At 37.4% G+C, this 57671-nt stretch carries 47 protein-coding genes, 5 pseudogenes and 2 riboswitches (1 of these 54 only partly in view); of the genes and pseudogenes, 41 read left to right on the forward strand and 11 right to left on the reverse strand.

Annotated elements, in window-relative coordinates; genetic code table 11:
- Positions 1–59: 59 nt before the first annotated feature.
- Positions 60–278, reverse strand: coding sequence for a hypothetical protein (locus ACVBAX_RS15455; RefSeq protein WP_447117799.1), 219 nt, complete (start codon positions 276–278; stop codon positions 60–62).
- A gap of 38 nt (positions 279–316) precedes the next feature.
- A complete protein-coding gene (locus tag ACVBAX_RS15460) occupies positions 317–1276 on the reverse strand; it encodes a sensor domain-containing diguanylate cyclase (RefSeq protein WP_447117800.1) in 960 nt (319 codons plus the stop codon).
- 129 nt (positions 1277–1405) lie between these two features.
- Positions 1406–1492, reverse strand: a riboswitch (cyclic di-GMP riboswitch).
- 694 nt (positions 1493–2186) lie between these two features.
- Here ACVBAX_RS15460 and ACVBAX_RS15465 point away from each other — a divergent pair.
- From ACVBAX_RS15465 to ACVBAX_RS15525, 13 genes are all read left to right on the forward strand, one after another.
- The gene (locus ACVBAX_RS15465) at positions 2187–3197 is read left to right on the forward strand and encodes a LacI family DNA-binding transcriptional regulator (protein WP_447117801.1); all 1011 of its coding nucleotides are present in this window, start codon (positions 2187–2189) and stop codon (positions 3195–3197) included.
- Positions 3198–3461: 264 nt separating this feature from the next.
- The gene (locus ACVBAX_RS15470; RefSeq protein ID WP_447117802.1) at positions 3462–4727 is read left to right on the forward strand and encodes an ABC transporter substrate-binding protein; all 1266 of its coding nucleotides are present in this window, start codon (positions 3462–3464) and stop codon (positions 4725–4727) included.
- Positions 4728–4818: 91 nt separating this feature from the next.
- Positions 4819–5724, forward strand: coding sequence for a carbohydrate ABC transporter permease (locus ACVBAX_RS15475; RefSeq protein WP_447117846.1), 906 nt, complete (start codon positions 4819–4821; stop codon positions 5722–5724).
- Positions 5724–6554 (forward strand): carbohydrate ABC transporter permease, encoded by an 831-nt coding sequence (locus ACVBAX_RS15480; protein ID WP_447117803.1) that lies wholly within the window; start codon positions 5724–5726, stop codon positions 6552–6554. The genes ACVBAX_RS15475 and ACVBAX_RS15480 overlap by 1 nt, the downstream gene beginning before the upstream one ends.
- 56 nt (positions 6555–6610) lie before the next feature.
- Positions 6611–7939 carry an alpha-galactosidase gene (gene melA, locus ACVBAX_RS15485; protein ID WP_447117804.1) on the forward strand — a complete coding sequence of 443 codons (1329 nt, stop codon included), beginning with the start codon at positions 6611–6613 and terminating at the stop codon, positions 7937–7939.
- A 234-nt stretch (positions 7940–8173) separates the two neighbouring features.
- Positions 8174–9166: an AraC family transcriptional regulator gene (locus tag ACVBAX_RS15490; RefSeq protein WP_447117805.1), complete on the forward strand. Its 993-nt coding sequence runs from the start codon at positions 8174–8176 to the stop codon at positions 9164–9166.
- A 217-nt stretch (positions 9167–9383) separates the two neighbouring features.
- Positions 9384–10652, forward strand: a complete 1269-nt coding sequence (locus ACVBAX_RS15495; protein WP_447117806.1) for a glycoside hydrolase family 1 protein — start codon at positions 9384–9386, stop codon at positions 10650–10652.
- Positions 10653–10791: 139 nt separating this feature from the next.
- Positions 10792–12090, forward strand: coding sequence for an MFS transporter (locus tag ACVBAX_RS15500; protein ID WP_447117807.1), 1299 nt, complete (start codon positions 10792–10794; stop codon positions 12088–12090).
- Between the two features lie 93 nt (positions 12091–12183).
- The gene (locus ACVBAX_RS15505) at positions 12184–15093 is read left to right on the forward strand and encodes a family 78 glycoside hydrolase catalytic domain (RefSeq protein WP_447117808.1); all 2910 of its coding nucleotides are present in this window, start codon (positions 12184–12186) and stop codon (positions 15091–15093) included.
- Positions 15094–15606: 513 nt separating this feature from the next.
- Positions 15607–16626 (forward strand): ABC transporter substrate-binding protein, encoded by a 1020-nt coding sequence (locus ACVBAX_RS15510; protein ID WP_447117809.1) that lies wholly within the window; start codon positions 15607–15609, stop codon positions 16624–16626.
- Between the two features lie 88 nt (positions 16627–16714).
- Positions 16715–18430 (forward strand): ABC transporter permease, encoded by a 1716-nt coding sequence (locus ACVBAX_RS15515; protein WP_447117810.1) that lies wholly within the window; start codon positions 16715–16717, stop codon positions 18428–18430.
- Positions 18414–19496: an ABC transporter ATP-binding protein gene (locus ACVBAX_RS15520; RefSeq protein WP_447117811.1), complete on the forward strand. Its 1083-nt coding sequence runs from the start codon at positions 18414–18416 to the stop codon at positions 19494–19496. The genes ACVBAX_RS15515 and ACVBAX_RS15520 overlap by 17 nt, the downstream gene beginning before the upstream one ends.
- Positions 19497–19787: 291 nt before the next feature.
- Positions 19788–19961, forward strand: a complete 174-nt coding sequence (locus tag ACVBAX_RS15525) for a hypothetical protein (RefSeq protein WP_447117812.1) — start codon at positions 19788–19790, stop codon at positions 19959–19961.
- Between the two features lie 151 nt (positions 19962–20112).
- On the opposite strand, the pseudogene ACVBAX_RS15530 reads toward ACVBAX_RS15525, so the two are convergent.
- Positions 20113–20316: pseudogene (locus ACVBAX_RS15530) on the reverse strand (transposase); the annotation flags it as partial.
- A gap of 30 nt (positions 20317–20346) precedes the next feature.
- A complete protein-coding gene (locus tag ACVBAX_RS15535) occupies positions 20347–21366 on the reverse strand; it encodes a DUF3231 family protein (RefSeq protein ID WP_447117813.1) in 1020 nt (339 codons plus the stop codon).
- Positions 21367–21610: 244 nt separating this feature from the next.
- Positions 21611–21698, forward strand: a riboswitch (cyclic di-GMP riboswitch).
- Positions 21699–21992: 294 nt separating this feature from the next.
- Here ACVBAX_RS15535 and ACVBAX_RS15540 point away from each other — a divergent pair.
- Positions 21993–24677, forward strand: coding sequence for a sensor domain-containing protein (locus ACVBAX_RS15540; RefSeq protein WP_447117814.1), 2685 nt, complete (start codon positions 21993–21995; stop codon positions 24675–24677).
- 215 nt (positions 24678–24892) lie between these two features.
- On the opposite strand, the gene ACVBAX_RS15545 is transcribed toward ACVBAX_RS15540, so the two are convergent.
- Entirely contained in the window at positions 24893–25897 is a 1005-nt protein-coding gene (locus ACVBAX_RS15545; protein ID WP_447117815.1) for a DUF3231 family protein, read from the reverse strand.
- Positions 25898–26169: 272 nt separating this feature from the next.
- On the opposite strand from ACVBAX_RS15545, the gene ACVBAX_RS15550 reads away from it, so the two are divergent.
- From ACVBAX_RS15550 to ACVBAX_RS15590, 9 genes and pseudogenes are all read left to right on the forward strand, one after another.
- The gene (locus ACVBAX_RS15550; RefSeq protein WP_447117816.1) at positions 26170–27405 is read left to right on the forward strand and encodes an ABC transporter substrate-binding protein; all 1236 of its coding nucleotides are present in this window, start codon (positions 26170–26172) and stop codon (positions 27403–27405) included.
- 17 nt (positions 27406–27422) lie between these two features.
- Complete coding sequence (locus ACVBAX_RS15555) at positions 27423–29177, forward strand: sensor histidine kinase (RefSeq protein ID WP_447117817.1); 1755 nt, start codon at positions 27423–27425, stop codon at positions 29175–29177.
- Positions 29178–30365, forward strand: coding sequence for a response regulator transcription factor (locus ACVBAX_RS15560; RefSeq protein WP_447117818.1), 1188 nt, complete (start codon positions 29178–29180; stop codon positions 30363–30365).
- Positions 30366–30920: 555 nt separating this feature from the next.
- The gene (locus ACVBAX_RS15565) at positions 30921–32300 is read left to right on the forward strand and encodes an ABC transporter substrate-binding protein (RefSeq protein WP_447117819.1); all 1380 of its coding nucleotides are present in this window, start codon (positions 30921–30923) and stop codon (positions 32298–32300) included.
- A 69-nt stretch (positions 32301–32369) separates the two neighbouring features.
- Positions 32370–33311: a carbohydrate ABC transporter permease gene (locus ACVBAX_RS15570; protein ID WP_447117820.1), complete on the forward strand. Its 942-nt coding sequence runs from the start codon at positions 32370–32372 to the stop codon at positions 33309–33311.
- On the forward strand, positions 33308–34141 hold the full coding sequence (locus ACVBAX_RS15575; protein WP_447117821.1) for a carbohydrate ABC transporter permease: 834 nt from the start codon (positions 33308–33310) through the stop codon (positions 34139–34141). Before ACVBAX_RS15570 ends, ACVBAX_RS15575 begins: the two co-directional genes overlap by 4 nt.
- 12 nt (positions 34142–34153) lie before the next feature.
- Positions 34154–35587, forward strand: a complete 1434-nt coding sequence (locus tag ACVBAX_RS15580) for a glycoside hydrolase family 32 protein (RefSeq protein ID WP_447117822.1) — start codon at positions 34154–34156, stop codon at positions 35585–35587.
- A 110-nt stretch (positions 35588–35697) separates the two neighbouring features.
- The gene (locus tag ACVBAX_RS15585; protein WP_447117823.1) at positions 35698–36708 is read left to right on the forward strand and encodes a phosphotransferase; all 1011 of its coding nucleotides are present in this window, start codon (positions 35698–35700) and stop codon (positions 36706–36708) included.
- A gap of 35 nt (positions 36709–36743) precedes the next feature.
- Positions 36744–36907 (forward strand): annotated as a pseudogene (locus tag ACVBAX_RS15590) (AraC family transcriptional regulator); the annotation flags it as partial.
- Between the two features lie 190 nt (positions 36908–37097).
- Here ACVBAX_RS15590 and ACVBAX_RS15595 read toward each other — a convergent pair.
- Positions 37098–37694, reverse strand: a complete 597-nt coding sequence (locus ACVBAX_RS15595; protein ID WP_447117847.1) for a YdhK family protein — start codon at positions 37692–37694, stop codon at positions 37098–37100.
- Positions 37695–37924: 230 nt separating this feature from the next.
- Between ACVBAX_RS15595 and ACVBAX_RS15600 the strand changes: the two genes are divergently transcribed.
- The 5 genes and pseudogenes from ACVBAX_RS15600 to ACVBAX_RS15620 form a co-directional block, all read left to right on the forward strand.
- Positions 37925–39007 carry a YVTN family beta-propeller repeat protein gene (locus tag ACVBAX_RS15600; RefSeq protein WP_447117824.1) on the forward strand — a complete coding sequence of 361 codons (1083 nt, stop codon included), beginning with the start codon at positions 37925–37927 and terminating at the stop codon, positions 39005–39007.
- Between the two features lie 159 nt (positions 39008–39166).
- Complete coding sequence (spoIIP, locus tag ACVBAX_RS15605; protein ID WP_447117825.1) at positions 39167–40342, forward strand: stage II sporulation protein P; 1176 nt, start codon at positions 39167–39169, stop codon at positions 40340–40342.
- 678 nt (positions 40343–41020) lie between these two features.
- Positions 41021–41242 carry a YdbC family protein gene (locus tag ACVBAX_RS15610; RefSeq protein ID WP_447117826.1) on the forward strand — a complete coding sequence of 74 codons (222 nt, stop codon included), beginning with the start codon at positions 41021–41023 and terminating at the stop codon, positions 41240–41242.
- A 304-nt stretch (positions 41243–41546) separates the two neighbouring features.
- A complete protein-coding gene (locus ACVBAX_RS15615) occupies positions 41547–42431 on the forward strand; it encodes a GIY-YIG nuclease family protein (protein WP_447117827.1) in 885 nt (294 codons plus the stop codon).
- A gap of 141 nt (positions 42432–42572) precedes the next feature.
- A pseudogene (locus tag ACVBAX_RS15620) lies at positions 42573–42740 on the forward strand (DUF6920 family protein); the annotation flags it as partial.
- A gap of 74 nt (positions 42741–42814) precedes the next feature.
- Here ACVBAX_RS15620 and ACVBAX_RS15625 read toward each other — a convergent pair.
- Positions 42815–43843 (reverse strand): AraC family transcriptional regulator, encoded by a 1029-nt coding sequence (locus ACVBAX_RS15625; RefSeq protein WP_447117828.1) that lies wholly within the window; start codon positions 43841–43843, stop codon positions 42815–42817.
- 221 nt (positions 43844–44064) lie between these two features.
- Here ACVBAX_RS15625 and ACVBAX_RS15630 point away from each other — a divergent pair, with 221 nt between their 5' ends.
- From ACVBAX_RS15630 to ACVBAX_RS15640, 3 genes and pseudogenes are all read left to right on the forward strand, one after another.
- Positions 44065–45330 (forward strand): glycoside hydrolase family 1 protein, encoded by a 1266-nt coding sequence (locus tag ACVBAX_RS15630; RefSeq protein WP_447117829.1) that lies wholly within the window; start codon positions 44065–44067, stop codon positions 45328–45330.
- A 35-nt stretch (positions 45331–45365) separates the two neighbouring features.
- A pseudogene (locus ACVBAX_RS15635) lies at positions 45366–45674 on the forward strand (family 43 glycosylhydrolase); the annotation flags it as partial.
- Between the two features lie 57 nt (positions 45675–45731).
- Positions 45732–45944 carry a beta-xylosidase family glycoside hydrolase gene (locus tag ACVBAX_RS15640; RefSeq protein ID WP_447117848.1) on the forward strand — a complete coding sequence of 71 codons (213 nt, stop codon included), beginning with the start codon at positions 45732–45734 and terminating at the stop codon, positions 45942–45944.
- Positions 45945–46105: 161 nt separating this feature from the next.
- On the opposite strand, the gene ACVBAX_RS15645 is transcribed toward ACVBAX_RS15640, so the two are convergent.
- A complete protein-coding gene (locus tag ACVBAX_RS15645; RefSeq protein ID WP_447117830.1) occupies positions 46106–46561 on the reverse strand; it encodes a hypothetical protein in 456 nt (151 codons plus the stop codon).
- Positions 46562–46577: 16 nt separating this feature from the next.
- Entirely contained in the window at positions 46578–47342 is a 765-nt protein-coding gene (locus ACVBAX_RS15650) for a hypothetical protein (protein ID WP_447117831.1), read from the reverse strand.
- Positions 47343–47685: 343 nt separating this feature from the next.
- Here ACVBAX_RS15650 and ACVBAX_RS15655 point away from each other — a divergent pair, with 343 nt between their 5' ends.
- Positions 47686–47934 (forward strand): hypothetical protein, encoded by a 249-nt coding sequence (locus tag ACVBAX_RS15655; protein WP_447117832.1) that lies wholly within the window; start codon positions 47686–47688, stop codon positions 47932–47934.
- Between the two features lie 112 nt (positions 47935–48046).
- On the opposite strand, the gene ACVBAX_RS15660 is transcribed toward ACVBAX_RS15655, so the two are convergent.
- Both ACVBAX_RS15660 and ACVBAX_RS15665 read right to left on the reverse strand, forming a co-directional pair.
- Positions 48047–48616 (reverse strand): hypothetical protein, encoded by a 570-nt coding sequence (locus tag ACVBAX_RS15660; RefSeq protein ID WP_447117833.1) that lies wholly within the window; start codon positions 48614–48616, stop codon positions 48047–48049.
- Between the two features lie 245 nt (positions 48617–48861).
- Positions 48862–49065 carry a helix-turn-helix domain-containing protein gene (locus ACVBAX_RS15665; protein WP_447117834.1) on the reverse strand — a complete coding sequence of 68 codons (204 nt, stop codon included), beginning with the start codon at positions 49063–49065 and terminating at the stop codon, positions 48862–48864.
- A gap of 132 nt (positions 49066–49197) precedes the next feature.
- Here ACVBAX_RS15665 and ACVBAX_RS15670 point away from each other — a divergent pair, with 132 nt between their 5' ends.
- The 9 genes and pseudogenes from ACVBAX_RS15670 to ACVBAX_RS15710 form a co-directional block, all read left to right on the forward strand.
- A complete protein-coding gene (locus ACVBAX_RS15670; protein ID WP_447117835.1) occupies positions 49198–49881 on the forward strand; it encodes an SPASM domain-containing protein in 684 nt (227 codons plus the stop codon).
- A gap of 305 nt (positions 49882–50186) precedes the next feature.
- Positions 50187–51968: a tannase/feruloyl esterase family alpha/beta hydrolase gene (locus ACVBAX_RS15675; RefSeq protein WP_447117836.1), complete on the forward strand. Its 1782-nt coding sequence runs from the start codon at positions 50187–50189 to the stop codon at positions 51966–51968.
- A gap of 382 nt (positions 51969–52350) precedes the next feature.
- Positions 52351–54093 carry a carboxylesterase family protein gene (locus tag ACVBAX_RS15680; RefSeq protein ID WP_447117837.1) on the forward strand — a complete coding sequence of 581 codons (1743 nt, stop codon included), beginning with the start codon at positions 52351–52353 and terminating at the stop codon, positions 54091–54093.
- Positions 54094–54380: 287 nt separating this feature from the next.
- Complete coding sequence (locus ACVBAX_RS15685; protein WP_447117838.1) at positions 54381–54545, forward strand: Fe3+ hydroxamate ABC transporter substrate-binding protein; 165 nt, start codon at positions 54381–54383, stop codon at positions 54543–54545.
- Between the two features lie 100 nt (positions 54546–54645).
- Positions 54646–54897, forward strand: a pseudogene (locus ACVBAX_RS15690) (5-methyltetrahydropteroyltriglutamate--homocysteine S-methyltransferase); the annotation flags it as partial.
- 369 nt (positions 54898–55266) lie between these two features.
- Positions 55267–55725, forward strand: coding sequence for a DinB family protein (locus tag ACVBAX_RS15695; RefSeq protein ID WP_447117839.1), 459 nt, complete (start codon positions 55267–55269; stop codon positions 55723–55725).
- 257 nt (positions 55726–55982) lie between these two features.
- Positions 55983–56231 (forward strand): hypothetical protein, encoded by a 249-nt coding sequence (locus ACVBAX_RS15700; protein WP_447117840.1) that lies wholly within the window; start codon positions 55983–55985, stop codon positions 56229–56231.
- A 65-nt stretch (positions 56232–56296) separates the two neighbouring features.
- Positions 56297–57310: a macro domain-containing protein gene (locus ACVBAX_RS15705; RefSeq protein WP_447117841.1), complete on the forward strand. Its 1014-nt coding sequence runs from the start codon at positions 56297–56299 to the stop codon at positions 57308–57310.
- Positions 57311–57390: 80 nt separating this feature from the next.
- On the forward strand, positions 57391–57671 hold the 5' end (the start) of the coding sequence (locus ACVBAX_RS15710; RefSeq protein WP_447117842.1) for a vWA domain-containing protein. 373 nt of this gene lie beyond the right edge of the window; the window shows 281 of its 654 coding nt (coding positions 1–281); it begins with the start codon at positions 57391–57393; the stop codon falls past the right edge of the window.

Consider the following 57671-nt stretch of genomic DNA (forward strand, 5'->3'; position numbering starts at 1 on the left):
TTAGTAGGACTCGTATATAAAAATTAATCCCCTACAAGACTGTAGGGGATTGTTTATCTCTATTCAGTTACTTTTGAAACAGTAAATATAACCCCTGATGCCTGGCTATATTTCAAATTATATCGAATGTCACTCTTAGTAACCGTTGTTTCATTGTTTTCAAACTCATACGACTTATCAAACACACGCAATTCCACTAGCACATCACCAATCTGGCTATCTTTCTGTTCAGGTTGAACAGTACCAATAAGTTGACCCATCCCTAAAATAATATCCATCCCATCCCGTTCTTTTCATTTGTATTTTACATTTCTAATTAATTAATTCTATTTTTATTTCTCTTTTTAGCATGATACATATTTTTGTCAGCTTTAGAGAATAAGCTGGTCATATTGCCCAAAGAATGATCTTCGAAAGAAAAGCCGATCGATAATTTGATTTCCCTCTTAGAGGTTTCATTATACTTTTTAAACTCCTTTTTTATTTCATCGACTAGTTCTTTCGCGGTGACCTCTGTAGAATGTTCAAGTATGAGAGCAAACTCGTCTCCACCAAGTCTAGTAACTGTTACTACATCTGAGGAGAATCTATTGAGTAACCACGCTGTTTCCATGATGATAAAATCTCCCTCTTTATGTCCGAAATGATCATTAATATATTTCAACTCGTCTAAATCACATATGATAATGGCTATAGAAATATCTAATATTTGATCAAACTGTTCAAATTTATATTCAAAGTACTCCCGATTATATATCCCAGTTAAAGAATCGTGGCTAATTTGATACTGCAACTCCTTTTCTAACAGGATTTTATCGTCGATATTTCTTAAAACTCCTTGTATCGCAACAAGCTTTCCATTTTTATAAATGGGTGTAGCATATTCTTCAAAATATCTATATTCCCCATTTTTATCAAGCCATCGCTGTACAATACTCTCGTCAAAATTTAGTTCTCCCTTAACTTTTTTTTCAAGAATATGAAAATCATCGGGATGAATATCGATAAAGGGTATGTCGGAATTCTTAAAGGCACGCTCAATCGAACCTGTTCCAAAAAAATGTTCAGCTGAAGGACTAAGGTACTTGAATTCTCTTTTTGGATAAACCTGAAAATAATATAGAAAATCCCTTGTATTTTCAATTATGTGAACAAAACTTTTCTGATTTTCTATTATCTTCTTTTTTTGATTTTCCCATCTTCTATATAAAAGAGGGATTATCAAACTAACTATAGCCATACCTGTAATTAACCCTGATGTAAACTGTATGCTCATTTTAGACCCTCATCTTTTAGAATATATTAAAATATAAATCATACTATTAAGTAAATGGATGTCCTTTGTTCCTAGAGTACTTAAGATAATAAAAGACCTACCGCTACCGATAGGCCTTGAATCACTTTAATCGGTAACTGGCTAACTTAGTCGAATACGACCTTAGTCCCTATAGTTTTGCGTCGTCATTTTTCAATGAGTTTGCCTTTTTTTATTATTGAGTAAATAGTCCTGTTTCTATTATAATAGCTAAATTTTTAATATCAATAAAAGTTACTTTGAACCAAATAATCAAGAGGTGTTTATATGAAAAACTGGCTAGTGCGACACAAGTGGGATATTCCCCTTGCTATTGTATTCTTGGTATCTCTTACAATCATCCTTCAAGTACAACCTGAAGGAACTTCTTGGCATTTTCTAACAATTCCTCCATATTTGATACTTTCATCGATACTAAGGAGCATAAGAAAAAAACAAATCAGACAAGAAAGTAGAGGTCGTGCCTAGTGGCTCGGCTTTTTTTATTTTTTTAAATATTTATCAGATAACGTCTATATGAGAAAATTTTCAAGATTGATTTTGAAAATCTTAATAGTAGTAATTGACAGGGCCTTACAAGTTACCAATGATCCTTTTACTGAAGTGAAAAAGGATATTTTTAACCTGAGGAACTACGCAAGAAGAATAATACTAAATAATTTACTAGATGAGAATTGATCATTAATAAGAAAATCGTACTATATCAGTATTTATATAACACATAAACTATATAAATTTTTAGAAAAGTTAGTTTTTATACTTGTAAGCCCTTCCAAATGATGTTATGATTCGAATATAACCAGTAAATATTTTAGTAAATGAAAAGTAAAATATTTACGGGAGTTGACAAGAACATGAAGAGGGTTATGAGATGGCTACTATCAAGGATATTGCGGACAAGTCGAATGTATCAGCATCTACGGTTTCACGGGTGTTAAATAACGATGATACGATTTCCGTTCAGGATGAAACGAGGGAACGTATTTTCCAGGTCGCTAAGGAGCTTGGATATGAAACGATTTTAGAAAGACGGTTGAAACAAAAACAGCAGACTTCGAAACATATCGGGATTATCGTTACCCAATCATTGGACGAGGAGATCAATGATCCCTATTTTTTATCCATCCGCCAAGGGATTGAAATGGAACTTGCGAGTCATGGGATCAGAACCGTTACGTTCCGTTTACATGAAACGGAGACCAATCAAATGATTGACGGGCTCGATGGACTCATTGTCGTCGGTAGGGTAAAAGAGATGGCGCTCAAGGCCATCTGTAAAGTGGAAAATGTGGTGTACATTAACCATTCGCCTAACGAGGATCTGTATGATGCGGTTGTGATTGATTTTGAAAAGGCCACAGAGAAAGCAATCAAGCATCTATTTTCAACTGGCTACAAGAGAATCGGGTATATCGGAGGGAGGGAGAAGGAGCATAGTAAAAATCAAAAGTTCAACTCTGAAGATAAACGTCTCACCACCTTTGAACGCTTGATGAAAGAACAAAAAATGTTCGACCCGGAGAGCGTATTTATCGGTGAGTATACCATGGCACAGGGGTATGAATTAATGAAAAAAGCGATTAATATGAGGAATTTTCCCGAGGCATTTTTTATTGCCAGTGATCCGATGGCGATTGGGGCGTTAAGAGCATTACAAGAAGCCAATCTCAATGTTCCTGAAGATGTTGCCATTATCGGCTTTGACGATATTGAAGCTGCCTCATTCGCAAGTACACCTTTGACGACCATCAGAGTGCATACGAAGGAGATGGGGAAAACAGGAGTAAAACTTTTACTAGACCGCCTGAATGGGAGAGAGCTTCCATTAACGGTGACCCTGCCGACCACATTGGTGATCCGGGAGAGCTGCAAGAAAAATTAATAACTTTTTAGGAGGTGGTTCTCGGAATTTACGACCATGTATATCTGTTCAATGATTTCATGCCCACCCTGCACAGCATGAAAGCTAACAGGGTGCAAAGTGACTGCCATCACATTGCATTGGGCGAAAACTAACAATCTACTCCACCTATGAACGGGAGCTAATTCTATTATATAGTTGCTCCCAAACGTCAGCAAGAAAATGAACTCATTTTAATAGGTAATTTTACTTATTGTTTAAAAAATGACTGAGGGGGCGTTTATTTTGAAAAAGCTATTAAAAACGGTGGCGGTCGCAGCCGCATTGACAACGATTGTGACTGGTTGCAATAAGGCTTCCAGTGGTAATGAAGCAAACAGTGATATGACGGTTGTGAACTTGTATTCGACGGTAACGAATGAAGCAGATAAAATCACACTGCAAAATGTCGTAAAAAAGTTTGAAAAGGAAAATCCTGATATCGATATTAAAGAAAATTATCCTGCTGACGGGTATGAAGGAATGCTGCGAGTCAAAATGGCTGCAAATGATATGCCTGACTTATTTGATACCCACGGCTGGGCGATTCACCGTTACGGGGAATATGTAGAAGATTTAAAAGATATGGACTGGGTGAAGGATCTGGATCCAGCACTGGAGCAAATTTTAAAAGATGAATCTGGAAAAGTTTATGCGTACCCTCTAAACCAGGCAAAAGACGGACTTACATATAATGCAACACTGCTAGAGGAATATGGAATTGAGCCGCCGACCACCTTTGATGAGTTCTTGACAGCACTTGAAACCATCAAGAAAAAAGGAAAGGGCGAAGTGACGCCACTTTGGTTTGCTGGTGCTGATAAATCCGCATTCGGACAATATTTTGATCAGTTTTCCACACCACTTCTAATTACTGGAGAACAAAACTTCCAAAAAGAATTGCTAGATGGGACGTTTGATTGGTCAAATTATACGTTTTTAGCAGACAAACTAAAGGAAATGCACGATAAGAAGCTCCTGAATGAAGATATATTGACGGCCCAGAATCATCAGATGGTCGACTTAATGGCGCAGAACAAAATTGGATTTATCGTTGGTGGCGGAATGCTTGGTCCTTCTGTTGAAGAGTTAAACCCAGAGGTCAAGCTTGGGGTGATTCCAATGCCTGTGATCGAGGAAGGCGACGAGCCGAGCTGGATTGGTGGGGAGCGTCATACCTTAGCGGTTTGGAAAGATTCTAAAGTCAAAGAAGAAGCGAAAAAGTTCTTAGAATTCATTTCGCAGCCGGAGATTGTGAAAGAGATTGCGGAGGGGACGTCTCTTCCAAGTGGTCTGACGAATACGGAATCGAAAAACTATTACTCTGAATACTACGAAAAGTACGCGGATGTGAAAGTGGAACCTTACTTCGACAGAATTTACCTTCCTAGTGGTATGTGGGACCCAATGGGTGCTACGGGTCAGGAATTATTGTCTGGAACAATGACACCGGACGAAGTTTCGAAAAAGATGGAAGAGGAATATAAGAGATTGCTAGCGCAGAAGAAATAGTTTTGGGATGGAGGGGGGTAGCGCCTCTCCTCCTAATCTAACATTCTAGGAGTTGGTGACGGTGATAGGAGTGGAGACAAGAAGCAAGTCGATGGCCGGCTCTTCTGTAGAAGTGAAAAGGAACCGTAAAAGGCGGAAGGAATCCTCGCTTTGGTGGATGTATCTTCCAGCTTTAGCTGCTGTCTGCTTTTTCATCCTTTATCCATTTTTAAACGGAATTAAAATTTCTTTTACAAACTGGAACGGGTTTTCACAAACGTACGACTATGTTGGGTTTAGTCAATATACGAGGATGCTGAAAGATCCGGATACGTGGCTGGTCGTGAAAAACACCTTGCTGTATGGTGTTGGCAGTACCGTTTTACAGAATGTGATTGGTCTTGGGTACGCACTTTTATTAAATCAAAGCATTCGTTTTAGAAATTTTACCAGAACGGTTGTGTACCTTCCGGTTATTATCAGCCCACTGATTATGGGGTACATCTTCTACTTTTTCTTTGCCTTCCAAGGAGGGGCACTGAATGATCTACTTGTATTTTTCGGAATGGATAAAATTAATGCATTAGGCGATCCAAAAATTAATATTTGGTTGATCGTTTTCGTTAATACCTTCCAGTTTGTCGGAATTGCGATGATTATCTACCTGGCTGGATTGCAAAGTATCTCTAAGGATTATTACGAAGCTGCACAAATTGACGGAGCGTCTAGTTTTCAGCAATTTAAAAATATCACCTTGCCGATGTTAATGCCTTCCATCACCATCAACATGGTGATTAACATTATTGGGGGATTGAAATTGTTCGATGTAATCATCTCACTGACAGGCGGTGGACCGGGCTATGCTTCGCAATCCATGTCTACGTTTATGTATGACCTTTATTTTAATAGACAAGATGCGGGATATGCCGCGACGCAAGGTGTATTTATGGCAATCATCATTTTGATCCTTAGTCTGGCCGCGCTTGTGTATTTCAAACGGAAGGAGATTGAGGCGTAATGGACTATATGGGTAAAAAGAAAAAGTGGTTACTCTCAGGAGTCGCGCTTTTGATCTCAGCCTTTCACTTAATCCCTTTTTATATTTTGATTACGACCGCGTTAAAGGAAAGGGGAGACTTTAGTTCGAAATGGGTGTTTCCCAAGGTTCTGGCGTTTGAGAATTTTGCGGAGGCGTGGGAAACGGCGAGTCTTGGCAATGCGCTTTCGAATACCACGATTATTACCTTTGTAAGTGCGTTATTATTGATTGTTTTTGGCTCGATGGCCGCCTATCCCTTAGCTAGAAGGCAGACGAAACTAAATAAATTAGTTTTCATGATATTTATTGCGGTGATGGTGATCCCGCCTTTAACCGCTTTAGTTCCATTGTATAAGCTTGTAGTCGACATCGGAATGATGAATACTCTCGAAATTGCCATCTTGAATAACGTGGCGTCCTTCCTTCCATTAACCATTTTCTTGTATTCCGGCTTTATTCGCTCGACGATTCCAAAGGAATTGGAAGAAGCCGCAAAAATGGATGGTGCTAGTACACTGGGAATCTTTTTCCGGATTGTCTTCCCTTTGTTGAAGCCGGTTACGGCATCCATCTTAATCATTTCATGTGTATTCATCTGGAACGATTACCAATTCGCCATTTTCTTCCTTCAAGCAGAGGAAGTGAAGACAAGTACCGTTGCGCTGGCAGGATTCTTTGGGGAAAATGCCAACCGAATGAATCTTGTTGCTGCTGCAGCCATCATGGCTGTCCTTCCAATGGTCGTATTGTTTCTGCTATTGCAGAAGCACTTTGTTAAAGGCTTGGCATCTGGATCGGTTAAAGGATAATTTACGAGAAAAAGCTTCGTATAGTTAAACTCACTTAAAAAATTGGAGGTTCACTTATGTCTAAAATTACTTTTCTTGGCGCAGGTAGTACCGTATTTGCAAAAAATGTATTAGGAGATTGCATGTTTGTTGACGCGTTGGATGGCTTCGAATTTGCCTTATTTGATATTGATGAACAACGTTTGCGTGATTCCGAACAAATGTTGAACAATTTAAAGGAAACTCTCGGAAAAAACCTTACGATTAAAGCGTATACGGATCGGAAGGAGTCTTTAAGAGGCGCGAAATATGTTATCAATGCGATCCAGGTAGGAGGCTATAAGCCCAGTACCGTGATCGATTTTGAAATTCCGAAAAAGTATGGTTTACGTCAGACGATTGCAGATACAGTTGGGATCGGGGGGATCTTCCGTAACCTACGGACAATTCCTGTGATGCTTGATTTTGCGAAGGATATGGAAGAAGTTTGTCCGGAAGCCTTATTTATGAATTATACCAACCCGATGGCTGTCTTGACTGGGGTCATGAATCGTTTTACAAATATTAAAACAGTTGGTCTATGTCACAGTGTGCAGGTTTGTACCAAAGATTTATTTGAGGCATTGGGCATGGACCGTACAGGTGTGAAGGAGAAAATTGCCGGGATCAATCACATGGCGTGGCTGCTTGAGGTGAGCAAGGATGGTGTGGACTTGTATCCTGAAATTAAGAGAAGAGCCCGTGAATTGCAAAAAACAAAGCATGGCGATATGGTTCGATTTGAGCTAATGGATAAGTTTGGATATTATGTGACGGAGTCATCTGAACACAATGCAGAATATCACCCGTACTTTATTAAATCTCGTTACCCTGAGTTAATTGACCGTTTTAATATTCCGCTTGATGAATATCCACGTCGCTGTGAAAAGCAAATTAATGATTGGGTAGCCATGAGAGAGGATCTGGTTAACAATCATTCCTTGAATCATGTTCGTTCTCGTGAATATGGATCGCGTATTATTGAAGCCATTGAGACAGATGTACCGTTTAAATTTGGTGGGAATGTTTTAAATACAGGAAGACTGATTAGCAATCTTCCAGAGAAAGCTTGTGTGGAGGTGCCTTGTATCGCGGATCGCAGCGGAATCACACCAACCTATGTGGGAGACCTTCCAGAGCAGCTCGCAGCGTTAAACCGTACGAATATCAACACGCAACTCTTGACCATCGAAGCAGCAGTCACGTTGAAAAAGGAATATATTTATCAGGCTGCCATGTTAGACCCACATACCGCTGCTGAGTTATCCATGGACGACATTATCTCTCTATGTGACGACTTAATTGAAGCACATGGTGAATGGCTGCCTAAATTTACAAGTGAGAATGGTGTAGCCATAACATTATAAGTCCCAGTCAATGTCTGTCCATCATAAAGGAGACCTGATTCTGAATGAATCCGGTCTCTTTTTTTATTTTGTCTTTCCTGTGATATTTACATGTATAAAAGAAATTTAGGAATTGGCATGAGTACCTTATTTGATCTATCTTTGCTCTACATCAGTGATATCTGAGTCCCAAAAGGTAGAGTGCTATGGTATAGTATAAAAAAACTTACCAGAACAATAGATAGGGGAACCTATATGAATAGTGTAGAATTACGAAACTTTCTCTTAACAAATAACAAAAACGAAGCACCAGATTGGAATGTAATTAAAAAAATCTATAATCCTGAATGTATCGATGTGAATGGTCAACAGGTATACATTTTTGATCTGAGTTTTGATTCCTCCATTACTCCTGTAGAAGATAACATGGTAATCTGGCAACAACTTCCTACCGCATACGTCCCTATACATATCCATCAATACATTGAGTTGATCTATGTTTATCAGGAATCATGTACAGTGGTTATTGATAAGGATGAAATGTGCCTAACTAAGGGAGCCATTATTATCATTGATAAAAACACTCCTCATACGGTAAAAGATATTTCACCATCTGATATTATTATAGATATCAAACTCAAGCATGATTTCCTGTCAACAGGGTTTCTCAGTCAGTTTACAAATAAGAGCATTATCTCGCAATTTTTAATAGATTCACTTATTAACAAACGAAGAGAGAATAATTATCTTTATTTTCCTTTGGAAAACGGTTCTAAGATTGTTGGCATTATGGAGCAAATCATGTGCGAATATTTCGATAAGGACTTTGTTTCGGCGGATATGATCAATGCGTATCTTTTCATTCTCTTAACAGAATTAATCCGCCATACGAATAGTACAACAGATAAAAAGACGGACCAGATGTCACAGAATGATGTGAATGTCCTCGATTTCCTCAAATTTATTGAAGACCATTATAAGGAATGCACGTTAACCGAAATCGCTTCTTATTTTAGATACCACCCAAACTATATATCAGCTGTCCTAAAAAAAGCGACAGGAAAATCGTTTAAAGAACTTCTACAAAATCAACGCTTAAATAAGGCAGCACTGTATCTATCAAACTCTGACTTGCCTATACCTGAGATTGCCGAAGAAGTTGGTTATTCGAGTGTTTCCTTCTTTTACAAAAAATTTAATGAGGTGTTTGATCAAACACCGAAAGAATATAGGGAAAACCACCGCTAAAACTAATGGCTTAGTTCAATAGGAACTGAGCTATTTCTATTTTCATTCTCTTTCAGTCCATATTATACAAAGGCCCACTCCTTATTAAAGATTGAGTTACTGATATTCAAATCTTTGATTCGAGCAATCATCATCTTTGTTTTTACCATTATAATCTCTGAAAACGCTTGCTACAATGAAATCAGAAAGTAAGTTGTAGCAGTGAGGAGTGTTAGAAATGGAATTTCAATTTCCACCCGGTTTTCTTTGGGGATCAACAACAGCAGCATATCAAGTGGAAGGAAATAATGTGAATAGCGATTTTTGGGCAGAAGAGCATGCGGAGGGCTCACCGTATAAAGATAAATCTGGTGATACAATCGACCATTATCGTCTATATCGGGAAGACATTGCTCTCATGGCCAGTCTAGGATTGAACACGTATCGATTCTCGATTGAATGGTCTCGTGTAGAACCAGAACCAGGACAATACTTACGGTCGGCTATTGAACATTACCGGGATGTACTGGAGACATGCTACAAACATGGTATAACACCGATGGTAGCGATGCACCATTTTTCATCACCGAAGTGGCTGATGAGATTAGGCGGATGGGGAAGCCCAGAGATATCCGACCGTTTTGCGAAATATTGTGAAGTGGTTTTCAGTGAAATTGGACATCTAATTCCGTATGTACTGACCATGAATGAAATCAATCTGCCAGTCATGTTACGTGAGATTTTTTCAAGAATTGGATTCATCCCACCTGTTGGAATGAATAGAGATGCCTGGACGGCTCCTAAATGGAGAGAATCAGCTGCTCGATTGTGCGGAACGACCATAGAAAATTACTTTACCTTTCATATGATTTCAGATGAGATTTCTATCAAGAATTTAAAAGAAACCCACCGTAAGGCACGTGAGGCAATCAAACGGATTCAGCCAAATACAAAAATAGGCTTTTCGATGGCTCTTTCCGATATTCAGTCGATTCCGGGAGGGGAAGAGGAGGCCGACCGCAAGTGGAACAGTTATTTCCGTCAATATCTAGATATGTTAGAAGGAGATGACTTCTTCGGACTTCAAAATTATACTAGGGAAGTATACGGACCAGAAGGGCAAGTAAAGCCAGCGGAAGGTGCGGAATTGACCCAAATGGGATATGAGTTTTATCCAAAGGCGCTTAGTAATGTAATCCGAAAGGTTGCAAAAGATATATCGATACCGATCATTATTACCGAACATGGGATCGCAACGGATGAGGACGAGCGTCGGGTAGAATTTATTCGAGAAGCATTAGAGGGTGTAGAGGACTGTTTGAACGAAGGCTTAGACGTTCAAGGGTATCTTCACTGGACCACCTTTGATAATTTTGAATGGCAATCCGGCTACTCAATGAAGTTCGGATTGATTGAAGTGGACCGATCCACGCAGAAAAGAAAGGCAAAGGAAAGTGGGAAGTACCTAGGACGAATTGCTCAACAAAATACTCTAGTTTGTAAATAATGTTCATGGCTCCCTGGGTCCTAGATTCGGGGACTATAAAAAAATCTTTGAAACACGCAAAGAAAAACTTTGCTTTTACTATTATTCAGAATGTAAACGCTTGCTATGATTTGAAAAATGAATGATTACTAAGGAGGTTATGAAATTGGAACATGGTTTACTAAATAAAACGCCTTTTAAGAGATTGGTAGTAGCCGCCATGCTGGGAGTAGGCACGTCGATTGCCCCATTAGTTTTACTATCGTTTGGACTTTCTACTTTTATTGTCATCCGAATCGTTGGGCAAGAACATGCTACGGCTGCCTTTGCAACGGCAACGGGAATATCAGGAATAGCGGTCGTACTTTTTGGACTTTTAAGTGGAGTGATCGCGGATAAGACGAAAGTAAGGATGGGGAGACGGCGGTTTTGGATGATTGTGGGCAGTATTGGTGGAGCCCTATCTATGTTAGCCCTTACGTATGCTACCTCGATCCCTATGTTTATTCTTTCCATGTGTTTGATTAATTTCTTTTACGGGATGGTTGCACTCTCTTGCTACGCCATTGTTCCTGAACAAGTAGAGGCGGAGAAGTATGGTCGAGTAGCCGGTTTAATTGGTGCAGCTGCACCTGCATTTGTGATGACGGGACAAATGACGATGGGAGCTTTTGCTGATTCTACTATTGAACAGAAAATGATTACGATTATTATTGTCCAACTGATCGGTGGATTTTTAGCTGCTAGCCTTATTAAGGACAACTCTTTTGCCGGGACTACAGCGAGTGAAAAGAAATCATTAGGTCTCCGTGGTTTTTACCCTAGTTTTAAACAGCATCCTTCTTATACATGGGCGTTACTAACCAAGTTATTTATTAACTTCTCGAATGCAGGGATGGGGATGTTGGTATTATTCTATATTGCAAGATTCCACCTAGGGGAAGCAGATATATTCAAGATCATGGGACTTACCGCTCCTGCGATTATGTTAATGGTTGTCGCTGGAATTCTTGGAGGTTTCTTATCTGACAAGGTGAAGAAACAAAAGCCTTTTGTAATGGGAGCAGCACTTATTACAGGACTCTGTTTAATTGCCTTTGCCTTTTCAACAAACGTGACATGGGTCATCGTTGGTAACTTTATCTTTAACTTTGGATTCGGAATGTACAATGCAGTGGACAATGCTCTTGTTAACCGCATTCTCCCTTCAAAAGAACAAGCAGCTAAAGATATCTCTATTATGAATACAACGACAAGCTTGTCTTCTACATTAGTAAATTTTGCGGCACCGAGTATTATTGCTTTAGGAGTCAGCCTGTTTGGTGGAGATGGTTATACATTATTTTTCCTAGTGCTTGCAGCCTTCTCCATTCTTTCAGCTGTGGTGGTAATTCCTATTCCTGAAATGGAATCAAATAAAAAAGATAGCGATGCTCCTGATAATGAAGTAGTAGCTTAAACATTAAAAAATATGACAGGGGGTGAAGTATACTTGAGTGTATATTCATCCCTATTGTCTTTTGACAATTTGTATAGAAAGGAATCTAGAAAAATGACAAACCTAAAAGTAGAAGCAACAACATGTGAGTATAGAAAAAACCCTCTAGGAATTGATATAAAAAGACCTCGTATTAGTTGGAAGATCCAATCGGATTTGCGGGGCACGATGCAAAAGGCGTATCAGATTCAAGTAGCAGACCATCAAGAAGATTTTCAAGAGACGATATGGGACACAGGGATGGTCCAATCAGACGAATCCATTCAAATTGAATATAATGGTCCTCAGCTTGAATCCCGTACAAGATATTTTTACCGCATCAAGATTTGGGATAACCATGACCGTGAATCGGATTGGAGTGAAACAGCTTGGTGGGAAACGGCTCTGTTTTCACCAGTAGAATGGAAGGCCGAATGGATCACACCAGACCCTAACCAACTGGATTCCCACTCGGAAGCGGCTTTTCTTTTACGAAAAGAATTTGTCCTTAAGACAGGTATTTCTTCGGCTCGGGTGTATGGAACCGGTGTGGGTTTATATGAATTATTCCTTAATGGCGGGCGGGTTGGAGAGGATCTTCTTGCTCCAGGCTGGACTAGCTATCATAAACGCCTTCAATATCAAACGTATGATGTAACCGAGCAGCTTCAGATTGGTGCAAATGCTATAGGGATTGTACTAGCTGACGGTTGGTATAAAGGGAACCTGGTAAGAGAAGATCACCGAAATATTTATGGTGATACACGTGCAGCAAAACTACAACTTCATGTCACCTATAACGACGGGACAGAAGAGCTGATTATAACGGATCCTTCATGGAAGGCGGCAACTGGCCCTATTTTATTCTCAGAAATTTATCATGGGGAAACGTACGATGCCAGACTGGAAAAAGAGGGGTGGAGCCAATCCCTTTTTCATGATGAGGATTGGGCGGATAACGTCATTCAAGAAATGCCATTTACGAAATTGGTGGCACAGGAAAATGACCCAGTTCGTGTAACTGAAGTTCTAAAACCAATCGAATCGTTTGTTACACCTGCGGGGGATACGGTTCTAGATATGGGCCAAAACATGGTTGGTCGGATTCGATTCCAAGTCCGCGCTCCTGAAGGTACTCGAATTGTCTTGAGACATGCCGAGGTACTAGATAAGGAAGGGAATATTTACTTTGGTAATTTAAAATTTGCCAAGCAGAAGGTTGAATATATTGCCAAGGGAGAAGGGATGGAAACCTTTGCGCCAAATTTCACGTTCCAAGGCTTTCGATATGTGAAAATTGATGGATACCCTGGACAGGAAAATGGACTGCCACTTGACAACTTTATCGGGGAAGTCATCCATACAGATATGGAGCCAGCAGGAACATTTGAATGCTCCGATCCACTCGTGAACCGACTGCACCAGAATATTGTTTGGGGGCAAAGGGGGAATTTCCTCGATGTGCCGACCGATTGCCCGCAACGGAGTGAGAGACTCGGTTGGACCGCAGATGCTCAAGTGTTTGTTCAGACAGCATTGTTTAATTACCATGGAGGGCCATTTTTCACCAAGTGGCTACGGGATTTACAAGCCGATCAGCTTCCGGACGGCAATGTTCCATTTGTCATTCCAAATGTGGAGGGTGGAAAGGGCTCTGCCGCCTGGGGGGATGCAGCAACGATCATTCCTTGGACCGTCTATCAGACATACGGAGATAAGCGATTGCTTGCCGATCAATATGACAGCATGAAAGCATGGGTGGAATATATTCGTAGGCAGGGTAAAAACGAATTCCTCTGGAACACAGGCTTTCACTTCGGGGATTGGTTAGCCCTGGATGCCAAAGAAAATAGCTTTGTTGGCGCCACACCAAAGGATTTAATTGCAACGGTGTTTTATGCGTATTCCACAAGAATACTGAGAGATGCAGCAAAGGTCCTTGAGAAAGCGGATGATGTTGAAGAATATAGCAACCTATTAAATCATATTATCGAACAATTCAATCGGGAATTTGTTTCACCAGCAGGAAGATTGGTGTCTCCAACCCAAACAGCTCACATCATTACTTTAATGTTTGATATGGTCGATGGGAAAGCAAAAGAGAGAACTGCCTATGAGCTGAACGAATTAATTATTCTAAATGACTATCATTTAAATACAGGCTTTGTGGGAACTCCCTATATTTGTTTTGCTCTTTCCAAAGGTGGTTATCACGAAACAGCGGTTAAATTATTAATGAAGGATGACTATCCATCCTGGCTTTACCAAATTAAAAAAGGCGCCACGACTGTTTGGGAGCATTGGGATAGCATCAAGCCGGATGGCTCATTTTGGAGTGACCAAATGAATTCTTTTAACCATTATGCCTATGGTTCAATTGGCAATTGGATGTACAAAGTCATAGCAGGGCTCGATATGGATGCGACAAGTCCTGCCTATAAAAAAATCAAAATTGAACCGAAGTTTGCTGGAATTTCGTTCACTTCTGCAAAAGCCATTCATGAATCGATGTATGGAAAAATTGTCTCCTCCTGGCAGCTAACAAACGATCAGGTAGCGGTTGAAGTCGTAGTTCCTCCTAATACAACAGCAGACATACTTTTACCGAGAGCAAAACTTGTTGATGTTTTAGAAGGGGGCCAACCATTAGGATCGAGTGATATCTATTCTTTTGTCAAAACAGCAGAGGGTGTGAAGGTGACAGTTGGCTCTGGCTCCTATCAGTTTCAGTATTCAAACGAACGGGGACTAAAACCACGTTTTACAGAGAATACGAAAATGATCGACTTCCTTGATCACCAAGAGGTAGTAGCTGTCCTTGAGAAAGTAGCTCCAGGTATCACCAAACCACCTGCTCTATTTACAACAAAAGCTAGAAGCTTAAAAGAGCTTGTTGAAATCGGAGAAGCCAACCTGACAGAGGATAAAGTGAAAGAGATTATGGAAGAAATTAATCAGCTTAAATGGGAAGAGGTTTTGGTTTAGTGCCTGATAGATTTCTTGGCTGTCAAAATATAAAAAAACATGGTGATTATCACCATGTTTTTTTGTGTTTCTAGGAAGCTAATACGTTAGGGCTCCTAGAATTCCAAGTTCAACTACTATCAATAATAGATTCATGTTTAATAAGTAATTGTAAATTTGTAACAAATAATTAACATTCTTTCCTCACAAAAAACTCCTGAAAACCACCTATTCTAGAAAATAACACTATTTAAAAAGGTAGAGAAGCAAAAATATGAATGATTCCATTACAAGAAATTTACAAAATATTAGTCGTGCGTCAAATGTCGCTTAATATCTATCTTTTACACTTACATTTATAGGTTTGGAGAGGAGGATGATTACATATCCATTCCGAGGATTCGGTCGAGCAGTAATTGAGCATCTTATTGTTTTGAAAGGCATTGTTCATAAAGAGACTTGCAAAAATTACATACGAATCATTAGATCAACATTTCAATTCACAAAAACAACATTCTTAAGGAGGAAGTAAACATGAATAAAGTAAAAGGTGGACTACTATTAGGTCTAGTATCATTCGCACTTGCTGGCTGTGGTAGTGAGGAAAGTAATACAACTAGTGAAGGTACGGCTGGAATTGAAGGAGATTTATCTTTTTACACCTCACAACCAGATGAGGATGCTCAAAAATTAGTAGATGCGTTCACTGAGAAATATCCGGATGTAACTGTTCAAACGTACCGTTCAGGAACAGAAGAGGTGATTAGCAAAATTAAAGCGGAGCGGAAAGCGGGAGACATTCAAGCAGATGTCTTACTAGTAGCGGATTCGGTCACCTTTGAGGAATTGAAGGAAGAAGATCTATTACTGGAATATAAGTCAGAGGAGCTAAGTGAAATACCTTCTAATCTAGTCGATCCGGATGGCATGTATGCTGGGACAAAGGTGATGGCCACAGCCTTAGTAGTAAACACAGCAAATGTATCGGAAATGCCGGACTCATGGGATGTTTTAACAGATGAGAGTTCTAAAGGGGAAAGCATCATGCCAAGTCCCTTTTATTCAGGTGCGGCTGCTTATAATTTAGGTGTATTTACACGAAATGACACCTTTGGCTGGGATTATTTTAAGAGTTTAAAAGAAAATGAAGTGACGGTGACAAAAGGGAATGGAGCGGTTCTTCAAGCGGTTGCAGGTGGTGAAAAATCATATGGGATGGTTGTTGACTTTATCGTCGCACGAGCAAAGGCGGAAGGATCGCCAGTAGAACTGCTCTATCCAAAAGAAGGGGTACCAGTGATCACGGAGCCTATTGGAATTATGAAGGATGCGGAAAACGAAGGAGCAGCCAAGGCATTTGTTGATTTTGTTTTATCAGAAGAAGGTCAAGAATTAGCAGCGGAAATCGGCTATACACCTATCCGCAAAGGGGTGTCAGCTCCAGAAGGCTTACAAACGATTGACGAAATGAATGTGATGGATGCAGATATTAATGAATTATATCAAGCAAGAGAAGATGATAAAAAGGAATTTGAAACCATTTTTGGACAATAAACCTTACAATTTATAAGGCTACTCAAATTCTTTCGTTGAGCTAGCCTTATTTCTTTAGGTCATAATCATCTAAGGAGAGTATTCCCGAATGTTGCAAAATTTTATTAGTCGTGTTCAAAAACAAAATAAATGGTGGTTTTTCATTGGTGTAGTTATTGTTGTGATCTTTTTTGTTCTCCCTATTTGTAGACTGGTTTTTCTAAGCTTTTCTTCCGAAGGTGGCTTAACTCTAGAGAATTATACGTCCGTCCTTCAAAATCGCTCCACCTGGAAAACGATTGAAAATACGTTATATGTTGTTGGTGGTTCGTCTATTATTGCGATCATTTTAGGGGTGATCACTGCTTGGGTTGTGGCATACACCAATATTAGGCAAAAAAAGCTGATTCAATTATTCATTTTTTTCCCTTTTATTATTCCGTCCTATATTACGACCTTAGCATGGACTCAGTTCATGAGTAAAAATGGATTTTTCGCTTATCTATTAAGTTTGCTTCCGGGCTCAGTCGAACCATTGAACATGTATAGTTTACAAGGAATCATCATTGTCATGGGATTATCACATTATCCACTTGTCTATATATTAACGGTGGGTGTTCTTAGAAAAATTCCCCGTGATCTGGAATATGCAGCAAGGGTTTCAGGAGCAAGCAAGTGGCAGTCTTTCAAAAAAATCACCCTTCCGCTTGCGTTACCTGGAATAGCAAGTGGCGGGTTTCTATCCTTTATTGCCAGTTTAGATAATTTTGGCATTCCTGCGTTTCTTGGGATACCAGGTAATATCAGAGTGCTAAGCACATATATCTATGAGCAAATCGTAGGGCTAGGGCCCAATTCCTTTGAGATAGCAGCCACTTTATCGGTTATATTAGGAGTCATTGCCTTAACAGGTACTTATCTTCAGTGGTTTCTAGTCAGGAAGTCTAAAAATATGGAAACAGCAGTCGAGGATAAAGAACCTAGATTTCTATTTACTAAAAGAACCCGTCTTACAATTGAACTGCTTTTATTGAGCTTTTTGCTAGTAACCACCATGATACCTCTTATTTCAATGATCTCTGCATCTCTAATTAAAGCGTATGGGTTGCCGTTTGCTCCAGAAAATATAAGTTTAAAAAACTATCAATTTGTGTTGCTAGAGAATCAAAAGGCCATCACTTCTTTGAAAAATAGTGCCAATTTAGCGATCATCACGACGGTTGTTTGTTTGGTGATCGGTACTGGAATGGCTTATGTTAGGACAAAAAAGCCCTCTATGATCTCAAAAGGTTTAGAAATGATCATTGGAATTCCTTATGCATTACCTGGTACGGTGTTAGCGTTAGCGATGATTTTTGCTTGGATGGAACCCATCCCGGGTTGGAATCCCGGTATATACGGAACCATCACGATTCTATTAATCGCTTATGTTACACGATTTTTAATTTTACAGGTTAGGGGAAGCATTACAGCGTTTATGCAGGTTGACCCTTCGATTGAGGAAGCGGCTAGAGTGAGTGGTTCGAATGGATTTTTTAAATGGAAACAAATCTTGATGCCATTGATTTTACCTGGAGTCATCAGTGGGGCGTTACTCGTTTTTTTAACCGCACTAACTGAACTAACGGTTTCCTCCCTTTTATGGTCTAGTGGTACGGAAACGATCGGGCTTGTGATCTTTAATTTTGAACAAGCAGGTTATTCCACTTATTCAACTGCTTTCTCAAGCATCATTGTTTTATTCATTTTGTTAGCTTTTATAATGGTAGCTGTTTTGCAAAAGGTATGGGATAGGAAGGTGCTGCATCATGACCACTCAAATTAAGAACGTAGATAAAAGTTTTGATTCATTTCAAGCCTTGCATCAAATTAACTTGGATATAAAAGAGGGAGAGTTTGTTGCGATTCTTGGTCCATCAGGCTGTGGGAAAACTACATTGCTTCGATTATTAGCTGGTTTTGATTCACCATCTTCAGGAGAAGTGTGGATGAATCATAAAGTAATAGCTAACTCAACCACCTTCTTGCCACCTGAAAAGCGGAATATTGGGATGGTGTTTCAGTCCTTTGCTTTGTGGCCGCATATGAATGTAAGGGAGCATATTCGATTTCCTCTAAAACATCATCAATTTTTAAGTGAAGAAAGTAAAACAAGCATCGATTATAGAGTGGACGAAGTTTTAAAAATAGTAGATATGCTTAATCTTGGAGAAAGAATGCCCAGTGAACTATCAGGAGGTCAAAAACAAAGGGTAGCTTTAGCACGTGCAATCGCTCCTAAACCAGCCTTATTGTTAATGGACGAACCACTTAGTAGTTTAGATGCTGAATTGCGAATGGGGATGCGAAAGGAGATTCAGCAAATACACCAGGTAACAAAGGCTTCGATTGTGTATGTGACACATGACCAAAGTGAAGCACTGGCCATGGCAGATAAAATCGTTGTTATGAATAAAGGAAATATTGAACAAGTAGGGACTCCAAAGGAAATTTATAGCACACCAACATCACCATTTGTTGCCTCCTTTGTTGGGAAAGCGAACTTAATAAAAGGAAAATGGGAAGGTGCAACCTTTTATCCTTTTCATCAACATTCTATTAAATGGGATGGAACAGCGGTCACCTCAAAATTAAGAGGAGAAAACATCTTTCCAGCTCGTCCCGAACAACTAGAAATCTCATTTAGAGACGATGGTGTAAAAGGAATCATCACGAATGTGCAATATCAAGGAAAAGAGATTCACTACACGGTAACGGTAGAAGGGGAAGAGTGGGTGGTTCATCAAGATATTTTTGCTGAATTTTCCATTGGGGATGAAGTATATGTTCATTTGAAGGAATTTCCATATAGTAAGAAGATGGATGAGAGAAATGAACTTCATTATGCATAATACACTAAATAAACTTTGGAAGACTTCTAGGAGATAGCCTTAACGGGTTATTTCCTATTTTTTTTAAAAATATATTTGGGCACATGGAAGGTTAGACTATAGCTTAAAATCTAGCAAAAAAAAAAGTAAAAGAAGGAAATATCATATCGAACGAGATCCAAGGAAGAGCAATCGTTCTGTATAAAGTGTGCTAGATTTAGAGAAATCATAATATAAAAGTGACTTCAGTCATTGTATGCGTTTTCAAGCGCTGATATTGTATAGGTATATAGAAGTACTGGGGGAATCAACATGAAATTACAAGAATTAATTCAATGGGCTAAAGATGAATACGAATCAGCAAGAAAACAGTATATAAAAAATGGAGAAGATTACTGGTTTGGTCGTATGAACGCTTTTAAAGAAATACTTGATCATCATCGTCTCGACCTTCCAGACACGTCTCCGTTAATTAGTGCAAGATGATTATCAAACTTACGAAATATGATCTTTTGAGTCAGCCTTCTCTTTTTAGGATGAAAATTTTCTTATTTTAGGTTATTCTTCTTTTAAATTGGGGGTTAACCGTTATTTCTTCTATTTGTTAATTTTTCCCTGATGATTGCCACATTCTTAATTAATGGGTAGTAAAAAGTAGACCCTGGGCTATGGTATTTTTAAACAGACCGTTCATTCTAAACCGATTGAATTTACGATTGGATTTCAGGTAGCTAAAGACTGGTTCAATAACAATTTTTCGGTGAGGATTTTTTTCTTTTCGTCCTTCAGTTTCCAATCGCTCACGTATTTCTCTTAGTTTTTTGGATTGACTAGGGTTACCGTTAGCGTGATACTTTTTCCTTGACCCATATTATTTATTACTCCTATCCTTAGCAAGCGATTCTCGGTCACTTGCTAATGGAGGCTGCTCTAACCATCCATTTTTTATCATTATGTTTGCTCCGTCATCAGCAAAGTGTAAAAGTTCTAACATTAGTCGTAAGTATTTAGCTCCTAGATCTCTTCTTGCATTGACACTTAAAGCAGAACCATAAAATGAAAGGCTTAATTGTGCAGACAATTGAATTTGGTACATCATATATTTGTCTGAAAAGGTCATAGAGGTAGAGTTAGTGATCATCGATTGCCAGGAAATAGGTGAATTTAATTTATCTTCCTCAAATACCGATTCAAATATTTTTATATGTTTATTGGCGATGTCTAGCCCCCTGTTGAAATGTTGACGAACCTCTTTTGATTGAGCTACTTGTATGAATCCCACTTTTAAAGCAGCGTGTAAATGCATTTTCAACATATTGAAAGAAATATCCCCAATTTCGATAGCATTCAGAGGACGATGTTCTCCCAACCACCCAGTTAAAAAACTTTGGTGCTTTACAAAATCAATCGATTCAGGTGGTGTAATAATAGGAGGTCGAGTAAAAAGTCCTTTTGAAAGCATTAAATCAATGGATCGATCAAAAAGCTCCATCGTTTCGGACATACAGGTTATGTAATATTTACGTAAGTCAGAACGAACTGAATTACTAACTGATAAAGCATACCCAGTCATTCCTTGCAAAGTCATGATATAAATATAATTTAGGTAGAAAGGGTCTTGAAAAAGCCGTGGTGCGTGAATGTTTACGTCGTCTTTTTCTGTAAACCCACGTGGAATAGGGTGATTTTCTTTTAACAGGAATACTGTAATTTCTTCGACATGCTTTTTGGATATTTCAAGGGAAGTTTGGTAGATCGATTTGACTTCGTGATCTTCGATATGTTCGAGTGCATAACGTAAGAAACAAACGGACATTGTATCAAAAATGTATTGAGTCCAAAGGGACGCAATTTCCGGAGCAGTCAATCGAATTGGGCTATTTGTCTCCAAGGTTCATCCTCCGATTTACGATATTATATAGTGTTTTTATTGTTTTCACAGAGAATAAAAAGTATGTAACAAGTTAGAAAATTCAACAATCATATGATTTTACTGAAGAGAAACAAGGTAAAGAAATGGATGTAATCAGATTATCCTTATTACTAGTGGGAAAAACAAAATTGCTCCTACTGATCTTTAACTAAATTTACCACTAAAATGTCACAAATATACGACGATATACATAGTAAATAACCATTGATAATGGCAAACTTATTGAAAAATAAGGACGCAAAGCTACGGGTCTAATGCTTTAGTTTAGCGATGACCGCCGGGTTTCCGAAAAGGGTTGGAATAATTTTACGGGAAGTCCGTTCTATTAAAGCTCACCATTCTTTTTGGTGAGCTTTTTTACTAAATTCCTAAATCTTAAACTTTTCGAGAACTTTTAATAAAATAAATACTGGATAGGCGAGAAAAATGGTTGTGTTTTTTTTTACCAACTTAGGATAAAATATAACTTTATTCATAATTAACCATATAAAAGACCTATGAGAACAATAATAAGAGAAACAACTTATTACAAACATAGAATATAGAGCTTTTCATTAATTGAAATTAGTTTAGAAGGTGTAGTCATGCGTTGGACCACTAATAATACATATCTAGTCATATTAATATACTCTCTTATGATGTTTCTAACCATTTTTTTTGACCACTTAATCATTCACAATCTATCCCAGGCTCTAGATTTCCATTCTTGGATATTTCAACTAGTTTTATTGGTTATGTCTATAATTCCGTTATATATCTTTTTAGAGTATGTGAAGAAACAACAGTTAAAGTATTTTGGTTACCAAGTGGAAATCGAAAAGTATAAACTAACACTTGAAAATTCGACCATAGCTGCTTTTATCTATAAAGATAATGCTTTCCTTTACGTCAGTCCTGCTTTTGCTGAATTATTCGGTTATACACGAAAAGAAATCTATGAAAAACCAATAACCTCGTATGATTTGTTGTCTGAAGAATACCACGAAACAGTATCTATGAATGTCAAAGATAGGCTTGATGGTAAAAAGGTAAGTAGCCATTATCAAGTGAAAGCTAAAAGAAAAGATGGTTCCGAACTCTACTTAGACCTTTATCCTTCTTTACAAGCCTTTAATGGGAAAAAAGTAGTTGTGGGAAGTGTCGTTAACGTCACAGAAAAGCGTCAAATCCAGAATGAGTTGGAAAAAAGTGAAAAAGTATTATCACAGGCCCAAAAGATAGCAGGCATTCTCTATTGGGAATTTGACAATGTGAATAATAAGTTAACTTGGAGCCCCCAGACTTACAAACTCTTTGGGTTGTCTCCAAATATCAATCCTACGTTTGAGTATTTATTGTCCAAAGTTCATTCTGAGGATCGAGATACTTTAATAAATAGTAGAGAAAAGGAAATTACAGGGGAAAACGTTACGAATATCTACCGCATCATATTAGATGATGGAAGTATAAGAACACTACATTCCATCTCTCAATGCCTTCTCGATGATAATGGACGACCCATTCAAACAATTGGAACGATGCAAGATATTACAGATCGCCTTGTAGAAGAAAATAAACTAGAACTAACTGAAAATCGTTATAAATCTCTGTTTGATAACAACTTAGATAGTGTGTTCTCACTAGATCTTGAAGGAAATATCATCACTGTTAACAAAATGGCCATTCGAACATTTGGGTATTCATGGGAAGAAATGATTCAACAATACATCATTGATTTAATTGCGCCTGAATTTAGAAATGAGGCAGAACAACTATTTGTACAAGTTTTGTCAGGTAAACCACAACGAATACAAATTCAAGGATTTCATAAAGAAGGCCGTAGAGTCGACCTGGATGTCACGGTAATGCCTATCATCGTCAAATCTATCGTAACAGGTGTATTTTGCATCGCAAAAGATGTTACCAAGCAAAATGAACATATAAAAACCATTGAGCAACTGGCCTATAATGACCATTTAACAGGATTACCAAATCGTAGAAAATTATTAGAACTTATGCATAGTCATATCCAAGAAGCCAAAAACCATGGATCTATGATGGGGATCTTGTATATTGACTTAGATCGATTAAAATTCATTAATGACAATTTAGGGCATGACTTTGGTGATGCAATGATCATCGAAGCAGGAAACCGAATTTTAAGCTGTATAAGAAATGAAGATACACTTGCCCGAGTAGGGGGGGACGAATTTGTCCTGATTATTCCGAATATCAGCGAGTTTGATATTACTATTAACATAGCTAAAAGAATCATAGAGGCGTTTAAACCCGGATTTTATCTCGAAGAAAAATTATTTCGAACGACAGCTAGTATGGGAATTAGTGTTTTTCCTACTCACGGAGGAGATATTAACGAATTACTTTGCAAAGCCGATAAGGCTATGTACTATGTTAAAACAAGGAAAAAAAATGATTACAAAGTTTTTGAAGATTCCATAGTAGAGCAAGAAGAACGGAAATTCCTTATTCAAAAAAGTATAGTTTCGTCTTTATCTAATGGAGACTTTTTTCTTGAGTACCAACCGAGAATAGATGTGAAAACAGGAAAAACGTCAACCTTTGAATCATTGCTAAGGTGGAAACATCCTGATTTGGGTTTGATTAACCCAGAAGAGTTTATTCCTTTGGCTGAAGAATCAGGAGATATTGTTCTCATTGGTGAATGGGTGCTTAATGAATCGCTGCGAACCCTTAAGCATCTACATTTAATAGGGAATACAGATGTTCGAGTCTCCGTTAATGTCTCTGTTAAACAATTGTATCAATCGACTCTAGACCAAGCCATTAATACAATGTTACAACATTATAAACTTCCTCCAAGAACTTTGGAACTGGAATTAACAGAAAGTATTTTGATTAGTGACGAACAAAAAATACTTGATATACTAACGAACTTGAAAAGCTTGGGTGTTCTTTTGTCCATTGACGATTTTGGAACAGGAAATTCTTCGATTACTTATCTAAAAAAATTGAATATGGATATTATTAAAATTGATCGCTCCTTTGTGAAGGGCGTTCCCGAAGCAAAAGAAAACGCAGCAATCACCTCAGCAATGATAAATTTAATACATGACCTTAATATGAAAGTTGTTTGTGAAGGAATTGAGACAGAAGAAGAATGTCAATTCATTATGGACAAAGGGTCGGATGAAATCCAAGGGTTTTATGTTTCCTACCCACTAGTAAAAAATGACCTTTTTCAATACCTGCAGAGAGAAGCTATAAACGGACCAAGTCTACAATACCAATCCAAAACAAGTTGGAAATAGAGGATAGACAAATTGATAGACCTAATGTTAGCTATAAAGGGAGTGGGAAGAGATACAGATGCAGGCTTCTTTGCGAAAGTGGAAGTCTCAAAGATATGAACTGCCCCTCTTATTGTCAGATATTTATCCAACAATAAGAGGGGCATTTTTTATATGGGAAAATTTACAAAAGAAGCTAAATTCACGGCTGTTAAAAGTCGATGCTCTTTGTTAATTTAATTACTTCTGTTTCTTAGTGCCTCTCTGTCTACATTTTGAGGAGGTTGTTCTAACCAATTGTTTTCAATCATTATCTTAGTACCATCGCTAGCATACTGCATTATTTCTGCCATTAACCTCGTATAGTGACCAACCAAATCTTTTCTAAGGCTCAATCCCATTGCAACCCCATAACCCCCGACGCTCACTGCATTAAGATTCATAACATGGAACATCATTAGTTTATCAGAAAATGGTGAATCTATGGATTGTGAAATGGTTGAATCCCATGTACTTGGCATTGGTACTCCTTCTTTCTGCAATATATCTCTAAAAACCGCTTCCTGCTTTAACGCTATTTCTGCTCCTCTCTCCATATATTTCCTAACCTCAGGTGATTGAGCTGTTTGTGAAAGCCCAGACACAAATGTTCTTCCAATTGAATTGGTTTCCGTATTTTTTGAAATATGTGCAAGTTCAACAGCAGTTAAAGGTCGATGTGTCCCAATTAGTCCCGATAAAAACGATTCGCTATGTATATACTCCGCCTTTTCCATCGGTGGTATAGTAGGGGAACGGACAAGAACACCTTTTTTCAAAAGCAAATCACATGAATCATTGAAAAGCTTCAAAAAAATCTCTGATATTTTACTGAAAAGTTTTCTAATATCATCCCTTGCTAAAACTCCCATCAATAGTGAAGCTGCAGCGGTGCCTGCTGCTCCCATATATTTAATATATCTTAGTGCAAATACATCTGAATAGATTCTTTTTGCTTTTAAATTAACATCTTCTTCCGTAAAGCCAATGGGAATTGCATGATTCTCTAATTGAAATATTCTTTTCACTTCATTCATTACAAACTCACAATTTGATAAAGCTAATTGAGTAATCTTTGCAATATCGGGGTCTGCATTTACCGATTGCATATGCTGAACAACATAGTAAGTCATTGAATTTTCCATATATGCGGTCCATAATGCGGCTATCTCTGATGAAGTAAGATTTGGATTGTGTTCCATATTTTATGTCATCCTTTTTTTATTTTATTATCTGTTTTATTAATGTTTGATATACTAAGCGATAATGATAAGTGCAATTAAATCTCATTTCACTGGTCTAGTTTTTTGTGATTCGATTGTACATAAACCAATCTTTTACTACTGTACTTAGTTGAATTATCAAATGGGTTAACATGAAATTAGAAAAAGGAGATTGCTTAGCAAGATAGTGAGATTTATAGTAGATATAATAGATTAACAAAGTAATAGTTAGATAATATCTAGGAGGGCATATGAAGCAATTTCTTTCTATCAGTCTCATTCTTATCATTCTCTTGTTAGCCGGGTGTACAGGAAATGATTTAGATCAATCTCTCAAAAAAGAAGAGAAGATTGAACTGGAATTTTTTTCACCGAAACCTGAAACAGAAGTGATCTTTAATGAACTCATTCAAGAGTTTGAAGAGTTGCATCCTAACGTTACTATTAAGCAGGTTATTGTACCTGAACCGATGACCGTGTTAAAAGCAAGAATTGCAAGAGGTGATATTCCAGATCTATTTATTACTTATCCGATCGAACAAGATTATAAAGTAAGAGCTGAAAAAGGATACATGCTTGATTTATCAAATGAACCCTTCATTAAAAATATCCAACCCACTATCCAAAATCGTTATCTTATAAACGGAAAGATGTATGGTGCTGCCTTAACGCAAAATGCAGTAGGAGTTCTATATAATAAGGATCATTTCGAAGAATTAAATTTATCGGTTCCTAACAGTTGGAATTCGTTTGTGCAAGTTTTGGAAGAGTTACAGTCTAATGGAAAAACAGCTTTACTCATGCCAAACAAAGATGCAAATCAGGCGAGTATTTTTAATCTAAACCTAGTAGCCAATGAATTCGAAACAGGTTATTGGGAAAAGGATGGGTTTTCAATTAAATCTGATCAGAGGTGGAAAGAAATATCAGAAAAAACCCTCACTGTGCTTTCATATGTGCAGCCCAATTCTTTTGAAGACAGCTATTATGAGGTAAATAAAAAATTTGCTAACGGTGAAGGATCTATGTACATTATGGGAACTTGGGCGTTAAAGATGATCGAAAAGTCAAATCCTTATTTAAATTATGGTATTTTTCCGTTTCCAGCATCGAATCAAAAGGATCATAGTGTGTTGGGAGGAGTGGATATTGGATTTGCCATTTCAGCTGATACGCAACATCCTAAAGTAGCGAAATCATTTTTAGCGTTTTTAATAAAAAAGGAAAACGCTCAAAGGATATCTGATTTTGAAGGTTCGATCAGTGCGGTTATAGGAGTCACAAACACCCATCAAGAAAGTCATTTAATTAGAGAGAAAATGGCAAATGGGCAAATAGTAAATTGGCCAAATCATTACTGGGCTGGTGGAACAGCTGCAGAATCCGATTTTAGAAAATATACAGCACAGTTTTACTATGATCACAATATGGATGTTTATCTTAAGAATCTTGAAGAGATGTTTAACCGTTATTCCAATGCTAATTAAAAGAATTAGGTGCCGATATGTTAAAATTTCAGCATAAGTTAATTATTGCTTTTATCTGTTTTGTATTAATTCCTATTATTATACTAGGGATTGTGTCTTACAAAATTTCATCCACCACGTTACAAAAAAATATTAGTGAGCAAATGATTCAAACGTTAAAGGCGGTTGATCGAAATTTATTAGCCGCTGTTACTGAAATGAATTCCTTTTCTGATTATGTTGTTTCATCAAGTGCCATTCAGGACTATTTAAATACACAAAATACGTCCTCAATCTATGAATTTTACAGTGATCAGCAGGAAATCGCCGGAAAGATGTATGGAAATTCACAGATTGATAATCTTGTTCTTTATAGACATGATGGGTATGTGATTACTTATACCGATGATATGGTTACGAGCTTAGATGATCTTCGCTCGAATTTGTTTTTGGATAAGCTTTTACAGGAGAAGGGTCGTCCTGTTTGGTTAACACCATATGAAAATCAAAATCTTATTTTTAGCCAGGACTATATTCTAACTCAATCAAGAGTCATAAAGGATATTAACACACTTGAAAATTTAGGGTATTTAATACTACATGTAAAACTAGATTTATTTGATCCTATTTTCAAAGATATTTATGGAGGTCCCAGCCATGAATTGATAGTAAATAAAGAGGGGACCGTGCTTTATTCATTAAATCGAAATTTCATTGGTAAAACTCTGGACATTGAAAGTTTTTCTGAATTTCCAACAAATAAAAGTGGTTATCTCACTGATGAATGGGACGGTGAAAAAAGTTTAATTACCTATATGCCGTCTAGTTTTGAAACCGGAGGGAACACACAGCTCATTCTAGTATCCATAAAGCCATTGAAAACAATTGCGAGTGATATTGTCAATATTCGAAACACCATGTTACTCGTTGTAGGGTTTACGGTGTTAACCGCGGGCTTATTTAATTTTTTGTATTTAAAAAGAATTTCTCGCTTTATTCATGAACTATTAAATGGGATGAAGCAAGTTGAAAGAGGCACGCTGAGCAAACGAATGGGTAGATTTAAATTTCAAGAATTACAAAATATTTCGCAGGGCTTTAATAACATGACCGGAAGACTTCAACAATTAATGAGAGATATTGAGACAGAGCAGGAACGCAAGCGTGAGGCTCAGTTTAAAGTGCTACAGCAGCAAATCAATCCTCATTTCTTATACAATACACTTGAATCGATTAATGCACTCGCCGCTTTAAACGGGCAAAGGGAAATTAGTAGAATGACGATTAACCTCGGTAAGCTGTTGCGAATCAGCATTAATGGAGGGTATGAAGTGAAAGTAAAAGATGAGATCCGTCATGTGATTAGTTATCTGGAAATTCAGAAAATAAGATTTAATAATCGATTTTCTTTTGAAGTAGATGTAGTGGAAGAGCTGAATCATTATCCGGTCCTTAAATTAATTCTACAGCCGCTTGTAGAAAATATTTTAATCCATGAGTTTTCAAAAAGAGATGATGAAGAAGGGCTGATTAAGATTAGAGGTACGATATCAAACGGTCAAGGCGAATTTTGGATTGAAGACAATGGTAAGGGTATTGATGAACGTGTACTGATGCAACTAAATAATTGGAGACTAGAAAATCTGCATAGTCAGGCAAATAATGGTCACGGTGTACGCAATGTTGATGAGCGAATGAGACTTTTTTACGGAGAGAAATATGGTCTTATCATTTGTTCGATGAAAAATAAAGGGACGGTAATTAAAATTTCATTTCCGATTAAAGGTGATTAGATGCGATATAAAGTAGTAATTGCGGATGACGAAAAGTTAATTTTAAATAATCTTACACAAATCATCGATTGGCAGGGATTAGACTGTGAAATCATTGGGACAGCTGAAAATGGACATGAAGTTATGGGGATCATCAAAGATCAACAAGCAGATCTTCTATTAACGGATATTTCAATGCCCGAAATGAGCGGCATTGAACTGTTAAAAACATTAAATCAGATCGATCATAAGCCACTTGTGATTTTAATAAGCGGCTATGATGATTTTGAATATGCAAAAGAAGCAATTAAAAATAACGCGTTCGATTATATTTTAAAGCCCATTGATTATGATGAATTGGAAGATTGTGTTAAAAGAGCACTTAACAAGATAAAAGCTCAAAAAATAACTGTGTATGAGCATGAGAAATATGCGATTTATGAGCTAATTACATCCGGGAAAGTGGACGCCCAAATCAACAACAAGCAAGCTCTTTATTTCTCAGTAATATTAAAAAACTTTAAGCAAGAAATCGAATTAATTATTACAAATATTGAAGACTGTGTTTCTAAGTGGCATGCCGATCTATTTGTTTACAAGCTGTCGGATAAAGAAGTGTTAGTAGTCGTTGAAATGCCAAAGCACTTTATCAATCAAGCAGCTGATATTACCGATGCATTTTCACAGCAACTTTTTTCTGCAGGGGCTGACTCTTGCATCATCTCTGTTGGTAAAGTTGTTGAGCAGTTATTTGAAATAAAGCATTCCGTTGATGCTGCCAAGGAATTACTAAAATATGAAAACTATATAAGTGGCAATGTTCTGACAGAGGAGCGGTTAAAGAAAGAATATAAGCCCAGCCAATCAGCTGCAGATATGATGGAAGAGGCACTCAACTATATCCGAAAAAATTTTCAAACCGATATAGGTATGGAGCAGACAGCCGAACAAGTCGGTTTAAGTGTTAGCTATTTCTGTTTGCTTTTTAAACAAAAAACCGGTCTTACATTTCTCGATTATTTAACAAATGTCAGAATAGAATATGCATGCCTATTCCTGCAAAATACAGATCTCAAAACATATGAAATTGCCGAAAAGGTAGGCTATGCCGATCAGCGATACTTCAGCCAAGTATTTAAAAAGAAAATGAAAAAAACACCAAGCGAATATCGTAAACTAGTAAAAAATAAGGAAGCCTCTCCCAACTAGGTTAAAGTGTTTCATTTTGATAAAACTCCCTAATCGAGAAACTAGCAAAAGTAAAATAAGCGGAGAATTTCCGGCTAGATGAAGAATAGAGCCTTGTTCCGGGGTAAATAGGGGGAGGTTTTCCGCTTATTAAAAGCAAAATCTCCTATTTTCTAAGTTTTCGAGCCAATAGGCGGAATCTCTCCGTCTATTTTTGCTTTCTTTCATAATTATTAATAATTAGGCGGAATTTCTCCGTCTATATATCAGCTCGGATACTTAACCTAACCCTCAACAGATAAGTTTTGTTTTGACCCTCGATTTCGTAGAAAGGTAAATAAATAAAGTAAAGCCTATGCCAATTCATACGGTAATTCTTGTGTATTTTAAAAACTCGAAAAAACATAATCCTTTATTATTTTTTTCAATAATAAGAATTTAAACATTTTTTAGAGAAATGTCGCATTTTGAAAGCGTTTTATATACCTTATCATTAACTTATGAAAGCGCCAAGCTAACTCGTACTTCAATTATGAAAGCGCTTGAAAATATATTAAGAGAAATAGGGGGAGAAGTATGAAGAAGTTAATTTTGTTTGTATCTTTACTGTCTTTAGTCTTTTCGTTAGTAGCTTGTAGTTCAGACAAGACTAGCGGCAGTGACAAAATTGTCGTTTGGACACAAGCGGCAGCAGATCATCCAGAAGGAAAGATGTTTGCTGACCGAGTAAAGAGCTACAATGAGGCTCATCCAGATGGACCTAAAGTTGAAATACAAAACATCACACGTGCAGGAGCTGGTTCAGGCTACATCGATAAGCTGAATGCAGCCATTACAGCAAACGACATGCCTGATATTTTTACATTAGACGGACCTGATATTGGGGCTTATGTTGATTCAGGATTACTTGGAGAACTTGATGGATACATGAGCGAAGGATTCAAAGATGGATTCACTCAAGCAATCATCGACCAAGGAACAGTGGACGGGAAATTCTACGGAATGGGTTATTCAGACTCAGGTGTAGCCATCATGTATAACGAAGACATGATCAATGCACTACCTGAAGAAATAAAAGCATTAGTCCCTTCCCTCGATCAAGATTGGACATGGGATCAATTTATTGAGTTATCAAGAAAAGTAGACGAGTTTGCAAAAACGTCAAATGATCCAGTGTTTGCAAATTATGAAACGGCTGTAAGTTTATTATTAACAGACATTACTGCAGGTGCCTATGAATTAGGAACATACTACTTCACACCACTTCTTTGGGGAAATGATGCAAACATCGTTGCTGAAGATGGTGTCACAGTTGATGGCGTCTTAAATAGTAAGAAAAGTGTAGAAGCATTAACAAAATATGCACAATTATTTGCTGAGCCAGCACTTGCTAGTGCGACAGAATCTGAAAAAACATTCCATACAGGAAAATCAGCACTATCTGTTAGCGGATTCTGGTATGTAAATGAACTAATCAATAATTATCCTGACTTAAAATTCAAGACCGTTCGTTATCCGAAAATGAGTGAAGACTTCGACGGGTTATACACACCATCCGGTTCTTGGGCATTTGTTCGTAACGGACAAGAAGAAGACGAAGAACGCGTCAAGCAAATCGTTGAAGTCATGGAATGGTTAACTAACGACGAAGCATCAAAAGAATACTTCGCTAAAAACGGATCTATTCCAACAAGAATCAATTCTGTTGACGCGATTGATACAAATACTGACAACCCATATCACAACGATGCGTGGACCGTATTAAAGTATCAAGTCGAAAACACAAACAAATCTCGTCCGGTATCACCTGGATATCCATATCTTTCTGAAACCTTTGCAAAAGATGTTATTCTAAAAATCGCTCAAAACAAAGCGACAGATGAAGCAACAATCAAGAAATATGTAGACGATGCAGCGAAGAAAATTGAATTAGAATTTGCAAAGTACAAAAAATAATCGGTTGTTAAAAGTAAGAGGTGAGGGAATGACCTCACCTCTTACTCTTTTTAAAAAGGGGTGTGAACCATGAAGAAATTGATCAAACGTATTGTAAAAGTGAGAAATACAACAGAACACCTCAGACAAAGTGAACATTACAAAACAAGAGATATCGTGTCCGCGTATGGATTTTTAACACCTGCTTTAATACTGGCGATTCTCTTTATTGTATTACCAATTATTCTAGCGTTTACGTACGGATTTACAGATTATTATTTATTAAAACCAAACGACAAAGAATTTATTGGACTTGAGAACTTTAAGCGAATGCTGACAGATGAAGTGTTGATCCAAAGTTTTAAAAACACGTTAAAGTTTGTGGTGTTTGTTGTCCCTCTGCAACTTTCAATGGCACTTGGACTTGCTCTCATTGTTAACAAAAAAATCAGAGGTGTAGGGTTCTTCCGTACCGCTTATTTTTCTCCAGCTGTTTTATCTCTTGTTGTTATCTCAATCCTATGGACGGTTATGTTAAACCCAACATCTGGTTTAATTAATGAACTCCTTGCGAATGTTGGGATTTCAAAGCAGCCTTTCCTCTCCAGTGCGTCTCAAGCAATGTATACGATTATTGGGATCTCTGCATGGTCAGGGTGTGGGTATCAAATGATGATCTTTTTAGCAGGACTTAAAAATATTGATGGAAGCCTTTATGAAGCAGCGGATATTGACGGAGCCAATGCGTTTCAAAAGTTTTTATTTATTACCATTCCTTCATTAAAACCCATTCTGATGTTTTTAGTGATTACCACCACGATTCAGGCATTTAAACTCATTGTTCAACCAATGGTTATGACAGGTGGAGGTCCAGATTACTCAACGATTACCATTTTGCAATACATTTATGAGTATGGATTCCGTCATCGAAACATTGGATATGCAAGTGCCATTACATTAGCATTCACAATTTTCTTAGTCGTAATCTCAATCATTATTAAAAAGCTATTTAGAGAGGAGAAAGTAGCATGAAAATTGTAAAGAAAACCTTGTTTTATCTCTTGGCTTCTATTGTGGCCTTACAATTTTTACTTCCTCTTATTTGGATGATTCTTTCTTCATTTAAAATCGATGAAGTGATCTATAAAGATATGGATACAATCTTTGCCTTTGTTCCAAGATTTTCTGATCTTTCGTTTGACTCGTATGTGGAGTTATTAGGTTTTTATAACATTTTTAAGAACGTCGGAAATAGTTTGATTTACGCATCCGTTACAGTGGTTGTAGGATTAACCATCAATTCATTGGCAGGGTATGCACTAGCAAGATTTAAATTTCCATTTAAAGATTGGATTTTAATTTTCATTATCGCACTTATGATTGTACCAATTGAAGCGACCATTCTTCCGTTGTTTTTAGTAGTAAATGAGATGGGATTAATCAACACGATTCCAGGTTATTTGCTGCCATTTATCATTAATGTGATGAACATATTCTTATTCAGACAACATTTCTTATCCTTCCCTGGTGAATTGATAGAATCAGGAAAAATCGACGGACTAAGTGAAGTAGGATGTTTCTTCCGAATCGTCATGCCGTCAAGCTTAAATATGTATATTACAGTTGGAATTTTAACGTTCTTAGCATCATGGAATGATTTTTTATGGCCGGTTATGGCGTTATCAAACGCAGATTTGATGCCAATTCAAGTTGCCCTTAATGCGGTTTTTGCAGACACGTATAACATTTTCACAAGTCATATGATGGCGGCACTAACCATCGTAACGATTCCAATTGTTATTCTTTATATCATTTTCCAAAAATACATTGTGGAAGGTTCCATGCAAAGTGGAATTAAATAGAAGAGGTGTGCTATGAATCGACTACAAAAAGCAAACGACTATATCAAAGAAAACAAGCATAAAACAAATAACCGCCCCCTTTTTCATTTTTCACCAGAAATCGGATGGCTGAATGACCCAAATGGTTTTTCCTTTTACAAGGGGAAATACCATCTCTTTTATCAGTATTACCCGTATGACATTGTATGGAATGACATGCATTGGGGTCATGCAACAACAAATGATTTTGTCAATTGGGAGTACCTTCCCGTAGCGATGGCCAATGACAAAGCGTATGATGCAAACGGATGTTTTTCTGGAAGTGCGATTGAAAAGGATGGGAAGCTCTATCTCATTTATACAGGTCATATTGATCCTAACTTAGGGTTTGATAAAGATGAATCACAAATTGCTGAACGTCAGTGTGTTGCAGTGTCAGAGGATGGTATCCATTTCGAAAAATCCAAATTAAATCCAGTGATTGGGGAAAAAGAATTGCCAGAAGGGTATCTCATTTGTGATTTCAGAGACCCAAAAGTGTTAGAGCGTGACGGGGTATACTACTGTGTATTAGCGGTAAGAAATGCGAAACGTCGTGGTGAAATCATCATGTTCCAATCAAAAGATTTACTTCAGTGGAGCTTTCATTCTTCAATATTCCAAATGTCATTTGAAGAAAATACGTTACTAGAATGTCCAGATCTCTTCCACTTAGACGGAAAAGATGTGCTAATTTTCTCAGAAATGCCATGCGACCCTGAATTTGACGGAGAAGTAGAGAAAAAAACGTCCTATGTGATTGGACACATGGATTTTGAAAACGGAGTATTCACTCCTGAGGCAAAGGGCTTGCTAGATTATTCAACGTTTTACGCACCTCAAACAACGGACGGTCAAAACGGAGAGAGACTTTTAATTGGATGGATGCATCGTTGGACAAAAGCAACACCACCAAAAGAGTACGGTTATAACGGCATGATGAGTTTACCAAGAAAGTTACACATCAAAAACAACATATTGATTCAACAAGCTTATATTAGCCATGACGATTATTTCACACCTGTTGTTTCTCATGAACATGTTTCATTAAATGAGGATTTACACATTGAAAGCGGAAGAACAGGATATTTATCCCTATCACTATTATCTAAGAGTGAATCGTTTGTTGTTGAATTAAACAAGGAAAATAAAAAAGCAACACGTGTGAGTGTGGATCCTTCATCCAATTCTGTTGTGATTACTTCTGATTATGGAGATAGTGAACCAATTACCGTACATGACTGCTTTAACAGCGAGGAAAACACATTAGAATTTTATGTGGATCTTCATTCAGTTGAAATCTTTGTGAATAAGGGAGAAAAAGTCGTAACATTTACAGCATATGAAAAAGAAAAAGGAACAAGCATTGTCCTTTCAGGAAAAGGTGCCCAATTAAAAGAAGTTCGTTATGAGGCGTTTTGTTCTTAATAAACAAAAAAACACAGCTCTGTTTAACAACAGGGCTGTTTATTTACTTAAATACTATCTTCTTTTTCCTGTACGTGATAGATTCTATTTAAAAAGGATTTTTGTATAAGATGAAAAAATATTTATCCTATATTGAAGAAATAGTCCCTTTGTACTTTCCAACTGAAAAATGGGAGATTGTTCCCGGGCCAAGTGGGGAAAACAATACAACCCTATTTATTCTGGCAAACGATGAGAAACACGTACTGAGAATTTACGAAACACATCAAGATGAAGAGAAGGTACACTTTGAACATGCTGTATTACTAGCATTAAAAGAACGGACTCTTTCCTTATCCATACCAGTACCGATAAGAACAAAAGATGGGCAAACCATTGTCAAAACTGGGTCCGGATTTCTTGCAGGATTGTTTAGATTTATCGATGGGACGAATCCTGCTCTAGAGGACTTTGAACAAATCTATTCATTTGGTATGGCGGCTGGTCAACTTACTGCAGAACTTGCCGAGATCAGTGTAAATCAACTTCCAGTATATAGACCGTATTATGATATGGATCAAACGCACCCAAGATGTTCATTGGATCAGATTAAAGATTTTTCCCTAAATCCACCTGAGGACTTTGTGGAATTAGCTCAAGAATTATTAATTATCTACAAACAATTAGTTTCATTTCAATACAGAGTCCCATTTTTAAAAAGACTTCCTCACCAGCTCGTCCATGGAGATTTAAATGCTTCCAACATTCTTTCGGCTGGGGAAGGGAAGATTTCCTCCATTCTTGATTTTGAATTTGTTACCCATGATTTACGAGTCATGGAAGTTGCGGTTTCTATTTCCGATTTTATAGATGATGAAGTGAATGAGACCATTATTTTTAAAAAGATTTCTGCTTTCCTAACAGGATATAGAAGTATAATTAAGCTGACAGAAGAAGAAATTCATGCCCTTCCTGTCCTCATTCAGCTTCGAAGTTTAGATGTGTTTATTCATTTCCTTGGCCGTTATTGGGACGGGGTGGACTCGATTGATACGGTCAAAAAGTATAGTCGTAAGGCTGCACGAAGGGTTTCATGGATTTTAAACCATCAAGAAAACTTCATCAAATTCAGTGAAAAATAGCATGATGTCCGAAATTTTGTTGGTCCATGCGGAAGATGGATTTACTGTTTCTTAACCATGCAATGAAGTATATTGAGGAAAACCTTACAAACGAAATTGACTTCAAAGTGCTGGCAAGGTTAGCTCATTGTTCCGAATATCATTTTAAAAGGATGTTTTCTTTCCTTGCGGGTATTACTTATCAGAATATATGAAAAGAGTACCAATTATTTTTGAAGGAGAAAACCCAGAAATCACACAGATGTGGAAGTCCTTGTCAATGGAGAAAATTTCTTAGATCAAAATAAAGTTTCCATAAAGTGTTTAATACAAAAAGGATCGATCGAGCAACTTTACTTTCTCATCGATCCTTTTTAATTTATAAAGTTATACGAGTGTTTTCATGGATATTATTTCGCAGAAAGCTCACTTTCTGTTACCCATTGATGATTGGTTACTTTTTCTCCATCTGACGTCGAAGTGTAATCAACCATGTATACAGTTGTTTGTTCAGCTGAATCAATTATTGCAGTTGCACCTTCCATACCTTTCATATGGTCAGCGTTTACGGTAACCTCATCACCAGGTTGATAAGGTTGGTCACCAGCATCTTTAATTTCTTCGTGAATAATCCATTTGTGATTCGTTACTTTTTCTCCACCAGTTGTAGGTGTATAAGATATCGTATAGACGGTTATATCATAAGCACCAACAATGGTTGCTTCAGCACCGTCCATCCCTTCCATATGGTCTGCATTAATAATCGCTTGACTACCAACTGCAAATTTTGGGTTTTCAGCATCTTGCAGGCCTTCAGGAATTTCCCCTGATCCAGAATGATCCATTCCTTCATGACCTCCGTGACCTTCACTGCTAGTATCCTGTTCTTGTCCTGTTTCCTCACTGCTGTTATTCGAATTGTCTTGTTCATTCTCCTGATTATTGGAACATGCTGCTAAAAAAACTGCGAAAATCAAGGAAAATAGAAATAAGGTAGTACGTTTAATTCTCACTATTGCAACCTCCTTAATATTATTTTCAATCATAATACTATAAAAATTTGCAGAAATTGTGGAGAATACCTACCGGTTTTTGGGAAATGCTTTGATTTTTAAGATGTTACATTTTATTTACCTTATTAAATTCACAAAGCTGTCAAACTCCTAGTCGGATTCTGCAAATTTTCTGCACAAGTATTTACTATATTGAACTTACCAAAGATAAGGAGTGTTTAAAGATGAAAAAAACCATTTTCATAAGCTTGTTATTATTATTTAGTATTACTCTAGCTGCATGTGGTAATACAGCAAATAATGTGGTGGAGGAGAAGAATACCGAAACGATAAAAAATAATGAGTCCAATAAGGATGGTAAAGAGCAAGAGAAAGCTTCGTTCTACTATACCGCAGAAAATGGAGGCATCACAAAAATCAACGCTACAACTAACAAGCCAGTGAAATCAATCGAAATTGAGGGTTCGGTTCATAATGTTCAACTTTCACCTAACGGAAAATTAATAGGAGCGACTGTTGTTCCAGAAACTGGTGAACATGGGGGACACGATAGTGGTCATGAAGAAAAAACAGCAGGACTGGCGCTGTTTTATGATGCGGAAACAGATGAATTAATCAGTCAAGTGGAAGTCGGATCTCATCCTGCTCATATTGTGTTTACTGAGAATATGAAATATGCATTAGTAACAAACAATGAAGATAACAATGTATCTGTAATAGATGTAGAAACATATAAAGTGATTCAAAATATTTCAACAGGAAATGGACCACATGGTTTTAGAGTAGCAGCCGATAGTAAAACAGCTTATATTGCAAATATGGGAGAGAACACGGTAAGTGTGATAGATTTAGAGAGTATGAAAGAAACCAAAAAGATTGTAGTAGGGAATACTCCTGTTACAACAGGGATAACTCCAGATGGAAAAACACTTGTGGCAACGTTAAACGCTGAAAACTCCCTAGCCGTGATTAATCTCGTTTCTGAAAAGGTTGAAAAGATTCCAGTGGGAGAAGGCCCTGCTCAAGTGTACATTCAATCAGACGGTAAATATGCATGGGTTGCCAATCAAGGAACGCCTGAAAATCCATCGAATAGTGTATTTAAAATCGAGCTAGAAACGAGAAAAGTGGTCGCAACCATTACAGTGGGCGAAGGTGCCCATGGGATCGTAACGAGTGAAGACAACCAGTTCGTTTATGTTACCAATATGTATGATCATACAGTAAGCGTAATTAAAAATGATGATAACCAAGTAATCGCAACGTTAGAAGTTGGAGAGGAACCAAATGGGATCACCCTAAAATGATGATTTTTTAAAAACAAGAGTGTCAGTTTAGAAACCGTCTCTTTTCTACTATGCAATACTTCAATGGTATTGATTGGAAGAAATATATTAGTCTATTATTATTCCTACCTCATATATTCAAATTAAAAGAGTTAAAACGCTAGAATTAAGGAGGAGTATATGAGGAATAAAAATAGCCAAATGGTTTTTATAGATCTTAAAACTGTTTTCGTTATCCTTTTCTTTATGATATTCTTACTCATTTTTATGATTAATTTTATTAATATTAAAGACAAATTTACGTCAGAGCTATTATATCGAACCAGTAATAGATTACCTACTGAGTTTTTTCTTGAATTAACGTCTAATGAAATTGCTCTTTTAGGTGAATCTGATATAGGTGACGTTAGTAACGAATTACCATCACTTTCTGAATTTATTACCAGGTCTGTATTCGATATAAAGCACAAAGATATAACAACGTTGTTTGGTAACGAAATTCCAAGTTTTCGTACGTTTAATACAGAAATAGCAGTTGCAGGTATGGGAACAGATCTTTCAAATCTCCCGACGGAATCTTCCCCACCCTTAGACATCTTGCTGAAAGAAAGAGAACTGGCAGGTCAGGAATTGGAAGAATCGAATAATAATCAGGCGAATACTTTACCACCAAAAGAAACAGGAGAAGAAGAAATTTTTATTTACCATTCACATAGTTGGGAAGCGTTCTTACCGGAATTAAACGGCGTTACGGATCCAGATTCAGCTGTTAGCTTTAATGAAAATAAAAACATCATTGATGTCGGAAAAAGCTTACAAGAAGAATTGAATAAGAAAGGGATAGGTTCAAAGCATAGTACAACCAATGCGACGGAGGAATTAAAAAAGAAGGATTGGAATTATTACCAGTCTTATACTCTTTCTAGAGAAATCGTTCAACAAGTTATGGCACAGGAAAAGACCATCCAATATTTAATTGACATACACAGAGACTCTCAACCGAGGAGTGTCACAACAATGGATATCAGCGGGAAACCATATGCTAGATTATTCTTTGTGGTTGGGAAGGAAAATGCCAATTATGATAAGAACCTTAGTTTAGCCAAAGAACTGAATCATAAACTGGAAGAAAAATATCCAGGCATTAGTAGGGGAGTGTTTGTAAAAACAAAAGATGATGGAAACGGAGTCTACAACCAAGACCTATCCAGCAAATCGATGCTGCTTGAGTTTGGCGGTGTTGAAAATACAAAGGAAGAACTCGACAATGCCATAAAAGCATTTGCAGAGGTGTTTAGTGAGTATTATATGGATGCAGAACAAGTAAATGGGCGTTCAGAAGTGGATGGAGTTTAATTAACATAAGTATCTTTGGATAGTAACTTATTTGAACAAGAACCTTCTTTAGTAAAGGAGGTTTTTTTGTGTCTTTAATTGAAAATGAAAATTGCAATGGTTACGTCATTTGCGTTAGGCCTATTATTCATTCTTGGCCAAATCTGTTTTTAAATTTACAAGGGAAAAGACCATTTTCGAACCCCCCTTTATGGTATAATTTGTATCATAATAGAGTAAGGATTGACAGCTTACCAGTTTCAGAGGAGAGAGAACATTGAGCAGAAAAGGGGAAGAAAATGACAAGATTCACCAAAAAATACAACTAATAATAATGTACCAGCAGCTGAAACTCAACCAAAGAATACAAACACAAAAGCACCCACACTGACCACACTAGTGGTAGATTTATTACTAATGTCCACATCCATCATCCTCCTCTTTATAGTGTATTAAGAACCTTTTTAAATATCCCTTTTAGGTATTTAAATCGAATATATATAGGTAATTTCCTTTGCTATAGTAGGAAGGAGCTTATGATCTGGCGAGGAAAAGGAATTCGAAAAAATGGTGTATGCTGAAATTACTAGCTACAAATTATAATTAGTAATACAGTATGCCCATCATTTAGCGTTGAAGCAATTTTAGAAGGTAGATTATTGGAAATGGTGAATAAGGGTACAGGAGGAGGGTTAGACAATGGCAGAAATTAAATATGAAATTCAAGAAACAATCGGTTCAATTTCTCAGTCTCCTAAGGGATGGACAAAGGAGTTAAATCTCATTAGTTGGAATGGGAACGCACCTAAGTATGACCTACGCGAATGGGCTCCTGAGCATGAGAAAATGGGTAAGGGTGTCACGTTAACGGTAGAGGAATTGAGAGAATTAAGAAACCTATTAAATGAGTTGGAATTATAAAGGAATTGGGCCGGCTATGTATAGCGGCCTTTTTAGTTCCAGATATTTTGACAAATAGACGAAGCGCAGCACTTTGAGAAGTCCAGAACTCCCTTCATGCAATTCTGGTATAAGTGGGAAATGCACGAATTCTTTTCCTGGGTACTCATTCTAATATTATATGCAATGGGCATACAACAACCTGAAATTATAGCATTTTTTGTCCGCAATTTGCAATACTTGCCAAAATTTACCGCTTGTAAGAATCTTTGTTCCTATGGATAATTGTGGCTATAAATATTCACATGGGGATAGAGGAGAAAAAATGATTATTTATCTAGCAACCAATAAAGTTAACGAAAAAAAATATGTGGGTATGACAACGAGAAACTTACAAGATAGAAAATGGAATCATAAGACAAATGCGAATGATCAAACAAGAACTGAAAACAATCATTTTTCTAATGCTATTCGTAAATATGGTTGGGAAGCGTTTGAATGGGAAGAAATTGATAATGCTATGTTTCTTGAAGATCTACAAGAAAAAGAAAAATATTGGATAAATCATTATGATACTTATCATAATGGTTACAATTCAACCATTGGAGGGGAAGGGTCATATGGTGCAGAAGGTTTAAAAGGAGAGAACAATCCTACTGCAAAGATAACCGAAAAACAAGCACTCGATGCTATAGATTTATTATTTGCTGGTGAAATGTCAATACGTGAAATTGCAAAAGTTACAAAAGTAAGTCCAGCAATAATTAATGCAATTAGCTGTGGTCATAGTTGGACACATTTGTATAAAGGAGATTGTCCAGCCAAAGCTGGAAGAAAACCTGTTTTACGACCATGTAAAGGAGAAAATCATGGTAATGCCATAGTAAGTGAAACACAAGTTATTGAAGTAAAACGATTATTGTCATTAAAAATTCCGATGACTGAAATTTCGGCAATTACAAATATTCCTTATGGAACCATTGACACGATAAAAAGAGGACAGTGTTGGGGTTGGTTGAAAACAGAATATGATGAAAAAATTTCTGTACGAAAACAAACAAGATTAAATGAAGAACAAGTGAAGGAAATAAAAAAATTACTTAAGCAAGGTAAACGACAATTTGAAATAGAAAAATTATTACATATTTCAAGACAAACAATCTCTCTTATATCTTTAAATAAGATTTGGAAGCATGTCACTATTGATTAAGCTACATGCTAGGAAAAAGATAGTATTTATCGCATTCTTTGATTTTGATGTTCATTTGCTGGGTTGAAAAATTCTTCTTGTTTAGACCGTCTCTGCTATCTTTTATTTTAATCAGAAAGGGGACATCCTCGTTTCGTTGGAAAAAGATACAGAGAAATAAATGGTAAGTATGTATTAAGTGATTGGGGAGGAATAAATAAAGAATTTAAAGAATTTGATGGTATTCGAATACCAAGTAAATCGGATGTTACATGGTTCGAGGAAGATGGAGAATTTAGATGGTTTGAGGTTGAAATCACCCAAGTCTAATACAACGTTCCTTTAGTTTATCGGTAACATTAGGAATTATTCATTTTGATTTGCTTATAATTTTAGACCCCTACTCAATCCAGTAAGGGGCTGGTTTTAGTTAAGAAATCTTCTACGATGGTTTCGTCATATCTATGTTTTTCCTTATATCTATAAGGTGTCTCATGAAACAATTCTTTAAATTTTTTATAAAAAAATGTCACACTCGAATAGCCTACTTCCTCTGCTATTTGTGGAATCGGAAGATCCGATTGAGATAAGAACAAGGCGGCCTGATTTAATCGTTGAATCTGGAGAAGTTCTTTGAATGACTTTCCCGTTCCTTTTTTAAGCAAAGTGGAAAGGTAACTGGGATGGAAACCGAAAGTCTGACCCATATCCACTAGGGAACAGTCCTTATAATGTTCTTCAATATATCTCAAAAAGTCTAATAAAGAAGCATCGTTTGAAACCTCATAGGTAGTAGGGGCGTTGTTATATCGAAGGAGTGTCGAAAATAACACGATCAGGTAAGAATCGATAATTTCTTCCGAACAAAAGTCTCGGTCAAAAAACTCACACATAATATTCTCCATAATTTCTATGATCTTCGTGTGATCGCCAGCTCGGAAAATCAGGAAATGATTTTGTTTCCGTTTACTTACTAACGAATCAATCATGAATTGAGAGATAATGCTTTTTTGCGATAATCTTCTTAGAAAACTGGGAGAAAGATAGTCCTGTTTCATGATCATATTTATAATGATATCCTTCTTCGTGGTTGCATCCACACTATGAGGTGTTTCTTTGTTAATGAGTATCAGTTCTCCTTTTTTCAAAACCATCTTTTTTCCTTTTACTGTAACGGTACAACTTCCTCGATAGACAAACATCATCTCAATATAATCATGCATATGAAGAGGAATCACCGAGTGATACGGCTGCTGTGAAATAGAGATGTTCTCTTCAATTGGTGAATCCTTTATATCAAATCCTTTGCTAAAGAGAAACACTTCCTCTCCATCTACTGTCATTATGGAGGGTTTATACTCCTTTAAGACTTTTTCCTCATCGACCTCAAAATGTACTGATTTCAAATAGCTTTCCAGTTCTAAACGTTCCATGGCTTCGCACCCTTTTTCGATTCGAGTAATCATTTTCCTAATTTTAATATAAAAAGTGATCGGTGTTAACCCTGAAACTGTTTATCATTCTTGAAAGTTTCATTCAAAAAGAAATCTATGATTCGAGCAATCAAGTCCTTGTATTTTAACATTATCTGAACGGAAGGCATTTGCTACTATAAAAGTAAGCTTTGTAAAATATCGTTCGGAGGTAACTTACTATGAAATATACATTTCCTGAATCTTTCCTATGGGGAACAGCGACATCTGCCTACCAGGTAGAAGGAAACAATGATCGATCAGATATGTGGGCAGAAGAGTATTCGGAAGGATCACCGTACAGAGATTTTTCCGGTGATGCGGTTGATCACTACAATAGATACAAAGAGGATATTGAACTCATGGCGAGTCTAGGTTTAAACAGTTACCGTTTTTCCATCGAGTGGTCAAGAATAGAACCGGAACCAGGTGTTTATTCCAAAGAAGAAATGGACCATTATCGTGATGTGATCAAAGTTTGTTATGACAACAACCTCACACCTGTTGTGACCATGATGCACTTTACTTCTCCGCAGTGGTTGATGCAAATGGGCGGGTGGAGAAATCCAAAAACGGCAGACCTTTTTGCCAAGTATTGCGAGGTAGTGTTTAAAGAGCTGGGGCAGGACATCCCTTATGTGTTGACGATGAATGAAGTCAATTTACCAGTGATGTTAAAAGAACTGTTCATTAATCTAGACTTTATGCCACCTGTTGGTATGGATGCTAAATCATGGACAGCACCCGGTTGGCGTGAATCAGCTGCCCAAAAATGCGGAACAACGGTGGATCAATATTTCACTTTCCACATGGCTTCTGATGAGGAGTCTTTAAAAATTGTGAAAGAAGCACATTGTAAAGCCCGAGCGGTAATGAAGAAAATAAACCCATTAACCAAAATAGGATTATCCTTAGCACTGCCAGACATTCAAGCAGTTGAAGGCGGCGAAGAGCAGGCGGCAAAGGTTTGGCATGATTACTTTGGTCAATTTAAGTCTGTCGTTGAAAGAGACGATTTCATTGGAGTACAAAACTACACTCGGGAAATTTACGGTACACAAGGACAAGTTCCGGTAGCGGAAGGAACGGAAGTGACGGCGATGGGGTATGAGTACTATCCGGAAGCCTTGGCCGGTACGATTCGTAATGTGGCTAAAGAGCTGGATATCCCTGTGATGGTGACAGAACATGGCATTGCCACGAACGATGACAACCGCCGGGTCGAATTTATCCAACGTGGACTGAAGGGGCTGCATTCGTGCATCGAGGACGGGATTCAAGTGTTAGGTTATCTTTATTGGTCCACATTTGATAACTATGAATGGACGTTTGGATATGAACCGAAATTTGGGGTTATCGGGGTGAATCGAGATACGCAAGAGAGACAGGTGAAAGAAAGCGGTCATGTGTTAGGGGATATTTCAAAGAACAATGCTTTAAATTGGTAGATTCTCGTAACCCAACAAACAGAAGGAGATTGATCATGAAGTATACCAATCCTATTATACTGGCTTTCATCCAGATCCAAGCATCTGTAGAGTGGGAGAAGATTTTTATCTAGTGACTACGAATTTGTCCATTGGAAAGAACTTTTTTGTTTGGACGGAAAACCCAGAAGGACCTTGGTCTGACCCGATTTTTCTTGAGTGGCCTGGAATTGACCCTTCTCTATGGTTTGATGAAGATGGAAAGGTGTGCTAGAAGTCAACAGCCATTTGGACCTTTTGAAAGTCATCCGAATAATCCGATCCTTACCCACAGAAGCAGTTCAAGCCCCATTCAAGCAACTGGCATCTGACATGATTCAATACACTGTTAGTAGCTGTTTGAGTATGCACAAGATTCTATTATTCTATCGGTTCTTGCAGATGCCAAAAACTATACATTCAGCTATCAACAGCCAGACAGAGAATCGATTACTATAGGTACGGGAGAATTCTCTCTATTATCGACGGAAGTGGCGGGTGGATTTACAGGAGTTTTCTTTGGACTTTACGCCACAGGAAATGGAAGTCATTCTGCAACCCCGGCGTATTTTGATTGGTTTGAGTATCGTTTGTGAATGCTCAGGAGCACCTTTTCGTAGGGTGCTCTTTTGGATCTATAAGGAACGAGCATCTCATTCTCATGCTTTTGTCAGAAAAATGAAGACATCATGGGTAAAGAATTGTTTAGTAATAGCATCTGAAATTACTAAAAGTTAAGATTTTAAAAAGCATATCTCTATAGATGTCTTATTCTAGACAGTCCTAGTGCTCCATTTTTCCATAAAATGTTTTCAACTATATGCCACTGATGTTTTTCACACCGTATCATTAAAACAATTTCTGATGAAAAAGATTTTGTTGCTCTTTTATTTTTTTTAATTAATAACATTTTTATTATAAAGCCTATAAGCAAGCCACTAACTGCGCCGATAATGCCCCATATAATGGGACCCCATTCTAAGAGATAGCCATATATTGCTCCTAAAAGCATCAAACATGTGCCGATTATGGCAGCTAGATCAAACAAACTGAGTCCATCTGCTTGATGAATCGTATCAAACAATTGTCGATGATCCAATTTTTTATCAAGTGGTACTGCTAAGATCTTATCATTTGGAATTTCATTTTGTTCCAGTTCAGTTATAGTTAATTCAATAATAATAGAATTTTCAAAGGTAGCAATGACAAACAAAATATTCACACTCCTTTTATATGGGAGGTTTAAAATTATTATTTTGGTATTTTCTTCGTAAAAATAAGGACATTTCTTTTTCAAATAGTTTGTTGTGCTCAACTGCCGAAACATAAGAATCATAAACAACAAAAAGGTATATCGATGGAAAGTATAATGTCCATTGCATATTAAGGACCTCTTTAGCTTGTACAAAATTCCCCAACATTGAAAGGTGGATGGCATGCAGAATATGTCCCCAATAACATATTGCTACAGTATAAATAAAAATGAAAAATCCAGATATGACATGATGAAGGTACAGATGTCCGAGACCTGGGAATAGAGCTGACCAGACTAAGGCAACCCATGGTTTTCGTTTATCTAAATAGTTCATGTCCCATGTCCCCATTTTAATAGGTAAAATAGGTGCATCTTCTCGGTCCGCTAAGATATATTGTTTATTTAAATCTATGGTTGTACGATAACTATCCCATATACCGAACATATAAATAGACACATATAGCATTAACCAGCGTTCATCTAATACTTCTTTTGCTTTGTCAAAGTTACCTAATAACGAATATAGGATACCAAGGTTTACATTAGCCATTTGATTGATGAATGTTTCCCATAAAATCAAAATAAAGGCGGCAGCATACCGGTGGTGCATTAGATGTCCGAATCCTGGATAAGAAAACGAAAAAAAAGCTACAACCCATGGATTTTTTAAATGAATTTGACCCGTTGTTAATTGAGATAAAAAAGCCCTTTGTCTTCGGTAGGGGGGGATTTGATTCATAATTTAATTCTACCTCGCTGGTCTTTGCATATTCGATAAGGATAACTGTAAATTTAACCCCTTATATGAACTGATTTTTTCTTACTCAATTTCACTGTATTTTTCCATTTGCTGTTCCTAAAATACTCCATTTTTAACTTTCCCTACTAATAAATTCTTAGTCAGACAAGGTTCAATTAAATTTGATAACAAACTAAATAACAAAAGTTAAGTTTTAAGAGAGGTTATGAAAAAATTTCGAATAAATAACAATCGGGTCCAAATATTGAGTAAAGAAGGGTTGTTCCAAAAAAAATTGAATTAAATAGAATACTGATAAAAATATTGATTGGGAGGATTATAAGTGGGCGATATCGATAAAAGAAATCGATTAGACGAAGCTCCATTTAGCTACAAAATTACTAAAAATAATACTGTTCTTATCGATTATTATGGAAAACAAGTAAAATTATTAAAAGGGAAAGATGCTGAAAAAATTTTAGAAAAAATTAAAATGGCTGAAAATGAAAAAGCAGTGCAACTTATATTGGCAAAGATAACAGGTAATTTTAAAAGAGGAAATGAACGAATGATGAACTCTAAGAATTTGTGAAAATCCAAACCAGTTATTTATTTAAAGGTGAATTAAAATATGTAACGGGAAAAACACCTATTTCTTCCTTTCTAAAGGGACAGCATTCTTTAAAAATAAAGTTTTTGCGTCCTCAAGCCTTTTGTCTTGCCAAATAATACTTTATAAAAAACTGCGTCATCCCATAAGCAATTCCTGAAATGACTAAATCTATAAAGAATAGATGAACAATGGTAAATCCCTTAGTAATGGAGACGAGACCTATTAACTTCTCAATAGGTGCAAAACCCAAAGCAAATAAGGCGCTAAGTCCAGTAGTCCATAAAATGAAAGGTTTTTCTTGATTTGTGCAATATTGATAAAGAAGCATAAAGGACACAGGTAAAATCGATGCTGTTATTCCAAAAGCTTGTGGCAAGAATGGCATGAGGAAATAATAATGGTCTATATAACCTTGTCTTATAAGTGCTAGATCTGTATATGTCCATAACATATGTACGGTATAACCAAAGAAAAGAATTTCAAAGGTTCTATTTCGGTCAAGCTTAATCAGAAGCACAACCAGTGGAACAAGTAAGCAGAGTAGTAAGACCCAGAACTGCCAGTTTCCCCAGTCAGAATGCTCATGCCAATAAGAATTCATTAAAGAGGTAACTTTCTTACTCGACTCGTTTATTTCCTTCCAATATTGCATAACTGACATGTTAACACCTCTTTTTAAGCCGAAAAGCATCCGAGTTACGGGAAGCCTTTCCAATTTCCTGCTTCAAATACATGTTATTAAATTAGCCAAGCACTTTCTTTTTATGCAAAAATACGGTGAAAGCAGAGGATAATTTATTTGTAAAAAATATATTGTAGTCATGCTTAAACAAAAAAAAGACAAGGCATTTCTCCAGTCTTTCTATGATGAATATACACATTAAAGAATAAAGTTTAGATCCAAACTTAAGATAGGTCTTCACCAAGGTACTCGAATATCTTAAATGAAAGGTAGATACTGAAAACATCGTCAATATTACTTAAATTAATATTCATGATTTCTTCTATCTTTCCAATACGGTAATATAAAGTATTTCTATGTACATTCATTGCAGCGGCAAGTTCGGATTGACTTTTGATGTTCATGATATAAGAGAACAGACTTTTCACGTAATCTGTTTTTCGTTTGCGATCATACTCAATCAATTTAAAGAGGGAGGGATGGCATAACTCTTTTAATTAGTGTCACGAGAGAATCTTTTAAAGCCACTGGAAGTCTACCATTTCTTAAAAGAACAAGGTGTGGAATTTATTCAATTTAACCCGATTGTGGAAAGAATACCGGATGAGATGGCCTCCCTAATGGGCCTTAGACATGCTACACCACATGCTAATTATGAAGAGGGGCAAAAAGCTTTAGCGACTAATTTTAGTGTAGAACAAGGCGTTTTTGGAACATTTCTAACGGAAATCTTTGATGAATGGGTTCACAATGATGTCGGTTCCATACACGTCATGAATTTTGAGTGGGCACTTGAGTCTTGGTTAGGGCTACCGTCAACCGTTTGCATTTTCTCAGAAGAATGCGGTAATGCACTGGCCATCGAGCATAATGGGGATATGTACTCCTGTGATCATTATGTTTACCCAGATTTCCGCTTAGGAAATGTATTGGAGCAAGATCTAATAGCGATGGTAGAGTCAAACACACAGAGGTCATTCGGAGAAAACAAAAAGAGTTCACTTCCTAAGCAATGTATGGAATGTGAGGTCAAGTTTGCCTGCCATGGAGAATGCCCTAGACATCGATTTATGCGAACACACGATAATGAACCAGGACTGAGTTATCTTTGCTCTGATTATAAGCACTATTTTCATCATATCCATCGTTACATGAAGGTCATGGTTCAGTTGATTGAAAATGGACTTCCTGCATCAAAGGTGATGGATGTGATCAAAGCTCCGATTGTTATTTCAAATCATTAAGGTACTACACTCAAGCAAATGGTAGTTATTATTACATTAAAAATAAAATTGAAAAAGCTAACAAGGTTTGAGTATAGCTACTTGTTAGCTTTTTTGCCTTTCAATTTCAGTAATATTAATGAAATTCCCTAGATCTTTTAGTACATCATGTACGTATTCTTTTATGTTTTCATCACCTATAATTAAAAATGTAAAAATTCTGAATATTTTTGTAAAGGGGGAATCAAGGCTCATACTCATGAAGAAGTATAGTAATAAAATAGGGATGAAGCTTACGCTTGACTAGGAGAGAAAGGAGAATGTCTATGAAAAAGAAGAAAAGTTATTCCATTCTATTAATAGTAGTTCTTATTATGTCATTCATTCCTTCTATTGTTATGGCAGGTGATGGAAGCGCTTTAAAAGTGACTCAGGCTACAGGAAATAAAAATGCAGGAACTTCTAACCCTATTCCTACGTTATCTCCTGCACAGCCAGGCACATTGCAGACATGCGAGAAACTAACATCTTTTAATTTTACAAATACGATCATTACAAGGGCAGAGATTATTCCTGAGGGAGAGCTGTCCAATGGTGGGAATCCTGTTGGCGAGCATTGTCTCATCATGGGAAAAATGAACGAGCGAGTGAGCCCTGTAGACGGTCAGACCTATGCCATCGGTTTTGAAATGCGTCTTCCAGTCGACTGGGCAGGCCGGTTCCTCTACCAAGCCAATGGTGGATTGGACGGCGCAGTAACTCCTGCTCTTGGTAACATCACAGGTGGCCAGCTGGATAACGGGATACAGATGGGATTTGCGGTGCTAAGCTCGGATGCGGGTCATAGCGGAGCGCAAAATCCCCTATTCGGGATCGATCCGCAGGCACGTTTGGATTACGGCTATCAGGCAGTCGGAACGCTTACTCCTATGGCTAAGAGTTTGATTGAGGCGGCGTACGGACGTCAGCCTGATCGTTCCTACATTGCCGGAACGTCCAACGGTGGCAGACATACCATGGTGGCTGCTTCCCGTTACACTGATCAGTATGACGGGTTCCTAGCAGTTGCGCCAGGATTCAACCTGCCAAAGGCAGCAGTGGCCCAGCTATGGGGAGCTCAGCAGTGGACAAAGGTAGCCACCACCAAAGAAAACCTGGAGACAGCACTACCTACAACCGAGCGGCAAGTGCTGGCGCAAGCAATTCTAGACCGCTGTGATGGCTTGGATCGACTGGTTGACGGAATGGTGCAAGACAGCGAGCGTTGCCAGAAATTCTTCGATGTTGAGAGGGACGTCCCAACCTGTGTGGCTGGACGGGATGGTACGTGTCTCACCGAAGAGCAGAAGCTTGTTGTAAAGGATGTTTTCGCAGGAGCACGCACTAGTTCCGGAGAAGAAATTTACTCTTCCTTCCCATTTGATCCAGGAGTGGTTCAGAGCGGTTGGGCAAATTGGAAGTTTAGTAGCTCCGTTGGTCCACGCGATCCCGTGGCTGTCGGCTTCATCTTCTCAACACCTCCTGAAGATCCAAGTATGTTGGAGAACACTCTGGACTTTGCGCTCAACTTTGATGTGGACACACGCTCAGGGGTAATTTATGAGTCTAACGAGCTGTACACTGAAAGTGCCATGGAGTTTATGACACCGCCTAACCCGACAAAGTTGGATACCTTGCGCAATTCAGGTGCAAAGATGATCGTGGCGCATGGCGCATCAGACGGTGTCTTTTCCCCTGACGACACAGCCCGCTGGTACGAGGAGCTTGACACGAACTACCAGAATCAAGCTGAGGAGTTCGCCCGTTACTTCGAGATCCCCGGCATGGGGCACTCCCGTGGCGGTCCTGCCACTGATCAGTTTGATGGGCTTGGAGCTCTAATTAATTGGGTTGAATACGGCGAGGCGCCGGACCGAATTACGGCCACGGCTCGCGGTGAGGGAAATCCTGGTGGCGTTAACCCGGATGTGCCTTCTAGCTGGGCACCGTACCGCTCCCGACCACTGTGCGTATACCCACTTGTGGCCCGCTATACAAAGGGTGATCCGGAAGTGGCAAGCAGCTTTTCATGCAAACCAAGTTCCGGGGGATCAGGTCTTAACCGATAATCCTGCAGGAAGGAGAAACAGATAATAGATTACTAGTTCTATAGTAGGTTTTTTCACGAAAGATTGCTTAAATAAATAGGCTACGTTTACTAGTTTTTTATAAATTCAAAAGAATCTAAATGTAAGCGTTGACAGAGGGTGCTGAATTTAGTAATTTAACAATAGAAATCTATATCATTCAAAGGAATGTTACCTCTTTTGGGCATAACCTGAACAGATTTGAATCATATTCTTGGTTCATTCTGTTCAGGTTTTTTATTTTTAAAAAAATGGAAGGGAGGTGTCTATAAGTACATATGCCATGTCCAATTGAACAAAAAAGGGTAGCATCCTTTATGGGTGATGAAGAGTTCAAAGATATTTCTAAAGGAGTGGGATCATAGTGAAAAGAGTATTGACATCCTTATTGGCTTTTATACTCGCCTTAGGGTTAGTAGGCAGTAATGTTTCAGCTGTATCTTTTCTATCAGCTAATGAAAAGTCAGAAGTTTCATCCTATCAAACTTATAAAAAAGGGATCACTCAAGAAACGAAATACGGTAATGTAAAAGGATATGTGAATGACGAAGAAAGCGCGTTGGTATGGAAGGGAATTCCTTATGCAAAAGCTCCAGTTGGGGATTTGAGATGGAAAGCTCCAGAAGACCCAGCTCCATTTGAAGGTACCTTTGATGCAACAAAGGCTGGAAATATTGCCATTCAGTCTTCTGCTCAAGGGATTATCGGGAGCGAAGATAGCTTGAATATTGACATTTATCGACCTAATACAAATAAAAAAAATCTGCCTGTTTTATTTTTCATTCACGGAGGTAATAATCAAACGGGAACATCCCAAGAAATTACAGGGGAATCTTTTGTTAATGATTTAGAGGCTATTTTTGTTTCAGTCAATTACCGGCTTGGGCCATTAGGATTTAATCCTCTACCAGCCCTAAATACAGGTAACGGACTAGAGGACTCAGGAAACTATGCACTATTAGACATCGCAAAATCCCTGGATTGGGTCAAGGAAAATATAAAAAGCTTTGGAGGAGATCCGAACAACGTGACCATCTCTGGATTCTCTGCTGGAGGTAGAGATGTCATGGCTGCGTTAGCTTCTCCAATTTTTGAGGGGAAATTTCATAAGGCCATTGCATTCAGTGGTGGAATGACGATGGCCGATCAAGATGATAGTGTGAAAGTGTTTGCCAAAGCCATCGCTCCATTAGTGGTGAAGGATGGTGTCAAATCAACAGAAGAAGAAGCATATCAATGGCTTCAGACTGAGGATGAGGCAGTAAAAGAATATCTCTATTCATTGTCTGCTGATAGATTAAGTGGATTAATGAGTAATGCAGCCATTCGAATGAGTGTTTTTCCTCACCTGTACAATGATGGTGTAGTTCTACCAAAGGAAAAGTTTGATACCAAGAACTATAACTCTGTTCCTTTAATCATGCTGACTGGAACATCGGAATTCTCCTTCTTTGCATGGGGAGATCCATACTTTGCAAGTAGTGTACAAGATGGGAGTTTATTAACGGACAAAACCAAGTATGCTGAATACTCTTTTGCTAAGAAATATGGAAGTGATCTATACAAATTGTTTAACACTCAGGAATCAGCTGAAAAAATGTATGATAGCTATAAGGCACCTATTTACACTGTTGAAATACCTTTTGGGGAAGAACTTACTGGAGCCACGGATATGATGTCTGTTTTCGGGTCATTCCATGGTGTCTTTGTCCCCCTATTAGACAGTAACAATAAAAGCTATTTATCTATGATGAGAGAATCATATAGTCTAGATGGAGCGAAGGAACTGAGCGTTCAGTTCAAACAATACCTGGCTAACTTCCTTCATGATCATAAGGGTAACCCTAATGGAAAAAAATTAACAGATTGGGAAGCCTGGACGAAAAAGAAGCCATCTAACCTAGTATTAACAGCGGATGAAACAAATGCTATCGCAGAAATGTCTGTTGTTACTACTGATAAACTAGATGTAATCCAAGAGATAGAAAATGATACGTCTATTTCATCAGAGGCCAAGGAGAAGATCGTTCGTGAAGTATTGAATGGGCGTTGGTTCAGTGCAGAGCTTGATGAATTCTATGAAAACAAAAGCTTGTGGGTTGAATAACTTCTAAAATTCATAATGTTAAAGTAGCACAGATCAGAGTAACGATCTGTGCTACTTTATTTCATCCATTATAAAACTTTAATCAATATTTACGATACTAGATAAATCCATCTCAAACGTATCGTTCCTTTAATAGCAATGGCGATTTTTATTAGTTTAGGAAACTATATTAATGCCATACACCTTGCAATGCTTTCTCTTCAAACAAAGGAGAGTGTTGTGGAAAGGAACTTTTTACACAGTAGTTCGTAGTAATTAAATATAGGAATATCTTAGGAGGGACATGTATGTTTAAATTAAAACCTCAATGCTCAAATTGCAATAAAGAAATAAAAGGAAATGAAGTAGTTTATGTGAAAATGCGTTATCCAGAGAGAAAAGGTATGACGGAGATAAAGGCATTTTTACGGAATGAGGGACAATTAATTTGTGAGGATTGTTTTAATAAGTAACTTTATTAATCAACGATCCGTTTTTTGAAGTTCGAAGTTATCAAGTATATTGAAGAGATCTAAAAAGGTGGGAGAATAACATTAGGCCCTTACCACAGTTTACATAGCAAAGGGTGGAGCACAAGTCGTGCTATGTGTATTCACCTCAAAACATGGGGAATTAGAAGATAAGGAAAATATTTAAGCACTTATAGAAGAGGCGACAAAATATGTGCCATTCGAACAATTATGCATCAGTCCACAATGCGGATTTGCTTCTACGCATCACGGAAATATTTTAACCGAGGAAGAGCAATGGGCGAAGCTGAAATACATTGTAGATATTTCAAAAGAGATATGGGATAAGATTTAAACGAACACCTTTTGGCGGGTGTTCGTTTTTTATAATATCGGAAAGGGCATTTAGTTCATCTTATCTATGCTTGGACCTGTAATTGTCGATGTAAGAATTTACAGTCAAGAATGAACCAATCAAGAATAATATTATTCCTGATATACTAGTAGGATACAATAGTTCCCACATATTAACCCCTCCTTATTTATATCGTATTAAGATGCTTTGTTATTTTAAATCATATCATGTTGAGATATAATTAACAACATAAAAAGAGTGGATTCCTTATTATCAAAAAGTGCTTTGATTCGGGTACCCTCAAAGGGTTTAGAGTGATTAGAGAAACGTCAACTAATGTGCATTTCCAAATTTGAGGAGGATATATTGATGAAACATTTAATTGATGAGTATAAAGAAAGTTACAACAAAATGGTTACAGAAATTGAAGGGTTAACACAAGAGCAAATCTTATATAAACCATCTGAGAATAGCTGGAGTATAAGGGAAATCGTCATACATGTTACGGATGCGGAATTAGTACATGTTCATCGAATGAAGTCCGTTTTATCAGAAAATAATCCCATACTTACTGCCTTTGATCAAGATGCATGGACATCTAAATTGCATACACAATCCCTTGATCATCAGCTGTATCTTTCATTGTTCGATGCTATGATTAACAGTTTTATCCCTATTTTAACTAATCTAGGCGAGGATGATTATTTGCGCGTTGGTACCCACAATATAGAAGGAGAATTTACGTTTAAAGAGTTGTTCGAACACTCGATAGAACATATCCAAAACCATGTGGAGCAGATTCGAAAGATAAAGAAGGAAATTCTGTGAAAATTTGATTCTAATCAAATCCCTTTTTTAAAGAAAGGTATAGAATATAGCTATTAACATGAAAGGAGGTACAACAATAGGGAGAAAAAACTATAGATAGACCTGAGTATAGTGCATTAATTAAAGTCTTGTAGAAATGCATCCCTCACATTTTTACAGTAACTGCCTTGTAAGTTTAATGCTTTCAGGGCTTTTTTAAAAAGTTTGTGAAAACAGAGATTCATTTCTTTCAAATAATTCAAGGGTGGTGTGAAATAATGTTATATCAAGTAACTTTATATGTTCTAGGAATCTGCTGTTTAGATAAGTTATCATCCATTCAGAAAGAAGTGGAGGGATTAGTGGGGGTTATTTCCTTTAAAGGGTATTCTCCAAAGGGAAAGATAGTTATTGAGTTCAAACCTCACTCCTTATCCACTTCGGATATTGTTGGTAAGGTCGAAGATCAAGGTTTTGCGGTAATCAAGAAAGTTCAGAGAGAATTTTTCCAGGAAATATATAATTAATTGAAGTTTGTTTTATAATGAAGTAATTATTTTTTTTTAAAAATAAATGGAAGGAGGCTCCATTCATGCCATTAGAGATTGTCCGCAACGATCTGACAAAGATGAAGGTTGATGCGATTGTAAATGCTGCAAATACCGAATTAAAAATGGGTGGAGGCGTTTGTGGGGCGATTTTTCGGGCCGCCGGTGTGAAAGAGTTATCACAAGCATGTGATGTTTTAGGAAGATGTTCCGTTGGAGAAGCAGTCCTTACAGAAGGATTTAGGTTACCGGCAAAATATATCATACATACGCCAGGGCCCATTTGGAAGGGTGGTTCTTATCAAGAATCCAAGCTGCTAATGAATTCATATGAACATTCTCTAAAGTTAGCTAAGAAGTATCAATGTGAATCCATTGCCTTTCCACTCATTTCAGCAGGGATCTACGGATATCCAAAAGAAGAGGCCTTACAAATGGCTGTTTCTACCATTAGTCAATTTCTCTTACATCATGACATGCTTGTTTATTTAGTCGTGTTTGACAGAACTTCCTTTATGTTAAGCCAAAAGCTTTTCTCATCTATCTATGAATATATTGATGAACATTATGTGGAAGAAGTAGAACTGACATTTCATCGCCGACAAGACCGCTACATATTTGAACAATTGCAAGAATCTGTGACTTTACCAGAAGATTTTTATGAAAAAAAGAATGAGCCCCTACTAGAAAATAGTCTAGCGCATCTTGTAGATGAACTTGATGAATCTTTTTCGGAACGATTACTTCGACTGATTGATGAAAGAGGGATGACGGATGTCGAGACCTATAGAAGGGCGAATATGGATCGACGCTTATTTTCAAAAATCCGTAATAAAGTAGATTACACTCCTACCAAAAAAACAGCCCTTGCCTTATCCATTTCTTTACATCTCAATGTACACGAAACCAACGATTTGCTGTCAGCAGCCGGATATACATTGTCGAGGAGCAGTAAATTAGATGTGATTATTGAATTTTTTATCCAACAAGGTAATTATAATATTCACGAAATCAATGAAGCACTATTTGCTTTTGATCAACCGTTACTAGGTGCGTAAATGTCGCTTTTGAAGCGACCTATTCTTTTTCTAAACTTGATATCCTTCATATATAAATCATGAAGTGGAGGATTATAAGAATGAAAAAGAATGTAACAGAAGTAGTGTTTATCCTAGACAAAAGTGGGTCAATGGCAGGGCTTGAAACAGACACAATCGGTGGATACAATTCAATGCTAAATAAGCAAAGAAAAGCGGAAGGAGAAGCTTTCGTAACAACTGTATTATTTAATCATCAGTATGAACTCTTACATGATCGAATCAATGTAAGAGGAATATCTCCGATCACCGAACGTGACTATGAGGTAGGGGGAACAACAGCCTTACTCGATGCCATCGGTTTTTCCATACAAAAAATCGG

This window comes from Robertmurraya sp. GLU-23 (assembly GCF_052983275.1).

Coding starts and splice junctions, on each gene's coding strand:
- ACVBAX_RS15455 (WP_447117799.1), bottom strand. CDS start 278: ATGGATATTATTTTAGGGATGGGTCAACTTATTGGTACTGTTCAACCT.
- ACVBAX_RS15460 (WP_447117800.1), bottom strand. CDS start 1,276: ATGAGCATACAGTTTACATCAGGGTTAATTACAGGTATGGCTATAGTT.
- ACVBAX_RS15465 (WP_447117801.1), top strand. CDS start 2,187: ATGGCTACTATCAAGGATATTGCGGACAAGTCGAATGTATCAGCATCT.
- ACVBAX_RS15475 (WP_447117846.1), top strand. CDS start 4,819: ATGGCCGGCTCTTCTGTAGAAGTGAAAAGGAACCGTAAAAGGCGGAAG.
- ACVBAX_RS15480 (WP_447117803.1), top strand. CDS start 5,724: ATGGACTATATGGGTAAAAAGAAAAAGTGGTTACTCTCAGGAGTCGCG.
- melA (WP_447117804.1), top strand. CDS start 6,611: ATGTCTAAAATTACTTTTCTTGGCGCAGGTAGTACCGTATTTGCAAAA.
- ACVBAX_RS15490 (WP_447117805.1), top strand. CDS start 8,174: ATGAATAGTGTAGAATTACGAAACTTTCTCTTAACAAATAACAAAAAC.
- ACVBAX_RS15495 (WP_447117806.1), top strand. CDS start 9,384: ATGGAATTTCAATTTCCACCCGGTTTTCTTTGGGGATCAACAACAGCA.
- ACVBAX_RS15500 (WP_447117807.1), top strand. CDS start 10,792: ATGAAATTGGAACATGGTTTACTAAATAAAACGCCTTTTAAGAGATTG.
- ACVBAX_RS15505 (WP_447117808.1), top strand. CDS start 12,184: ATGACAAACCTAAAAGTAGAAGCAACAACATGTGAGTATAGAAAAAAC.
- ACVBAX_RS15510 (WP_447117809.1), top strand. CDS start 15,607: ATGAATAAAGTAAAAGGTGGACTACTATTAGGTCTAGTATCATTCGCA.
- ACVBAX_RS15515 (WP_447117810.1), top strand. CDS start 16,715: ATGTTGCAAAATTTTATTAGTCGTGTTCAAAAACAAAATAAATGGTGG.
- ACVBAX_RS15520 (WP_447117811.1), top strand. CDS start 18,414: ATGACCACTCAAATTAAGAACGTAGATAAAAGTTTTGATTCATTTCAA.
- ACVBAX_RS15525 (WP_447117812.1), top strand. CDS start 19,788: ATGAAATTACAAGAATTAATTCAATGGGCTAAAGATGAATACGAATCA.
- ACVBAX_RS15540 (WP_447117814.1), top strand. CDS start 21,993: ATGCGTTGGACCACTAATAATACATATCTAGTCATATTAATATACTCT.
- ACVBAX_RS15545 (WP_447117815.1), bottom strand. CDS start 25,897: ATGGAACACAATCCAAATCTTACTTCATCAGAGATAGCCGCATTATGG.
- ACVBAX_RS15550 (WP_447117816.1), top strand. CDS start 26,170: ATGAAGCAATTTCTTTCTATCAGTCTCATTCTTATCATTCTCTTGTTA.
- ACVBAX_RS15555 (WP_447117817.1), top strand. CDS start 27,423: ATGTTAAAATTTCAGCATAAGTTAATTATTGCTTTTATCTGTTTTGTA.
- ACVBAX_RS15560 (WP_447117818.1), top strand. CDS start 29,178: ATGCGATATAAAGTAGTAATTGCGGATGACGAAAAGTTAATTTTAAAT.
- ACVBAX_RS15565 (WP_447117819.1), top strand. CDS start 30,921: ATGAAGAAGTTAATTTTGTTTGTATCTTTACTGTCTTTAGTCTTTTCG.
- ACVBAX_RS15570 (WP_447117820.1), top strand. CDS start 32,370: ATGAAGAAATTGATCAAACGTATTGTAAAAGTGAGAAATACAACAGAA.
- ACVBAX_RS15575 (WP_447117821.1), top strand. CDS start 33,308: ATGAAAATTGTAAAGAAAACCTTGTTTTATCTCTTGGCTTCTATTGTG.
- ACVBAX_RS15580 (WP_447117822.1), top strand. CDS start 34,154: ATGAATCGACTACAAAAAGCAAACGACTATATCAAAGAAAACAAGCAT.
- ACVBAX_RS15585 (WP_447117823.1), top strand. CDS start 35,698: ATGAAAAAATATTTATCCTATATTGAAGAAATAGTCCCTTTGTACTTT.
- ACVBAX_RS15600 (WP_447117824.1), top strand. CDS start 37,925: ATGAAAAAAACCATTTTCATAAGCTTGTTATTATTATTTAGTATTACT.
- spoIIP (WP_447117825.1), top strand. CDS start 39,167: ATGAGGAATAAAAATAGCCAAATGGTTTTTATAGATCTTAAAACTGTT.
- ACVBAX_RS15610 (WP_447117826.1), top strand. CDS start 41,021: ATGGCAGAAATTAAATATGAAATTCAAGAAACAATCGGTTCAATTTCT.
- ACVBAX_RS15615 (WP_447117827.1), top strand. CDS start 41,547: ATGATTATTTATCTAGCAACCAATAAAGTTAACGAAAAAAAATATGTG.
- ACVBAX_RS15625 (WP_447117828.1), bottom strand. CDS start 43,843: ATGGAACGTTTAGAACTGGAAAGCTATTTGAAATCAGTACATTTTGAG.
- ACVBAX_RS15630 (WP_447117829.1), top strand. CDS start 44,065: ATGAAATATACATTTCCTGAATCTTTCCTATGGGGAACAGCGACATCT.
- ACVBAX_RS15650 (WP_447117831.1), bottom strand. CDS start 47,342: ATGAATCAAATCCCCCCCTACCGAAGACAAAGGGCTTTTTTATCTCAA.
- ACVBAX_RS15660 (WP_447117833.1), bottom strand. CDS start 48,616: ATGTCAGTTATGCAATATTGGAAGGAAATAAACGAGTCGAGTAAGAAA.
- ACVBAX_RS15675 (WP_447117836.1), top strand. CDS start 50,187: ATGAAAAAGAAGAAAAGTTATTCCATTCTATTAATAGTAGTTCTTATT.
- ACVBAX_RS15685 (WP_447117838.1), top strand. CDS start 54,381: ATGTTTAAATTAAAACCTCAATGCTCAAATTGCAATAAAGAAATAAAA.
- ACVBAX_RS15695 (WP_447117839.1), top strand. CDS start 55,267: ATGAAACATTTAATTGATGAGTATAAAGAAAGTTACAACAAAATGGTT.
- ACVBAX_RS15700 (WP_447117840.1), top strand. CDS start 55,983: ATGTTATATCAAGTAACTTTATATGTTCTAGGAATCTGCTGTTTAGAT.
- ACVBAX_RS15705 (WP_447117841.1), top strand. CDS start 56,297: ATGCCATTAGAGATTGTCCGCAACGATCTGACAAAGATGAAGGTTGAT.